The sequence below is a fragment of the Mesorhizobium sp. WSM3224 genome (genome assembly GCF_000427725.1).
In the GTDB taxonomy this organism is placed as follows: domain Bacteria; phylum Pseudomonadota; class Alphaproteobacteria; order Rhizobiales; family Rhizobiaceae; genus Mesorhizobium.
The window spans coordinates 1-56,153 of sequence record NZ_ATYO01000026.1; the positions used below are offsets into that span (position 1 = coordinate 1).

Sequence of the window (56,153 nt, forward strand, 5' to 3'; positions counted from 1 at the left end):
ATGGCAACTGTGTTCATGCGAATGCGATTTTATCCCGGATGACAGCGTTGAGGACGACGAGGAGCTTCCTTGCGACGGCGATGATAGCGAGTTTCTTGGACCCTGAGCGGGCGGCAAGTGCGCTGTAGAAGGACTTGAACCGGCCACAGGTTCTGATGGCCGTGAGGGCTGCCATGTAGAGGGCACGGCGCACGCGTGATCGCCCGCCCTGGATCTGGCTCCTGCGGTTGAGCTTGCCGCTCTTGTTGTCGAACGGGGCAAGGCCGGCGAGCGCGGCGATCGCCTTGGGCGAACGCTGGCCGAGCTCGGGCAGGAGCGCCAGCAGGCAGAGCGCGGTGGTCTTGGAGACACCGGGCACGGAGACCATCAGCGCGTGGTCGCGGGCGGTGTCCTGGTTTTGGCGAATGACTTCGGCAATCAGGCTCTCGAGCGCTTTGATGCGGCTGTCGAGGTAGGCGATCGTTTCTTCAAGGTCCGCAATGACGATCGCCTCGAAAGCCTCGGCGAGGTGCTTCTTCAGCGTTGCCCGCGTATCGACCAGGTGATCGCGGTGGCGGGCAAGCGATTGAAGCTGCTCGACTTCTTCGCTCGGCGCCGGCTCGGCTTCAGGCTGATAGCGACGGCCGTAGCCGCTCAGCATCCTGGCGTCGAGAGGATCGGTCTTGGCCCGCCGTCTCGTCGACTTCGCATAGTGGTGGGTATGGGCCGGGTTGTGGCGCGAGAACGGCACGCCGGCCTTGGCCAGCGCATGGCGCAGCAGCCGGTCATGCACCCCGGTCGCCTCCATGACGACAAAATCCCGACTGGGATCAAGGCCCGCCACATAGGCTGCTATCGCATCGGCCTGGTTGTCGATGCGCTGGCACCGACTGCTTGTCTCATCAAAAAAATCGAGCCACTGCTTGGAGATGTCGCAGCCGACATAGTTCTGTACTATCATGTCCACGCCTCTTCCTGTGGTGCGGGGTCTGCTTGGTACAGCCCCGTGCAACTGTTCAGGTTGATGGTTCACCGGTGGGAAGGGACCGGGCCATGCCACGGCCTGTCCGAAAGGACGACCAGGATCCACTCGGTCTCCTTCCCACTTCAACCATACACCGAAACCAACACACAGGATCCTCGGGTCTGCGCTCCGCTTCGCGTCGCTCCGCCCGTGGATGACGAAGTTGGGGAGGCTGCGGCTATTCGCGAACGCTGCGCTGGCCTGCGTTATCCATCACTCCGACGATCCAGTTCGACCCTAGGCAGTCTTTTCAGGTCGAATCGTTTCCTGTTTGGTAGGCCGATCCAAGGAACGGGAGGACGACGTGCCGGATACATGGATTGAGACCTTCCAAGGCGAGCGTCAGCGTCAGTTATATGATCTCTACAGCAAGGAATGGTGGACAACCGGGCGACAGCTTCAAGATGTCATCAGGATGGTTGAACATTCCGATTTAGCAATCGGCCTTTGCTCGGATAATGACCAGTTGATCGGATTCGCCCGCGTGCTGACAGATTACACATTCAAGGCGATGATTTTTGACGTGATCGTGCGTTCTGATTTTCGTGGGAAGCGACTTGGACAGGCAATGATCAATCGGATCATCGACCACGAAAAGCTGAGAGAAGTGCGCAGTTTTGAACTCTATTGCCCCGACAACCTCATCCCGTTCTACAGCAAACTGGGCTTTGCAAAAGGGACCGCAAGTCTCTTATTTCGAGAGCGGTAAGGGCTCGTTTGCTGGCCGTGCGCCGGGCGCTGATTGAGTTTTGCCCTACGCATGCATGCGGGCGCCCTTGGTGATCTTGTCGACCAGCTTCTTTTCGGCGCGCAGCGCGATGCCGACGATTTTTGCATCGTCCGGGGCGGATTCGGCGAAGACGGCGCGGTTGGCGACATCATGGCCGGTCGCGAACATCTCCTCGACATAGGCGGATGTCGTCACACCGCGCTCCAGCGCCCGACGATGGATCGCATTGAGCGTAGGGCCGTCAGCGGAAAGCACGATGGCGGGCTGGATCGAGAGCGGGTTGTAGAGATTGCCGGCGCGGTCGCGATAGGGCTCGCCGATGACCCCAGGAAACTGCGCGACGATGCCGCTGGTGACGAAGGCGGTGACGTTGAGTTTCTGCCAGACGGCGAGGTCTTCCCTCAGAACGATTGCAAATTTCGTATCGAACACCAAAATGTCTCTCCGGGATTTGGCCCATGACGGGCATGGATGAGGCGATGGCGCTGGGTCTAGGCGGCGAGACGCTCGAAGGTCTTGAACGTTCGTGCGCGGATGCGACCACCACCGGAGACAGGATCGTTTCGGCGCCGGGCGGCCTGGGCCTCGAACGCATCGAAGCGCGCTTTCACGGCAACGCCTTTGAACTGCACCGGCACGACACCTATGCCATCGGCGTGACCTTGCAGGGCGTGCAGCGCTTCCACTATCGCGGCGCGCTGCAACACAGCCTGCCCGGCCAGGCGATCGTGCTGCACCCCGACGAATTGCATGATGGCGGCGCCGGCACGGAAGATGGCTTACGCTACCGGATCCTGTACCTGGAGCCGTCCCTGCTGCTCGACTGCCTGGATGGCGAGCCGCTGCCCTTCGTCCGCGACGCCGTCGTCGACGATCCTCGCTTGCGCGAAACGCTGCTGTCGGCGCTGGCGCCGCTGGACGAAGAGCTCGGCGACCTGTTCGTGGCGGATTTCGTTGCGCAGCTGGCGCAACACCTTCAACGCCACGCCGGACAGCCGGCAAAGTCAACGGGCAAGACCGCATGGCGCGCCGCGGCACTTGCCCGCGACTATCTGGAGGAGAATGCCGAACGGCCGGTGCGCTCCGACGAGCTGGAGGCCGTTACCGGCCTCGACCGCTACGCGCTGTCGCGGCATTTTCGCGCGACCTATTCGACCAGCCCGCATCGCTTCCTTTTGATGCGCCGGCTGCAAAGGGCGCGGCGCATGATCGCCGAGGGAGAGGCGCTGGCGGAAATCGCCGCTGCCGCCGGCTTCAGCGACCAGAGCCATTTCAACCGGCATTTCAAGAAGGCGTTCGGAATGACGCCGGGGCGTTGGGCGGCTCTGGTGAGGCGCGACGCGTAAGCGCGACGCGTAGCGTCGTCGCTCAACCGCGAGGCGTTTGGTGATAGCGCATAGGCGCGACGCGCAGCGTCGTCGCCCTTTCCGCTAAGCCGCCGATGCTTGGGTGGTGCCTTACCAACGCCTCGCGTGGAGCTACGACGCTGCGCGTCGCGCTTACGTCGCTCGAGACGACGCTTCGCGTCGCTCGTTAAATGGAAACGCCTCGCGTGAAGCGATGACGCTGCGCGTCACGCTTCATCCAGCTCCGCGTCGTCGTCGATCAGCACCAGATCTTCGTTCGACAGGTTCGCCTCGATGCGGGCGAGCAGCTTGAACAGCGCCTTCTGGTCCTTCTTGTCGAGGCCCCTCAGCGCCTGCTTCTCGGTCTTCTTGACCGACTTCTCGATGGCGCGGATGGTTTCGCGGCCGGACTCGGTGAGGAAGATGTGTGCCTGGCGGGCGTCGGCGTTGGAGGCGCGTTTTTCAAGGAAGCCCTGCGCCTGCAGCCGGTTGATGGTCTTGGTGATCGTCGGCGGACGCACGCCGAGCCGGCCGGCGAGGTTGCCGGGCGTCTGGCCGTCCTCGCGATCGAGCGCCAGCATGATCTGGTCCTGGCCGGCATAGAAACCGTGCGCCAGAAGCCGCGCCGCGAGCGCCGTGCGCGCCAGCCTTGCCGCCGAATGCAGCCGGCTCATTGTCGCTGTCTTGTCCGCCTTGGCCATGGTCATCCCCTCTTCGGCCGAACCGGCGCGGGCAGCATAGAGGCTGTCCTGCGGTTGGCAAATGACGATCTCTAAGAATCCGGCTTGCGAAACGCTTTGCCGGCAAGCATTGCGGTGCCCGCGCAGGTGATGCCAGATGTTTATTTCAGTTAGATGACAAACGACTTTTGAGCCGGCGAGATTCACCGCGGAAGCTCGCAAAGGCCATTTGGCGCTCACGTGGCTCCTTCGTTTGGCCGGCCCCGACCGCCGCCGATCCGTCTTCGGCGCCACCGCGATTGGAGGGTCCGACTGGCTCATCGGTTTGGCGCGTGCAAAAGCGTGGCACCCATCCTATATGAGGCCGACAATCCAAGATTTTCGAGGCCAAGACTTTCGAGGCAAGCCATGAGCGATGCACAGACACAAATCCCCGTAACCGTTCTCACCGGCTATCTCGGCGCGGGCAAGACGACGCTGCTCAACCGCATCCTGTCGGAGAACCACGGCAAGCGTTACGCCGTCATCGTCAACGAGTTCGGCGAGATCGGCATCGACAACGACCTGATCGTGGAATCCGACGAGGAGATCTACGAGATGAACAATGGCTGCGTGTGCTGCACGGTGCGCGGCGATCTGATCCGCGTCGTCGAAGGCCTGATGCGGCGGCCCGGCCGCTTCGACGCCATCGTCGTCGAGACCACGGGCCTCGCCGATCCGGTGCCGGTGGCGCAAACCTTCTTCATGGATGACGACGTGCGCTCCAAGACCAAGCTCGACGCGGTGGTGGCGCTGGTCGACGCCAAGCACCTGCCGCTGCGCCTGAAGGATTCCAAGGAGGCCGAGGACCAGATCGCCTTCGCCGATGTGGTGGTGCTGAACAAGACCGATCTCGTCACCCCCGAAGAGCTCGAAAAGGTCGAGGCCACGATCCGGGCCATCAACCCGGCGGCCAGGATCCATCGCACCCAGCGCGCCGGCGTGGCGCTGGGCGAGGTGCTCGACCGCGGCGCCTTCGATCTTTCGCGCGCGCTGGAGAACGACCCGCACTTCCTCGAGGCGCACGACCACGATCATGACCACGATCACGACCACCATGATCGTGACGGTCACGATCATCACCATCATCACGACCATGCTTCCGACATCCATGACGTGACGGTGAAGTCGGTGTCGCTGCGCGGCGGCGAGATGGATCCGAAGAAGTTCTTCCCCTGGATCGAGAAGGTGACCCAGATGGAAGGACCGAACATCTTGCGGCTGAAAGGCATCATCGCGCTGAAGGGCGACGACGACCGCTATGTCCTGCAGGGCGTGCACATGATCCTCGAAGGCGACCACCAGCGCGCCTGGAAGGACGGCGAAAAACACGAAAGCCGGCTGGTGTTCATCGGCCGCGACCTCGATGCCGATCGGCTCAGGAAGAGCTTCGAAGCCTGCCAGGTGGCTTGATTTCCTGATCTTCTCCTTCTCCCCTTGTGGGAGAAGGTGGATCGGCGCGCAGCGCCGAGACGGTTGAGGGGTGGGTGACAGATTACCGTCTTGCCAAGCTGGAACACCCCTCATCCGACCTCGCTTCGCGAGGCCACCTTCTCCCACAAGGGGAGAAGGGAGAGCCGAGCGCCGGCACCCCTCTTCCTGTAATCCAGGGCGGGTTGAGACCCGTTGCTCAACCCCTTAAGGAAAGGGCAGGAATCTCAAATGGATTAGCTGCCATGCCGACAGTCGCCCCGCTTGATCTCGAAGGCCATTGCGTCGCCGCCGTTTTTCTCAACGACGTGCCGCATTTCGCCTTGGCCGACGGGGCGATCCACCGGCTCGATAATGGCCACAAGACCGTGCGGGCCAATGACGGGCTGCTTGCCGCCTTTCACGATGCGGCCAACGACCGGCTGATCACCGGCGGCGAGGACGGCAAGGTGTTTGCCGTAAAGGCCGGCGGCGAGGTGAGCGAACTCGCCAGCGCCGGCAGGAAATGGGTCACCAGCGTCACCGCCGGACCACAAGGCGCGATCGCCTATGCCTCGGGCAAGAACGCTTTCGTGCGTTTCGCGGACGGCAAGACCAAGGAATTCACGCATCCGCGCTCGGTGGAGGGGCTCGCCTTCTCGCCCAAGGGCATGCGCTTCGGCGTTGCCCGCTACAATGGCGCGACGCTGCATTTTCCGGCCGCCGAAGGCAAGCCGGTGGAGCTCGAATGGGCCGGAGCCCATACGGGCATCACGTTCTCGCCGGACGGCGCTTTCCTCGTGACCACCATGCAGGAGAATGCGCTGCACGGCTGGAAGCTTGCCGACGGCAAGCACATGCGCATGAGCGGCTATCCCGGCAAGGTCAAAAGCCTGTCCTGGAGCGTCAAGGGCAAATGGCTGGCGAGCTCGGGGGCGCCGGCGGCGATCGTCTGGCCCTTTTCAGCCAAGGACGGGCCGATGGGCAAGGCGCCGCTCGAGCTCGGCACACGCGGCAACACCATGGTGACCTGCGTCGCCTGTCACCCGAGCCAGGATGTCGTGGCCATCGGCTATGAGGATGGCATGGTGATCGCGGCGCGTTTCGCCGACGCCAAGGAAGTGCTGCTGCGCCGCCCGGGCAAGGGCGCCATCACCGCGATGATGTGGGACAAGGAAGAGCGCCGCATCGTGTTCGGCAGTGCCGCCGGCGATTGCGGCGTGATCGATATCACGGCGTAGGCAGTAGGGAATAGGCAGTAGGACTTAGGGACGACGACACCACTGCCTACTGCCCTACTGCCCTACTGCCCTACTGCCCTACTGCCCTACTGCCCTACTGCCTGAGCCAACGCCCGCCCCCCGGCGCGGCCAATTGCGGTTTTGCAAACCGGTTGGCAGAGTGCCGCGCCAGCAGAGGGGTTTTCATGCACGGCAGCGACACGTCAAAAACATCCATCGGCGGCATCGACATCGCTCGTATCGCCGAATTGCGCGACACGGAAGCGGCCGCCTTCCGCAAGGCGCGGCCGAAATCCGAGGCGAAGCTTGGCAACGGCATTGCCGGCTTCCTGGGCGGCGTGCCGATGCATTGGATGACCGACTGGCCGACGCCATTCCCGATCCTGGTCGACGGCGCGAAAGGCGCCACCATCACCGATATCGACGGCAACAGGCTCGACGATTTCTGCCTTGGCGACACCGGCTCGATGCTCGGCCATTCGCCGCCGGCGGTTGCCCGCGCAATCCGCCGGCAGTCCGGTCGTGGGCTGACCTACATGCTGCCCAGCGAGGATGCGCTGGCGATCGGCCCGCTCCTGCAGCAACGCTTCGGCCTGCCCTACTGGCAGATCGCCACCACCGCCACCGACGCCAACCGTTTCGCGCTGCGCGTCGCCCGCGCGGTGACCGGCCGCGAGAAGATCCTTGTCTTCAACGGCTGCTATCATGGCTCGGTCGACGAGACGATGGTGCGGCTGATCGACGGCATCGCGGTCAACCGGCCGGGCCTCGCCGGCGAATTCCGCGATCTCACGCGGGCGACCAAGATCATCGAGTTCAACGACATTGCCGCGCTCGAGGCCGCACTGGCCGACCGCGACGTCGCCTGCGTCATCACCGAACCGGTGCTGACCAATTCTTGCATGGTGCTGCCGGGACCCGGTTTCCATGACGCGCTGCGGCGCCTTACCCGCGCGGCGGGCACGCTGCTCCTGATCGACGAGACGCACACCATTTCGACCGGGCCGGGTGGCTATACAAGCAAGCACGGGCTGGAGCCGGACCTGTTCGTGCTCGGCAAACCGGTCGCGGGCGGCGTGCCGGCCAGCATCTGGGGCATGAGCGAGGAAGTCGCCACCCGCTACGGCGCCTACAACCGGACCAAGGAGCCCGGCTATTCCGGCATGGGCACGACACTGTCGGCCAATCCGCTGCAATTCGCGGCGATGCGCGCGACGCTTGAAGAGGTGATGACTGAGGCGGCCTACGCCCATATGGACCGGCTGGCGCGCCGCCTCGACGCCGGGCTCTGCGCGGTCATCGACCGTTATCACTTGCCATGGCACGTCGCACGTGTCGGGGCGCGCGTCGAGTTCATCTGCGCGCCCGGGCCATTGCAAAATGGCGGCGAGGCCGAGAAGGCGCATGCGCCGGAGCTGGAAGCCGCCATCCATGTGGCGCTGGTCAATCGCGGCGTATTGATCGCGCCGTTCCACAACATGATGCTGATTTCGCCGGCAACGACGGCAGCGCAAGTGAGCCGGCTGATCGCCGCCTTCGCCGCTGTTGCAGCCAGGCTGACGGCGTGAGAAAAGCGGCGATGGACAATCCCAACGCCGTTGCGACCTCCCCCTCAGGCTCGACACCCGCCGAGGCGAAGGCCTTTCTCGATGCTCATCCCAAGATAGAGGCGTTCGACGTCGTGCTCACCGATGCCAACGGCATCGGCCGCGGCAAGATCGTGCGCCGGCACGAGTTGATGGGCATTTTCGAGAACGGCCGGCATCTGCCTATCTCGATCCTCGGCCTCGATATCACCGGCGAGGATGTGCACGAAACCGGGCTGGTATGGGACACCGGCGACGGCGACCTGCGGGCATGGCCGATCCCCGGCACGCTGGTGCCGCTGCACGGCACCAAGCCTGCGCGCGGCCAGGTGCTGATGTCGATGCACCACCTCGACGGCCAGCCGATGACCTCCGACCCGCGGCTGGTGCTGGCAAGGCAGGTGGAACTGCTGGCGGCGCGCGGGCTGCATCCTGCCGGCGCCTTCGAGCTGGAGTTTTTCCTGCTGTCCAATGAGCGCGATGCCGATGGCAAGGTGCAGGCGGCGCGCGCGGTGCTCGACGGCCGCCGCTCGGCCAAGACAGAGGTCTATTCGGTCGACCATCTGCACGGCATGGAGCCGCTGTTTTCCGACATCTACGCCGCAGCCAAGGCGCAAGGCATTCCGGCGGAGACCGTGATCTCCGAATACGCGCCCGGCCAGTACGAGCTGACGCTGAACTACCGCAAGGACGTGATGCGGGCGGCCGACGACCTGATCATGCTGAAACGGCTGGTGCGCGCGCAGGCGCGGCGGCATGGCGTCACCGCATGCTTCATGGCCAAGCCCATCGAGGCCTATGCCGGTTCAGGCATGCATTTTCATGTCTCGCTGCAGGACGGTGCGGGCCGAAACGTCTTCACCGAGGCTGCCGGCGAAAAATGGTCATTGAGCCTGCTCAACGCGCTTGGCGGCCTGATCCACACCATGGCGGAATCGATGCTGGTGTTTGCGCCACACGCCAATTCGTGGCGGCGCTTCGTCTCGCAATCCTACGCGCCCGTGGCGCCGAGCTGGGGCGTCAACAACCGCTCGGTGGCGCTGCGCGTGCCGGCTGGCGATGCCAAGAACCGCCGCATCGAGCATCGGCCATCCGGTGTCGACGCCAATCCTTATCTGGTGGCGGCGACGGTGCTGGCCGGCATCGTCAAAGGCCTCGACGAAGGGCTGGATCCAGGGCTTGAGACAACCGGGAACGGCTACGAGCAGGCAGCAGGGGAATCGACCATGCCTGCCGACTGGCGCGCCGCGATCGAGGCGGCCAGAGCCTCGGATTTCCTGAAATCGGCGCTCGGCGCCGACCTGCACCGGACTTTCGTGGCGATCAAGCAGGCGGAATATCTGCGCGTCGCGCGCACCGTCAGCGAGCTGGATTACCACCTCTATCTGCACGAAGTGTGAGGATCGGGAACCATCGCCAGGCTCGCCCATTTCAAGTTTGAGGCGGGCGAGACGGAACGATGGCAACAACACCAGCAGCCTTGCAGCATGAAGCGAAGCGTCCAGCCGGGCAGATTCCCGCACCGGAGGTAGCTGCAGGGGGAGATGCCCTCTCCATCGATGAGGCGCGCGAGGCGGCGAAAGGCTGCCGACGCTGCCCGCTTTGGCGCGACGCGACGCAGACCGTATTCGGCGAAGGGCCTGAAAGCGCCGAGGTGGTCTTCGTCGGCGAGCAGCCCGGCGACCAGGAGGATCTGGCCGGCAAGCCTTTTGTTGGTCCGGCGGGAAGAATCCTCGACGCCACGCTGGATGATGCCGACATCGAGCGACGGAAAACCTACGTCACCAACGCCGTCAAGCATTTCAAGTTCGAGCCGCGCGGCAAGCGCCGCATCCATTCCAAGCCGAATGCCGGCGAGATCCAGGCCTGCCGCTGGTGGCTGGACAAAGAGCTCGACCTCATCAAGCCGCAGGTGGTGGTGGCGCTCGGCGCGACGGCGGCGCAGTCGCTGCTCGGCAAGGCGGTGCCGGTGCTGAAGCGACGCGGCGAGGTAATCGAGCGCGACGACGGCTTGCGCGTGTTCATCACGATCCACCCCTCGCTCATCCTGCGCATCCGCGAGCCGGCGGACAAGGACGCTGAGCGCGAGCGGTTTCTGAAGGATATGAGGAAGGTGAAGCAGCTGATGGCGGCGTGATCGATCGCGCAGCCTTGGGGGCTAGCCAAGGCGCCCGTCGCTTCGTCATCCACGGGCAAAGCAAGGAGCGAAGCGACGCGCACGGACCCGAGTATCCATTCCGATACGACTTCTGCGGGGCTCTGTGCTACCTAACCAGAATCGCCCTCAGATCGTTCACATTCGTGCCGGTCGGCCCTGGCACGAACAGATCACCGACCGCGTCGAAGGCCGTCCAGGCATTGTTGCCGGCAAGCATTGCCTTGGCGTCGACGCCCGCCGCGCGCATGCGCGACACGGTCGAGCCGTCGGCGAAGGCGCCGGCGTTGTTCTCCGAGCCGTCGATGCCGTCGGTGTCGGCGGCCAGAGCGACGATGCCGCCCACGCCGTTGATGCCGATCGCGAAAGCAAGCAGGAATTCGGAGTTGCGGCCGCCTTTGCCCTTGGTGCCACCAATTGGGGCGCGAAGCGTCACCGTCGTCTCGCCGCCTGAAAGAATGAGCACCGGCTTGGCAAAAGGCCGGTTGCGCGTCGCCACCTCGCGGGCGATCGCGGCATGGACGCCGCCGACCTCGCGCGCCTCGCCTTCGATTGAGTCCGAGAGGATGACGGCCTCGATGCCTTGCCGCCTTGCCTCAGCTGCGGCAGCTTCCAGCGACACGCCGGCCGAGGCGGTCAGGTGCACTTCGTTGCCGGCGAAGCGCGCATCTTCGGGACGTGGCGCATCGGCGGCCGGCGACTGGATATGCGCCATGACGGAGGCCGGCAGCTTCATGCCATAGGCGGCGATCGAGGCCAGCGCATCCTCGCGGCTGCCGGTGTCGGGGACGGTCGGACCCGAAGCGACCAGCGCCGGATTGTCGCCCGGGATGTCGGAAACGACCAGCGACACCACTCGCGCCGGATGGGCGGCAGCGGCAAGGCGCCCGCCCTTGATGGTCGAGACATGCTTGCGGATGGTGTTCATGGCCGCGATCGGCGCGCCGGAGGCAAGCAGCGCCTCGTTGACGGCGATCTCATCGGCCAAAGTCAGGCCGGGAGCGGGAGACGGCAGCAGCGCCGAGCCCCCGCCCGAAATCAGCGCCACGACCAGATCGTCGGCGGTTAGGTCCCGCACCTTCTCCAGCAGCCGGCGCGACGCCTCGAGGCCGGCGGCATCAGGCACCGGGTGCGCTGCCTCGATGATCTCGATGCGCTCGCATTTCGCGCCATAGCCGTAACGGGTGACGACCAGCCCGTCGATCGGACCGTCCCACACCTTCTCGAAGGCGGCGGCCATCTGCGCCGAGCCTTTTCCCGCGCCGATGACGATGGTGCGGCCTTTCGGCTTCGCCGGCAAATGATTGCGGATCGTCTTTTCCGGATCGGCGGCGGCGACGGCGGCGTTGAAGATCGACGTGAGGAGGCTTTTCGGGTCGGTCATTTTTCTTCCGGCGGCAGCGCGAGCCCGCTCGCATCGATGCCGAGATGGGCGCAGAGCGCGTCGACGACGACGCCGTGATCCTCGCGCTCCGGCAGGCCCGAGACGGCGATGACTCCGATGACCCCAGCGCCCTTCACGGTGACGGGGAAGCCGCCGCCGGCAAGCACATAGTCGGCAATGTCGAGCGCCTCGCCGACCTTGAAGGTGCGGTCGTGACGCTGCTGCTCAAGCACGAGCCGATAGGTGCTTCTCAGATAGCGCTTCACGACATTGATCTTGCGGCGCGCCCAATCAGGATTGGAGGCGTTGGAGCCCGGCATCGCGGCATAGAAGAGCGGCCGGTCGAAGGTCCTGATGTCGACGATAATCGGCAGGTTTTCCTTCAGCGCCCGGTCCCTGATGGCTGAACCGATCTTGAAGGCGACGGCCTCGTCGAAGGCCGGGAAGACCAGCGTGGCTTCCTGTTTCTTGATCAGAGCGATGTCGTCGGCGGTGGCCATGGCGTTCCCCTGTCAGCGTCGAAGCACGCTTTGGCCGATGACTGACGCCGGGTCAAGCGAAGAGCGCATCGCAGTTCACGCGACAATCGCGCTCTTCGCCTGCCGCCCCGCCACATAGACCTCGCGCACGGCGCGGTCGTCGCCCAGCGTCTGCAGCAGGAACAGCTCCTCGGCCAGCGTTTCCGCCGTCTCCATCCTCAGCCGCATGCCAGGCGTGGCGTGAGCGTCGAGCACGACGATGTCGGCATCGGTGCCTTCGTCCAGCGTGCCGACCTTGTCGGACACGGACAACGCCTCGGCATTGCCGCGCGTCAATTGCCAGAAGGACTGGAACGGATTGAGCTTCTCGCCGTTCAGCGCGATCACCTTGTAACCTTCATCCATGGTGCGCAGCATCGAATAGTTGGTGCCACCGCCGACATCGGTCGCCGCCGCGATCCGAAGCGGCTTCTCGCGCCGGCGATAACGCTGGTAGTCGAACAGGCCGGAGCCGAGGAAAAGATTGGAGGTCGGGCAGAACACCGCCACCGAGCCCGAGGCCGACAGCGCATCGGCTTCGCGTTCCGACAGGTGGATGCAGTGCCCGAACAGGCTCTTTTTACCGAGCAGGTCGTAATGCTCATAGACGTCGGTATAGTCGCGCGACCAGGGGTAGAGTTCCTGTGTGAAGGCGATCTCGGCGTGGTTCTCCGACAGATGCGTCTGCATGTGGAGATCGGGATGTTCCCGGCAAAGCGCGCCGGCCATCTCCAGTTGCTCGGGCGAGGAGGTGATGGCGAAGCGCGGCGTGATGGCATAGAGCTGGCGGCCCTTGCCGTGCCATTCGGCGATCAGCGCCTTGGAGTCGTCATAGCCGGTTTGCGGCGTGTCGAGCACGGCGTCCGGCGCGTTGCGGTCCATCATCACCTTGCCCGCGATGTTGAGCATATTGCGCTCATGCGACTCGGCGAAGAAGGCTTCCGCCGACGATTTGTGCACCGAGCAATAGGCAGCGACCGTCGTCGTGCCGTGTCGCAGCATCTCGTCGAGGAACAGCCTGGCGATGCGGCGGCCGTGCTGCGCATTCTGGAATTTCGATTCTTCCGGGAAGGTGTATTTGTTCAGCCAGTCGAGCAGTTCGGCGCCGTAAGACGCGATGATCTGCATCTGCGGGAAGTGCACATGCGCGTCGATGAAGCCGGGCAGGATGAGATGCGGGCGATGGTCGATCGTCTCGACGCCCGCGCCCGCCTTCTTCGCGACCTCGGCATAGGGTCCGGCGGCAACGATCTTGCCGTTGTCGATCAGCAGCCCGCCATCCTCCTCGTAGCGCCAGGCTGAATGGTCGTCTATCGCTTCGGGCCAACGCAGGAAGGAGAGCGTGCGGCCGCGCAATAATTTCATTGTCATGCTTATTTTCCGGCGCCTTCGAACCAGGCCACAAGCAAGGCTCGCTCCTGGTCGGTGATATGGCTGACGTTGGCTGGCGGCATGGCATGCGCCCGGCCGGCCTGGATATAAATCTCGCGGGCGTGCTCGGCGATGCGCTCATCGGTGTCGAGCAGCACGCCCTTCGGCGCATGGTAGATGCCTTCATAGACCGGCTCTTCCGTGTGGCACATCGAGCAGCGGCCGAGCACGGTGTCGCGAACGGCCGGGAAATGGGCCGAAGCGATATAGACCTGCGCAGCGGCGGAGGCAGCCGAGGTCTTCGGCTCGCCGGTCAGCACTTTCGGCACCGTCGACAGCCAGATGATGATCATGAACAGCACGGCGGCGCCGAGCCACGTCCAGGTCGGATTGCCTTGTCGTGCATGCACCGTGTTGAAATAATGCCGGATCAAGACGCCGACGATGAACACCAGCGAGGCGATGACCCAGTTGAACTCAGTCCCGAACGCCAGCGGGTAGTGGTTCGACAGCATCAGGAACAGGACCGGCAAGGTCAGGTAGTTGTTGTGCAGCGAGCGCTGCTTGGCGATCTTGCCGTATTTCGGGTCCGGCTTGCGGCCGGCGATAAGGTCGGCGACGACGATCTTCTGGTTCGGGATGATGACCAAGAAGACATTGGCCGACATGATCGTGGCGGTGATGGCGCCGAGATGTAGGAAGGCGGCGCGGCCGGTGAAGAGATGAGTGAGGCCCCAGGCGATGAAGACCAGCACGCAATAGAGCACCAGCATCAGCCCGGTGTCGCTTTTGCCGAGCGGCGAGCGGCAGAGCAGATCGTAGACGATCCAGCCGACGCCGATGGTGGCCATCGACAGCAGGATGCCGACCGGCACCGAGATGTTGAGCACGTTGGGATCGATCAGGAAGAGATCGGCGCCGGCATAATAGACCACGCAGAGCATGGCGAAGCCCGACAGCCAGGTGGCATAGGATTCCCATTTGAACCAGGTGAGATGCTCCGGCATTTCGGCCGGCGCCACCAGGTATTTCTGGATGTGGTAGAAGCCGCCGCCATGCACCTGCCATTCCTCGCCGAAGGCGCCGGCGGGCAGGCCGGGACGCTGGCGCAGGCCGAGGTCGAGGGCGACGAAATAGAAGGACGAGCCGATCCAGGCGATACCGGTGATGACATGCAGCCAGCGGACGGCGAAACTCAGCCAATCCCAGAAAATCGCGAAATCCATCATCGAGTAACCCCTGGGAAATTGCCCCCGCCGATTGAGTGACTTTACGAGGTGGAGCGCAAACGAAAAGAGGCGAGGTATGCGATGACTTTCAAAAAAAATTGGAAAATACTAGGCTTGCCCTACGCCGCCGCTTGAGAGCCACGAAAAGCCAATGGCCTATCTCGACAACATCGCCGTCTTCGTCCGCGTCGTCGAGCTCGGCAATCTGTCGGCCGCTGGGCGCGACATGCGCCTTTCGCCGGCGGTCGCCTCCAACCGCATCAAGGAGCTGGAGAAGCATCTGGGCGTGCGATTGTTCAACCGCACGACAAGGCAGTTGATGCCGACAGAGCATGGCACGGTGTTCTACACCGGCGCCAAGCAGGTGCTGGATGCGATCACCGAGGCGGAAGCCGCGGTCGCGGCGCTTTCCGGCCAGCCGCGCGGCACGATCCGCGTGACCGCGCCGCTCGGCCTCGGCCGGCGGCTGGTTGCCTCCGGCATCCCGGATTTCCACGATAAATACCCTGATATCGAGGTGCGTCTGCGGCTCTCCGACCACAATGTCGACATCATGAAGGAAGGCATCGACGTCGCCTTCCGGCTCGGCATCATCGAGGATTCGAGCCTCAGGATGCGCGGAATCATGGAATGCGAGCGCGTGCTGGTGGCGGCGCCGAAATATCTTGAGGCGCGGGGCGAACCGGCCGAGCCGCAGGAACTGATCGGCAAGAAGCACGATTGCCTGATGCTGCGCTACGCCGGCGCACGCGAATATGTCTGGACGCTGCAGACGCCGAGCGGCCCGCAGAAATTCGAGGTGCACGGCCCTTATGACACCGATGACGGCGATGTGCTGACCGGCTGGGCGCTGTCGGGGCGCGGCATAATCAACAAGCCGCGCTTCGAGGTCGAGCCGTTCATCCGCGACCAGCGGCTGAAGGTGATCCTGGCCAAGACGCCGCCGACGCCGGTGCAATTCGCCGCCGTCTATCCGCACAAGAAGCTGCAGGACCCCAAGGTGCGGCTGCTGCTGGACTTCATGGCCGAGCGCTGCCAGCGGCTGATCAAGGATCTTCTCGCGGGGAAGTGAGGGGCCGTGGCGTTGCATGCGTCGGGATTGGCCGAAGCCTCCGTGACGTGGTCATCCACGGGCCGAGCGATACGAAGCGACGCGGCGCAGACCATAGAATGACTACGTGATGGGCGTTGACTGCCGGCAAGTGACAGGCTGGTGGCCCACTCGATCCCGTTGCCTTACGCGAGGGCGGACCTAGGTTGATGGCCAGACGGCTGCCCGAGTTTCAAGGCAGCCGAAGGGCCGCATTATGCATCTCGCCGTTTCGCTTAACATTGCTTCCGCCGCCGGGCAGGCTTCCCTGACATTTGCGGAGTTCGCCGCCTTCGTGCGGCAGGCCGAGGCGGCAGGCGTGGATATGGTCATCATTTCCGACGCAACGGATGGGCCGTCGAGCAGCCCGTTCGAGGCGACGACGCTGCTTGCCGGCCTGGCGACCGTGACCGACAGGATCGGCCTCGTCGCCAGCGCTTCGACGCTCGCGCACCAGCCCTACAATCTGGCGCGTCGCTTCGCTTCACTGGACATCATCAGTCATGGTCGCATCGGCTGGAATGCAACGCTGAGGCAAAATCCGCGCGAGGCGGCAAATTTCAGCCGGCCCGAAGGCTTTTCGGACGATGATTTCCGCCGCCGTGCGGAAGAATATATCGGCATCGTCCAGGGGCTATGGCGGGGCTGGGACCCGGGCGCGCTGCTGTTCGACAGAGGGGGCGGCCGGTTCCACGATCCCGGCAAGATGCATTTCCTCGATCACAAGGGCGAGTTCTTCTCGGTACGCGGGCCGCTCAATGTCGCCCGCTCGCCGCAGGATACGCCGGTTCTGGTCATGTCCGGCCTGACGGAAGCAGATCTCGATTTTGGCGCCAAGGTCGCTGACGTCATCATGCTCGACGACGTGGCACCGGCAGACGCAATGGCCGCTTGTAACCGCCTGAAACGCCGGGCGGTCACTGCCGGACGCGAGCCGGAAGCGCTGAAGGTGCTAGTCACTTTCCCCGTTGGACCTGAATTCAGCACAGAGAGGCTGGACCGCTGGTTCGCCGGGCAAGCCTGCGATGGTCTGAACCTCACTTTGCCGGCTGATCTTTCGGCAGTCGGCGACTTCACCGATCGCGTGCTGCCGGACCTTCGTCGCCGAGGCCTCGCCCGCTCTGCTCATGCCGAGGCAACGCTGCGTGATCATTTCGGACTTGGCGCGGGGGGCGGACAATGAGCGCGCGCCAGATGAAGCTCGGCCTGTTCCTCTGGGCAACCGGCCACCACATTGCCGCCTGGCGTCATCCGGATGCTTATGTCACGGCCGGCATCGACATCGACCACTACATAGCGCTGGCGCGCACGGCGGAAGCGGCGAAGTTCGACATGGTGTTCTGCGAGGACGCGGCGGGCCTGCGCGAGGCCAATGTCCAAATCGCCAGCCAGACCTCGCGCTCGATCGGTTTCGAACCGATCAGCCTGCTTTCGGCCCTCGCCGCAAAGACGGAGCGCATCGGTCTCGTCTCGACGGCATCGACGAGTTACAACGAACCCTATGGGCTGGCGCGAACCTTCGCCTCGCTCGACAATCTGAGCGGCGGACGGGCCGGTTGGAACCTTGTCACCTCAGCAAGCCCCATCGAGGCCGCGAATTTCCGCGCGACCGGCCTCAGACCGCATGCGGATCGCTATGCCCGGGCGCGCGAGTTCGCCACCGTCATCGCCGACCTGTGGAACCGGCGCGCCGCCGGCCATGACGGCGAGAGCTTTTCGGTGCGCGATCCGCTCGACATACCGCCCTCGCCGCAAGGCGCGCCGGTCATGGTGCAGGCCGGGGCTTCGGACGACGGCAAGGATCTTGCCGCGCGAACCGCCGATGTCGTGTTCTCGGCGGCGCAGACTTTCGAGGACGCAAAAGCCTTCTATGACGACCTCAAGGGGCGGCTCGCCGCCTATGGACGGCAGCCGGAGGACGTCAAGATCATGCCCGGCGTGGCGCCGATCGTCGCGGCGACGAAAGCCGAGGCGCAGGCAAAATACGATGCGCTGCAGGAATTGATCCCCGACGATGTCGGCGTGGCGCTGCTCTCCAGCTATCTCAGCATCTCCGATCTTGGGCGCTATCCGATCGATGGGCCGCTGCCGGAGCTGCCGGAGAGCGAAGGCATGAAGAGCCGGCAGGCGCTGGTCATCGAGCAGGCGCGCCGCGACGGGCTCTCGATCCGTGAGCTCGCGCGTTACTTTGCCGGCGCGCGCGGCCATTGGCGCGTCGTCGGCACCGCCGAAGAAATCGCCGACGAATTGCAGGCCCGTTTCGAGGGCGGCGCGGCCGACGGCTTCAACGTCATGCCGTCCTGGTTCCCGGGCGAGCTCGACGCTTTCGCGACGCTGGTGGTTCCGGAACTGCAGCGGCGAGGCCTGTTCCGCAAGGACTATGAAGGCCGCACGCTGCGGGAGCATCTCGGCCTAAAGCGGGCGATCTAGATCGGCTTAGTCCATCAAACGGGCCGTGCCCGAAACCCTAATCGAGCTGCCAGCCGCAGGCGGAATGTCGGCATGCAGCCGAGAGCGCATGCCCATGTCCTCGCCCTGGACGATGTCGATCGCGCCGCCATGCGGCCAGCCGAGATCGCGCAGATAGCCGGCAAAGGCAGCGGTCGCGGCACCCGTCGCCGGGTCCTCATAGACACCGCCGGAAGCGAATGGATTGCGCGTGTGGAAGAGGCGCGGCGTTTCGGCATAGGCGAGCAGGATTGTGACCAGGCCTTCGCGCCGCATGAAGGACTGGCCTTGCTTCAGATCATAAGCCATGGCGGCCAACGCCTCGCGAGACTTCAGCGCCAGCACGAGATGATCGGCGCCACCATGGATGAGCGCCGGCGGAATGGCCGGGTCGAGGTCGCCTGGCTGATAGCCGAACAGGGAGATCGCCTCGCCGACCAGTTCCGACGAAGCCGGCCCGCTGCGCGTCGGTGGCGACTGCAGGGCGGCGGCAAAATTGGCGCCATCGCGAAAACCGTTGACCGTTATGTTGGCCTGGTTGAGGGTCAGCTTGAAAATGCCGTCACCGAACTTTCTGACCAGCGCCGCGCCCAACGCGATGGTGGCGTGGCCGCAGAACGGCACTTCCGATTCCGGCGAGAAGTAGCGGACGCGCCAGCTTTCACCTTCGGGCGCGGCAAAGGCGGTTTCCGAAAAGCCGACTTCGGCCGCGACGCGCTGCATGTCCGCGGCATCGGGCAAAACGTCGCCGATCACCACGCCGGCGGGATTGCCGCCGGTGTTCCCATCCGAAAATGCCGCTATGCGCAAAACGTCCATGTCGCTCGCCTCGTGTTGGTCAGGCGCGCAGAAAACACGGTTCGACCCGGTATGGGAAACGAAGAAAGCGACGAGCAGCTGTGAGCGGCAGTCATATCTGCGGCCGACACTGCGGCTCTTCGATCCAATGCGGAACGAAAATCGACCGATCGCCGTTTTGACGATCGGCGGTCATTCTGGCCGCCTCTTCAGCTTCACCAAGCGACGCAGCGCGACAGGAGCCGACCATGGACGCCATCGTCACCAAGAACGACCTCAAATCCGATGCCAAGAAGGAATCGATCGATCTGCTGAACGCCCGGCTTGCCGATGCCATCGACCTGGCGCTGATCACCAAGCAGGCGCATTGGAACGTCAAGGGCCCGCAGTTCATCGCCATCCACGAGATGCTGGATGAATTCCGCGAGGAGATCGACGGTCATGTCGACATCATCGCCGAGCGCGCCGTCCAACTTGGCGGCACCGCGCATGGAACTTCGCAGGAAGTGTCCAAGGCGACCAAGCTGAAGCCCTATCCGACCGACATCCACAAGACCAAGGATCATCTGGCGGCACTGATCGACCGCTATGCCGCGGCCGCCAAGCTGGCCCGCGAAGCCATCGACGAGGCGGACGACGCCGGCGACGCCGATACCGCCGACATTTTTACCGCCTATTCGCGCTCGCTGGACAAATTGCTGTGGTTCCTCGAAGCGCACACCCAGGAGAAGGAATAGCCAACCAGCCACCCGTTCCTTGGATGGCCGGCTGAATCAGCCGGCCATCGCCTTTTCGGGCGCGGCCGACGCGTGCGCTGCGTGCGACACCAGCGCGGTCATGATTTCGGCTGCGGCAAGCGCGGCGATCACCGGCGGGCGCTTGTCCTTCACCGCGCTGCCGCCGATCGGCGAGACGAGCCGAGCGAACTGCGCGTCGCTGCCTTCGGCGGACTTCAGGAACCAGTTCCTGAAGGTGGCCTTCTTGGTCCTGGAGCCGATCATGCCGATATAGGCGGTGTCGTCGCGCTTCAGCGCTTCGGCAACGATCAGGAAATCCAGCGCATGGTCATGGGTGAGGATGGCGAAGGCCGATCCGGCCGGCGCCTCGCGCACCACGGCTTCAGGCAGTGGCGTCAGCCGCGTCTCGACCGTTTCCGGCATCCCTTCGAGCGCGTCCGCGCGCGTCTCGACGACAACGACGTAGATCGGCAGTAGCGCCAGCGATGCCGCCAGCGCCTGGCCGACATGGCCGCCGCCGAAAAGATAGACATGCGGAAGATGCGCCTCTTCGGATTCAGCGGCGGCTATCAGCTTCTGCTCGATTGTCCTGTCGAGAAGGCGGATCCGCACCTCAACGCGGCCGCCGCAGCACTGGCCGATCTCGGGACCTAACGGCACATCAAGCGTGGCGCAGACTTCATCGACCTCAATGCGGGCGTCTTTACCCTCCCCCTTGTGAGGAGATAAGGGCCGCAGCATCTGCCGCGCCTTGTCGATCGCCATATATTCGAGCTGGCCGCCGCCGATGGTGCCGAAAATGGCCGATGCCGAGACAAGCATGAAAGCGCCGGCCTCGCGCGGCGTCGAGCCTTTCGTGGCCGCCACTTCGACGAGGGCGACCCGGCCAGCTTGGCCAAGGAACTGCTTCAGGCTTTGCACTTTCGAGTTCATCGTTTGCATTTCCACGCAGGAAATATAGCGTTTTGTGTCCCGAATTGCACGTTTCAGGCCGGTTTCGCGGCTTCCTGCTTCAACCGTTCGATCGCCATCAGCACCCGTTCGGGCGTGGCCGGCGCGTCGAGACGCGGGCAGATCCTGTGGCCGGCGACGCTGGCCACCGCGTCCGATAGGGCATGCAGCACCGACATGCCGTGCGGCAGCGGCGGCTCGCCCACGGCCTTGGAACGATGGATGGTCGGCTCATAGGCCGACGACCAGTCGGTCAGCTTGACGTTGAAGATTTTCGGCCGGTCGGAGGCGAGCGGGATCTTGTAGGTCGACGGCGCATGCGTGCGCAGGCGCCCGCTATCGTCCCACCAGAGCTCTTCCGTCGTCAGCCAGCCCATGCCCTGGATGAAGCCGCCCTCGATCTGGCCGAGATCGATCGCCCGGTTCAGCGAGCGGCCGGCGTCGTGCAGGATATCGGTGCGCTCGACCACATATTCGCCGGTCAACGTATCGACCGAGACCTCCGAGCAGGCCGCGCCATAGGCGTAATAGTAGAAGGCATGGCCGCGGCCCTTGCCGCGGTCCCAGTGTATCTTCGGCGTCTTGTAGAAACCGGCCGCCGAAAGCTGGACGCGGGCGATATAGGCCTGCTTGACCAGATCGTTGAAGGCCACTTCCTGGTTGCCGACACGTACCCGGTTGGGCAGGAATACCACCTGGTCGAGCGGCACCTGGTATTTTTCCGCCGCGAAATCGGTCAGCCGCTTGCGGATCTGGCGCGCGGCATCCTGCGCCGCCATGCCGTTGAGGTCGGCGCCTGAGGAGGCGGCCGTCGGCGAAGTGTTCGGCACCTTGGCGGTGGTGGTGGCGGTGATCTTGACCCGGTCGAGATCGATCTGGAACTCCTCGGCGACGACCTGCGCCACCTTGAGGTGCAGGCCCTGGCCCATCTCGGTGCCGCCGTGGTTCATGTGCACCGAGCCGTCGGCATAGACATGCACCAGCGCGCCGGCTTGGTTGGCCTCGGTCTTGGTGAAGGAGATGCCGAACTTGACCGGCGTCAGCGCCAGGCCGCGCTTTATGAAGCGGCTGTTGTTGTTGAACGCGCTGATCTCGCGGCGCCGCCGCGCGTAGTTCGCGCTTTCCTCCAGCTCCACCACGATGCGCTGGATGATGTTGTCCTCGACCCTCTGGTGATAGGGCGTGAAGCAGCGCTCGCCGATGGCCTCCATCGGGTCATAAAAGTTCAGCTTGCGGATTTCGAGCGGATCCTTGCCGACCGCGAAGGCCACCTCGTCGATGACGCGTTCGGCGCCGACCATCCCTTGTGGGCCGCCGAAGCCACGGAACGCGGTGTTGGAGACGGTGTTGGTGTAAAGCGGCACCGACCTGGCATGCACCGCCGGGTAGAAATAGGCGTTGTCGCAGTGGAACAGCGCGCGGTCGCCAACCGGACCTGAGAGGTCGGCGGAAAACCCGCAACGCAGCGCATAGGTGAAGTCGACGCCAAGGATGTTGCCCTCGTCGTCGAAGCCGACCTCGTAGTCGATGGCGAAATCATGCCGCTTGCCGGTGGCAGTCATGTCCTCGTCGCGGTCGAGCCTGATCTTGACAGCGCGCTTCAATTTCTTGGCGGCGATCGCGGCGAGCGCCGCGCACTGGTTGGCCTGCGTTTCCTTGCCGCCGAAGCCGCCGCCCATGCGGCGCACTTCGACCGTCACCGCATGGCTCGGCACGCCGAGCGTGTGCGCGACCAGATGCTGCGTTTCGCTCGGCCCCTGGGTCGAGCAATAGACGATCACCTCGTCGTCCTCGCCGGGGATGGCCAACGAAACCTGTCCTTCGAGATAGAAATGGTCCTGGCCGCCGAGCCACATGCGGTTCTTGATGCGGCGGGGAGCGGCTGCAATGGCCGCCGCCGCATCGCCGCGCTTCAAGACGAGAGGCGTGGTGACCTGCTTGTCCTTGACCGGATCGAGATCCCAGATGTCGACGACGGCCGGAAGCTCGTCATATTCGATCCTGGCAAGGCGCGCGGCGCGGCGCGCCTCCTCGCGCGTCTCGGCGACGACGGCGAAGATCGGCTGTCCGTAAAACTGCACCTCGCTTTCGGCCAGCACAGGATCGTCATGCATGCTGCTTGGCGAAACATCGTTCTCACCGGGAATGTCGGCATAGGTCAGCACGTCGACCACGCCGGGCGCTGACCGCACAGCCGACAGATCGACGCTCTTCAAGGTGCCGTGCGCGACCTTGGAAAGGCCCAACCCGACATGCAGCGTGCCGGCAGGCTCCGGCATGTCGTCGATATAGACGGCGGTGCCGCTGACATGCTTGTGAGCGGAATCGTGCCGCTGGTCGGTAGCGACGCCGCCGGTGATCTTTTCGGCCTTGAGGTTGGCGTGCTTGTTCATCAGGCCGCCTCGTCGCGTGACACTTGAAGTGGCGCTTTCGTTCCCGTCGTCTCGATATAGAAGCGCAGCAACAGGTTCCTTGCAGCCAAAGCCCGATATTCGGCGGACGCGCGCATGTCGGTCAGCGGTGTGAAGTCGCTGGCGTATTCGGCCATCGCCACCTCCACCGTCGCTTCGTTCCAGATTTTGCCGATCAGCGCCTTCTCGACCGCCGTGGCGCGCTTCGGCGTCGCGGCCATGCCGCCATAGGCGATGCGAATATCGGCCACCGCGCCGTCCTTGGCCAGCGTCAGATAGAACGCGCCGAGCGTCGCGGTAATGTCTTCGTCACGGCGCTTGGTGACCTTGTAGACCGCAAATTTCGTGCCCTTTGCCGGCGCCGGAACATGCACCGCCTCGACGAACTCGCCGGGTTGACGGTCCTGCTTGCCGTAGGCGATGAAGAAGGTTTCCAGCGGAATCGTGCGGCGCGCGCTACCCTTGCGCAAGGTGAGTTGCGCGCCGAGCGCGATCAGCGGCGGCGGCATGTCGCCGATCGGCGAGCCGTTGGCGATGTTGCCGCCGACGGTGCCCATGTTGCGCACCTGCTCGCCGCCGATGCGGTCGACCAGCGGCCCCAAGGCCGGAATGCGCTTCGACAGCTTCTCGAAAGCCTCGGTGTAGGTTACGCCAGCGCCGATCGTTATCACACCGTCGGCCTCGGACATCGTGCGCAGGCCATCGACCCCGCCGATGAAGATCGCCGGCGAGATGTCGCGCATGTGCTTGGTGACCCACAGGCCGACATCGGTCGAACCGGCGACGACGGTAGCGCCCGGCTCCTTTTCGAGCATGGCGGCGAAATCGTCGACATCGGCCGGCACGATCAGCCGCTGCTTGCCCGATCCGATCTCGACCCTGGCGCCGTCGCGCAACGCCTTCAGCCGCGCGGTGATGTCCTTGCGCTCCACGGCCAGAGGATCCTTCGCCGCCTTGCCGTAGCTCGAAATGGCGTGCGCGGCGCGCATGATCGCCTCATAGCCGGTGCAGCGGCAGAGATTGCCCTGCAGCGCCTTTTCGATCGCCGCGTTGGAAGGATCGGGCGTCCTCATCCAGAGCGCGTAGAGCGACATGATGAAGCCGGGCGTGCAGAAGCCGCATTGCGAGCCGTGGAAATCGACCATCGCCTGCTGCACCGGGTGCAACTTCTCACCATCGCCGCGCAGATGCTCCACAGTCACAACATGGGTGCCGTCGAGCGAGCCCATGAAGCGGATGCAGGCATTGACGCTTTCGTAGACGAGACCTTCAGAGGAAAGCTTGCCGACCAGCACCGTACAGGCGCCACAGTCGCCCTCGGCGCAGCCTTCCTTGGTGCCGCGCAGCGAACGGTTGAGGCGCAGCCAGTCAAGCAGCGTCGCATCGGGCGCGACGTCTTTCAAAGCCACGTCGCTGCCGTTCAGGATGAAACGTATCGCGTTGCGGGTCTCTGCCATCTCTCAGCTCCCCCGATAGGTCGAGTAGCCATAAGGCGAAATCAAGAGCGGCACATGATAGTGGCGCTCTTCCGCCATGCCGAAGCGGATCGGCACGATATCGAGGAAAGCGGGCTGCGGCAGGCTTGTCCCTTGCCCGCGCAGATAGTCGCCGGCGGCGAAGACCAGCTCATATTCGCCGGTGCGGAAGTCGGTGCCGGCCAGCAGCGGCGCGTCACAGCGGCCGTCATCGTTGGTGGTGACGGTTTTCAGATGCGTGCGGGTTTGCCGCTCGATGCGAAAAAGCTCGATCGACAGGCCCTTTGCCGGCCTGCCGGTCGCGGTGTCGAGCACATGGGTCGTCAGGCGCCCGCCATCGGCTTTCGACGTTTCTGCCACTGGCCGCCTCCCATCTCGGTACAGTCCGACGTTTTCAAGTCAATTGTGCGCCAATTAAAGGCGATGCATAAGCCCGGGTCGAGCGGAGTGCGGCAAAAAGCACTTTCAAAAATTTTCGGGGGAATGCATGCGCACTCCTTTCGATATCTTCAACGCAACAATCGGGCAGGAGCGGCGATGCGTTACGACAGGGACATGCGCGGTTACGGGGCAAATCCGCCGGATCCCAAGTGGCCCGGCGGCGCGTATGTCGCGGTGCAGTTCGTCGTCAACTATGAAGAGGGCGGCGAGAACTGCATGCTGCATGGCGACAAGGCTTCGGAGGCGTTCCTTTCGGAGATCGTCGGGGCGGCTCCCTGGGTCGGCCAGCGCCACTGGAACATGGAATCGATCTATGAATACGGCGCCCGCGCCGGCTTCTGGCGGCTCCACCGGCTGTTCACCGAAGCGCAGGTGCCGGTGACCTGCTACGGCGTCGCCACGGCGCTGGCGCGCTCGCCCGACCAGGTCGCGGCGATGCAGGAGGCGGGCTGGGAGATCGCTTCGCACGGGTTGAAATGGATCGACTACCGCGACCATGCGCCTGAGGACGAGCGACGCGACCTCGAAGCGACGATCCGGCTGCATTACGAGGTGACCGGCGCGCGGCCAACGGGTTGGTACACCGGCCGCACGTCCGTCAACACGGTGCGGCTCGTCGCCGAGGAAGGCGGCTTCGACTACGTCTCCGACACCTATGACGACGAACTGCCCTATTGGTTCGACCGCGGTGAGCTGGAGAAGCCGCAGCTCATCATCCCTTACACGCTCGACGCCAACGACATGCGCTTTGCGACACCGCAGGGCTTCAACTCCGGCGACCAGTTCTTCGCCTATTTGAAGGACAGTTTCGACACGCTCTATGCCGAGGGCAAAGCGGGGCGGCCGCGGATGATGAATATCGGCCTGCATTGCCGGCTGGTCGGCCGTCCCGGACGGGTCGCGGCATTGAAGCGTTTCATCGACTATGTGAAATCGCATGACAAGGTGTGGCTTACGCGGCGCATCGACATCGCCAGGCACTGGCGAGAAACGCACCCTTACGAGGCGCCGGCGCTGCGCCCGTCGCGGATGGAATTTGAAGAATTCGTGCATGCCTTCGGCGGCGTGTTCGAGCATTCGCCGTGGATCGCCGAGCGCGCCTACGAATTGGAACTCGGGCCTGCGCACGACAGCGCGGGCGGCCTGCACAATGCGCTCTGCCGCATCTTCCGCGCAGCAACGGAAGCTGAACGGCTTTCTGTGCTCAACGCCCATCCGGACCTCGCCGGCAAGCTGGCCAAGGCCGAGCGCCTAACGCCGGAATCGGCAAAGGAACAAACCTCCGCCGGGCTCGACGCGCTGACCGACGAGGAGCGCGAGCTGTTCTCGAAACTGAACGCCGCCTATGTCACCACCTTCGGCTTTCCTTTCATCATCGCGGTCAAGGGCAAGACCAAGGAGGAAATCCTGGCGGAGTTCGAGGCGCGGATCGGCAACAGCCGCGGCGTCGAGCTGGAAACCGCCTGCAAACAGGTCGAACGCATAGCGCTGCTTCGACTGAAAGACATGCTCCCGCAATAACGCCAGGGACCCCCATGGATATGATCAAGACTGCCGAGCGAACCTATTACGCCCCACGTGGCGGCCATCCCGGCCAGAATGAGCTTTTGACCGGCAGGGCCGTCTTCACCGAGGCCTATGCGGTCATCCCCAGGGGCGTAATGCAGGACATCGTCACCAGTCCGCTGCCGTTCTGGGACGAGACGAGGGCCTGGATCATCGCCCGCCCACTCTCGGGCTTCGCCGAGACGTTTTCGCAATACATCGTCGAGGTCCTGCCCGGCGGCGGCAGCGAACGGCCGGAACTGGATGCCGGCGCCGAGGGCGTGCTGTTCGTCGTCGAGGGCGAGATCACGGTATCGCTAGCCGGCAAAAGACATGCGCTCGCCCCCGGCGGCTTCGCCTTCCTGCCGCCGGCGAGCGGCTGGACGGTGCGCAACGAGAGCGGCACTGCTGCCCGCTTCCACTGGATTCGCAAGGCCTACGAGGCCGTCGAAGGCATCGACGTGCCGGAAGCCTTCTTCTCGAGCGACCAGCAGGTGACGCCGAGCCCGATGCCGGGCACGGAAGGGCGCTGGGCAACGACCCGTTTCGTCGACCCGGCCGACATGCGCCATGACATGCACGTCACCATCGTCACGCTCGAACCGGGCGCGGTCATCCCCTTCGCCGAAACCCATGTCATGGAGCACGGGCTCTATGTGCTGGAAGGCAAGGCCGTCTACCGCCTCAACCAGGACTGGGTCGAGGTTGAGGCGGGCGACTTCATGTGGCTGCGCGCCTTCTGCCCGCAGGCCTGCTATGCCGGCGGCCCCGGCAACTTCCGCTATCTGCTCTACAAGGACGTCAACCGGCACGCCAGGCTCGGCGGCTATCTTGGAGGCAAGGCGCGGTGAGCCGCATCGTTGCCCGACCGCTGACCCGCGAAAACTTCGCGCCTTTCGGCGACGTCATCGACATGGGCGGCGACAACCGCTACCCGATCAATGGCGGCAAGGCGATGCGCTACCACGACCTCGCCACTGCCGAGGCGACGGGGCCGAATGCGCGGGTGCTGATCTCGATGGTGCGCGCAACGCCCTACGAGATGCCGCTGAAGCTCGCCATGGTCGAGCGCCATCCGCTCGGCAGCCAGGCTTTCATTCCGCTGTCGCCACGGCCATTCCTGGTCGTCGTCTGCCATGACACCAAGGACGGCCCGGGTGAACCGCATGCCTTTCTCGCCGGGCCCGGACAAGGCATCAACTACCGCCGCAACCTCTGGCACGGCGTGCTGACGCCGATCGGCGAGGAACAGGATTTCCTCATCGTCGACCGCGTCGGCGACGGCTCCAATCTCGAAGAGTTTCATTTCTCGCATCCTTACGAGATCCACCTTCCCTGAAAGCTTGCGATTTCCATGACCGACGTTTCGCTGATCGACCGCCTGCTCGACGTCATCGAGCATGATATCGTGCCGAAAACCGCCGACGGCGTTGCCCACGGCAACAAGCTGTTCGGCGCCGCCATTCTCAGGAAGGACGACCGGTCGCTGGTGCTGGCCGAAACCAACAACGAGATGGAAAATCCGCTGTGGCATGGCGAGGTGCACTGCCTGAAGCGTTTTTACGAGATGCCCAAGGCCGAGCGCGTCGACACCAAGGATGCGCTGTTCATAGCCACGCACGAGCCCTGCTCGCTCTGCCTGTCGGCGATAACCTGGACCGGCTTCGACAATTTCTACTACCTCTTCAGCCACGAGGATTCGCGCGACAGCTTCGCCATCCCGCACGATCTGAAGATCCTGAAAGAGGTCTTTACTCTCGATCCCGGCGGCTATAACGCCGAAAACGCCTACTGGAAAAGCTTTTCCATCCGCCGGCTGGTGCGCGCTTTGCCCGAGGTCGAGCGCAAACGGCTGGAGGCTCGCATCGGCAGGATTGCGGCGCTCTATAACGAGCTGTCAAGCGCCTACCAGGCAAGCAAGGGCGAGAATGACATTCCGCTGAACTGAACTTCTCCACCTTGAATTGCCACCTTTATGGTGGCATATAGAATTATGGAGAAGCGCAGGCCCACTTACGATCTTGAAGCGATCAAGACGACATTTGGGTCTGCCGATACGCTAGCAATCACGATATCAGCGCTGCGCGATGCCATTGGTCTCGGCTTCGATCGCACGAGTGTAGTCGAGGTGATTGGCACCATGACACAAAAGATGTTCGTCAAATCAATGACCACCTTCGCGGATCATCGGGTCTGGCAAGATGTCTACCATGTCCCAGCGCGCGACATGATCCTCTATGTGAAATTTCAGGCGGATGTCGTGACTGAATTCACGGTTGTGGCATTCAAGGAAAAATAGCCATGGCAAAAAAAGAGAGCCCTGAAACGATGACCTCCCCGGAAACAGGAGAGACGCTGACGCGCGGGGTGCGTCCATTCGCGGTGACCTACAAGGGCGAGAGCATGACGGTCGACCTGCCCGGCTACTATCCGGCTTCGGATGGCGAGAGCGTGCATGTCGGGGACGACATGATTGCCGTCGATGCGGCACTCCGCCTCCTCAAGGAGAAGGTCGATGGTGTCCCGGCGCCAGAAACCATCCGGCGCATGCGCGCAAAGCTCAAGCTGTCGCAGCGCGAGGCGGGTTCCCTGTTCAAGGTCGGCGAGAACGCCTTCGACAAATATGAAAGAGGGTTGATCGAGCCGAGCGGTCCGACCATTCAGCTGATGACGTTGCTGGAAAAGCATCCCGAATTGCTGGACGAATTGCGTTAGCAGCCCAGGTCGCATTTTTTGATGCTCCAGTCGCGATTGGCGATTGAAAGTCGCCGCGCCGCGGAGCGTTATGCGCCGCCATGAAAACCGTCACCGAATTTCCCCGCAAGGTTGTCGAATTTCCTGACATGGGCATCGTCATGCCGGACGGTTGCCGGCTGTCGGCGCGCATATGGATGCCCGAGGATGCGACCGGAAATCCGGTGCCCGCGATCCTCGAGCACCTGCCCTATCGCAAGCGCGACGGCACCATCTTCCGCGACCAGCTCACCCATCCCTATTTCGCCGGGCACGGCTACGCCTCGATCCGCGTCGATATGCGCGGCAATGGCGATTCCGAAGGGCTGATGGACGACGAATATTCCGAGCAGGAATTGCAGGACGCCTGCGATGTGATTGCCTGGGCGGCGGCGCAGCCCTGGTGCAACGGCAATGTCGGCATGATCGGCATTTCCTGGGGCGGCTTCAACTGCCTGCAGGTGGCGGCCAAGCAGCCGCCGGCGCTGAAGGCGGTGATCAGCCTGTGCTCGACCGTCGACCGCTATGCCGACGACATCCACTACAAGGGCGGCTGCCTGCTGCTCGAGAATTTCGGCTGGGCCTCGACGATGCTGTCCTATTCGTCGCGGCCGCCGGATCCGGCGATTGCCGGCGGCAACCGCTGGCGCGACCTGTGGCTCAGCCGGCTGGAGAACCAGCCTTTCCTGTTGCCGCTCTGGCTCAGCCACCAGCATCGCGACGCCTATTGGAAACGCGGCTCGATCTGCGAGGATTTTTCCGCCGTCAAGGCGGCCGTGCTGTCGATCGGCGGCTGGCACGACGGCTACCGCAACACGATCTCCAACCTCGTCGCCAGCATCCGGTCGCCGGTCAAAGGCATCGTCGGCCCGTGGATCCACAAATACCCGCATTACGCCGGACCCAATCCGGCGATCGGCTTCCTGCAGGAAGCGTTGCGCTGGTGGGACCGCTGGCTGAAGGGCGCCGAGACCGGCGTCGAGGCCGATCCCGATTACCGCGCCTATGTGATGGACAGCGTGCGGCCGGCGCGCTGGCATCCGGAGCGGCCAGGCCGCTGGGTGGCGGAGCAGACGTGGCCCTCGGCCGACATCAAGCCTGAGGCGATCGAGCTCATCCCCGACGGCGCCAAGCCCTCGATCGTCGCTTCGCCGCAGACCTGCGGATTTGCCGGCGGCGAGTATTTTCCCTTCACCTTCGGGCCGGAACTCCCGGGCGACCAGCGCCCCGACGACGCGCTGTCGGTGTGTTTCGACCAGCCAGAGCTTGGCGAGGCGATCGACATTGTCGGGGCGCCGGAGCTTGATATCCGGATTGCGTCCGACCGGCCCCAGGCTAACATCGCGGTGCGGCTGTGCGACGTGCATCCCGACGGCGCCTCGGAGCTGATCTCCTACGGCGTGCTCAACCTCACCCACCGCAATTCGCATGAATTCCCGCAAGCGCTGGTGCCGGGCGAAACAGTTTCGGCGCGCGTCGTGCTCGACCAATGCGCGTACCGGGTGCCGGCCGGGCACAAACTGCGCATCGCCGTTTCGACCGCTTACTGGCCGATGATCTGGCCCTCGCCGGAGCCGGTAAGGCTTGATCTTGCAAAGGCGACGCTGAAGCTGCCGCTGCGCCCGCTGGCGAAAGGCGACGAGGTTTCGTTCCCCGAGCCGGAAGGCGCGACTCCATGGGCAACCGAGGAAATCAGGCCGGCCAACTCGGAACGCCACATCGATCGCAATGAGAAGACCGGCGTCGTCACGCTCTCCATAACCGACGATTTCGGCGAGGTGCGCGACCTGGAGCACGGGCTCGTCCACGGCAGCATTGTCAGGGAGACATGGACGATCCACCCCGACGATCCGCTGGCGGCCACGGGCAGCACCCACTGGACGCAGACCTTTTCGCGAAATGAATGGTCGGTGCGGACCGAAACCTTCGCCGATATGCGCTCAGACGCGCAAAACTTCATCCTCAGCGCCAGAATAGAGGCCTATGAGGGCGAGAAGCTGGTTTTCGAGCGTAACTTCGAACAGACGATTCCCCGCGCCCTCGTCTGAGCGCTGGCAAGATTGGTCCAACCGCGACGTACGATTTACGCCACGGCATGTCGCATTCGGTCTTGCCTGTCGCTTTCCCTTACGGTCATTATCCCTCACAAGAAAAGAAACGACCGCAAGGTCGAACCATCAGAGTGAGGAACTTACAATGTCGAACGAACTGGACTATCTCAGCCGCCGCGTTGCGTCCGGCAAGCTCAGCCGCCGTGACTTTCTCGGCCGAGCGGCGGCGCTCGGCGTCTCCGCCACTTTCGCCAATTCGCTGCTTTCGAGTGCGGCCCGCGCCGCCGGCCCGGTCAAGGGCGGCGCGCTTAAGGCCGGCCTGGTCGGCGGTGAATCCACCAACAGCCTCGACCCGGCACTGATGATGACGCAGGTGCCGTTCGCCTTCGGCAAGTGCTGGGGCGAAATGATCGTCGAGCTGTCGCCGGAGGGCAAGCTCGAAAACCGCATCGCCGAGGAGATCGGCTCGTCCGACGACGCCAAGGTGTGGACGCTGAAGATCCGCGACGGCGTCGAATTCCACAACGGCAAGACCGTGACCGCGGAGGACGTCGCCGCGACGCTCGAGCGCCATTCCGACGAGAAGTCGAAGTCCGGCGCGCTCGGCTACATGAAGGGCATCGAGACCATCAAGGCCAGCGGCAAGGAAGTGGTGCTGACGCTGAAGGAGGCCAACGCCGACCTTCCCTATCTGCTCAGCGACTATCACCTGATCGTGCAGCCGAACGGCGGCAAGGACAAGCCCGATGCCGGCATCTCGGCCGGCCCGTACAAGATCGTCACCAACGAGCCTGGCGTGCGCCATGGCGGCGAGCGCTTCGCCAATTACTGGCAGGGTGACAAGATGGGCCATGCCGACCAGGTCGAGGTCATCGTCATCAACGACGCGACGGCGCGCACGGCAGCCCTGCAGGGCGGCCAGGTCAACATGATCAATCGCGTCGAGCCGAAGATCGTCGATCTGATCAAGCGTCTGCCAGGCGTCACCATCCGCAATCATGCCGGCCCTGGTCACTATGTCTTCATCATGCATTGCAATACGGCGCCGTTCGACAACAACGACCTCAGGATGGCGTTGAAGCTGGCTATCGACCGCGAGGAGATGCTGGACAAGATCCTGCGCGGCTACGGCTCGCTCGGCAACGACTTCCCGATCAACGCGTCCTATCCGCTGTTCAGCGAAATCGAGCAGCGCAAGTACGATCCGGACAAGGCCAAGTTCCACTACAAGAAGTCGGGCCATGACGGCACCGTGCTGCTGAGGACCTCGGACGTCGCCTTCCCGGGCGCGGTCGATGCCTCGCAGCTGTTCCAGCAGAGCGCCGCCAAGGCCGGCATCAAGATCGAGCTCAAGCGTGAGCCCGGTGACGGCTACTGGAACGAAGTCTGGAACAAGCAGCCCTTCTGCGCCTCCTACTGGGGCGGCCGCTCGACGCAGGACCAGATGTACTCGACCGCCTATCTGTCGACCGCCGACTGGAACGACACGCGGTTCAAGCGTCCGGATTTCGACAAGATGGTGCTGGCGGCGCGCGCCGAGCTCGACGAGGCCAAGCGCAAGGCGATGTACCACGACATGGCCGTCATGGTGCGCGATGAGGGCGGCCTGATCCTGCCGATGTTCAACCAGTTCATCGACGCCACCGGCGCCAAGGTCGGCGGCTGGGTCGACGATCCGCATCAGGAGCTGATGAACGGCTACGCGCTCGCGAAGTGCTGGCTCGAAGCCTGAGCTTGGCCTTGCGGATATGTCCTCACCCGTCGTGAAACTGGTGGCCCAGCGCATTGCGCTGGGCATCCTCCTCCTGCTGGCCGTTTCGGTCCTGATCTTCGCCGGCACCCAGATCTTGCCCGGCGATGTCGCGCAAGCCATTCTCGGACAATCGGCGACGCCGGAGTCGCTCGCCAATCTGCGCGAGCAACTTGGTCTCAATCAGCCGGCTTACCTACGCTATTTCCATTGGCTGGGCGGCGTGCTGACCGGCGACCTCGGTACGGCGATGTCAAGCGGCCAGGATATCGCGACGTCGATCAAGGGGCGGTTGTGGAACACGCTGTTCCTCGCCTTCTGGGCGGCGATCGTGGCCGTGCCGCTGGCAATTATCCTCGGCTTGATCGCGGTGCGCTACCGCAATGGCTGGGTCGATAAGTTGATCTCGGGACTGGCGCTCGCCTCGACATCGTTCCCCGAGTTCTTCATCGGCTATGTGCTCGTCTATTTCTTCGCCGTGAAGTACCAGATCTTCCCCGGCATCTCGACGGTCTATGAGGGCATGCCGTTCGGCGAGCGCGTGCAGGCGATCGCGCTGCCGGCGACGGCGCTGACGCTGGTGGTGCTGGCCCACATGATGCGCATGACGCGCGCCGCGATCCTGAACGTCATGCAGTCAGCCTATGTCGAGACGGCGGAACTCAAGGGGCTTTCGGCCTTCTCCGTCATCCGCAAGCACGCCTTTCCCAACGCCATTGCGCCGATCATCAACGTGGTCATGCTTAACCTGGCCTACCTGATCGTCGGCGTCGTCGTGGTCGAAGTGATCTTCGTCTACCCCGGCATGGGTCAGTATCTCGTCGACCACGTCACCAAGCGCGACGTGCCGGTGGTGCAGGCGGTCGGCCTGATCTTCGCCGCCGTCTATATCAGCCTGAACATCATCGCGGACATTGCGGCGATCGTCGCCAATCCGCGTCTCAGACATCCGAAGTGAGGGGGCGGGCATGCTCGATATCAGACGCATCCCCATCCCCGCATTGATCGGTATCGTGCTGACGGCCATGTTCGTGCTGGCCGCGGTCTTCGCGCCGTGGATCGCGCCGCACGGCAATGGCGAGATCGTCGGTGACGTCTGGGAGCCGATGTCGGCAACGCATTGGCTGGGCACCGACAATCTCGGCCGCGATTTGTTGTCGCGTATGATCTATGGCGCCCGCATCACCTTGTTCATCGCGGTGCTGGCGACCGCGCTGTCCTTCTCGCTCGGCGCCATCCTCGGCTTCTCGGCGGCAGTGTTCGGCGGCTGGTTCGACACGCTGTTGTCGCGCCTCGTCGATCTCCTGATGTCGATCCCGACGCTGATCATGGGCCTTGTCGTGCTCTCGGTGCTGCCAACCAATCTGGTGACTCTGATCCTGGTCATGGGCGTTCTCGACTCGACCCGCGTCTATCGCCTGTCGCGCGCGGTTGCCGTCGACATCAACGTCATGGATTACGTCGAGGCGGCGAAGCTGCGCGGCGAAGGCGAAGGCTGGATCATCTTCCGCGAGATCCTGCCGAATGCGCTGTCGCCGCTGGTTTCCGAGCTCGGCCTGCGCTTCATCTATGCGGTGCTGTTCCTGTCGACGCTATCCTTCCTCGGTCTCGGCGTGCAACCGCCGGACGCCGACTGGGGCGGCATGGTCAAGGAGAACAAGGACGGCATCGTCTTCGGCATAGCAGCCGCACTGATCCCGGCGGCGGCGATCGCAATGCTGGCAATCTCGGTCAATCTGGTCGCCGACTGGGTGCTCAACCGCACGACCAGCCTGAAGGGAGGGCGTGGGTGATGGCTGACAGCAAAGCAAAATCCGGCCTGCTGCTCGACATCCGCAATCTGCGCATCGAGGCGACGGTGTTCCCGCCTGGCGAGGCGCCGAGGAACATTGTGCTCGTCCACGACGTCTCGCTGACGCTGGAGAAGGGCAAGGTGCTCGGCCTGATCGGCGAGTCCGGCGCCGGCAAATCGACTATCGGCCTGTCGTCGATGGGCTATGGCCGCGGTGGCGTACGCATCACCGGCGGCGAGGTGATCCTCAACGGCCGCGACATCCTCAAAGGTGGCAAGGAAGGGTTCCGCAGGCTGCGCGGCCGCGAGGTCTGCTATGTCGCGCAATCGGCGGCGGCGGCCTTCAACCCGGCGCACAGACTGATGGACCAGGTGGTGGAAGCCACGCTGCTGCACGGCACGGCGACACGCGCCGAAGCCGAGAAACGCGCCATCGCGCTGTTCAAGAAGCTCAGCCTGCCCAATCCCGAAACCATTGGCGAGCGCTTCCCGCACCAGGTGTCGGGCGGCCAGCTGCAGCGGGTGATGACGGCGATGGCGCTCTGTTCCGAGCCCGACCTTATCGTCTTCGACGAGCCGACCACGGCGCTCGACGTGACGACGCAGATCGACGTGCTTGCAGCGATCAAGGATGCTATCCGCGACACGCATGTGGCGGCTTTGTACATCACCCATGACCTCGCCGTCGTCGCCCAGGTGTCGGACGAGATCATGGTGCTGCGCCACGGCCGGCTGGTCGAATGGGGCGGCACAAGGCAGATCATCAAGGAGCCGCGCCAGGAATACACCAACGCGCTTGTGTCGGTGCACGAGATCGAGCATGCCGAACAGAAACCCGGCACGACACCATTCCTGTCGGTCAAGAACGTCACCGCCGCCTATGGCCGCAGCCACATCAAGGTGCTGAAGAACGTCTCGGTCGACATCTATCCCGGCCAGACGCTGGCTGTCGTCGGCGAGTCCGGCTCCGGCAAGTCGACGCTGGCGCGCGCCATAACCGGGCTTTTGCCGCCGGAGGAAGGGACGGTCACTTTCGATGGGCGACCGCTTGCCAACAGGCTTGCCGACCGGCCGAAGGAGGATCTGCGCCAGTTGCAGATGATCTACCAGATGGCCGACGTGGCGATGAACCCGCGCCAGACCGTCGGCACCATCATCGGCCGGCCGCTGGAATTCTATTTCGGCATACGCGGCCGCGAGCGCGACAAGCGGGTCGCCGAACTGCTCGACAAGATCGAGATGGGCAAGGGCTTTTCCGACCGCTACCCGGCCGAATTGTCCGGCGGCCAGAAGCAGCGCGTCTGCATCGCCCGCTCGCTTGCCGCCAAGCCGAAGCTGATCATCTGCGACGAGGTGACCTCGGCGCTCGACCCGCTGGTGGCGAACGGCATCCTGAAGCTTTTGCTCGAGCTGCAGAAAGAGGAGAGCGTCGCCTACCTATTCATCACTCATGACCTGGCGACGGTGAAGTCGATCGCCGATTCGATCGCGGTGATGTATCGCGGCGAAGTGGTGCGCTACGGCGCCAAGAGCAAGGTGCTGACGCCACCCTTCGACGCCTATACGGATCTGCTTTTGTCCTCCGTGCCCGAGATGGAGATCGGCTGGCTGGAGAAGGCGATCAAGGGCCGGCGCATGGCGAGCGCCGGCAACTAATGCATGTCGCCCAGAAGTGTGCAGCGGTTCTGGGACAACGACATGCATCTAAACAAAGACCTAAAGCACGTCGCCTGAATCCGTTTCAGCGTGACGCGCTTTAAGCTGGCTTCCTCTTCTCTCCGCATCGACGGGTTTGGCCGGCCAAGCCCTCGATGCTGATCTCTCCCGCAAGACCGCATGGAACCGCCGTGGCGCTCAAATCCAAACTGTTGCTCATCATCCTCGACGGCGTGCCTTACCGGAACTGGCGCCGGCTGATGGGCAATCTCGAAGGCTGGGCGCAGTCCGGCGAGGCGCAGGTTTGGAAGATGCGCTCGGTGCTGCCGTCGACCTCGGCCTGCTGCTACGCCTCGATCCACACCGGGGTCGCGCCGCAGGTGCACGGCATCCTTTCCAACGAGAACCGCTTTCGCGTCACGCAGCCGGATATCTTCTCGGAAGTGAGCAAGGCCGGCGGCAAGACGGGTGCCGTGACCCATTCCTACTGGTCGGAATTCTTCCGCAGCTTCCCGTTCGAGCTTGTCGAGGACATGGAGTTCGACGAGCCCGGCGGGCCGATCACGCATGGCCGCTTCCACACCATGACCGGCTACAATCTCAAGAACCAGATGACGCCGAGCGACGTCGACCTGTTCGCGACGCTGACCATGCTGACGAAGCGCCACGGCATCGACTACGGCATCCTGCACACCTGCACGCTGGATTCGATGGGCCATCGCTTCGGCCATGACTGCCACGAGATGGATCATGCCTGCTACGCCATGGATGCGATGCTCGCCGCCTTCCTGCCTTTGTGGCGCCAGGCGGGCTATGAGGTGATGGTGACGGCCGACCATGGCCAGACGGACCGCGGCCACCATGGCGGCCATAACGACGAGATGCAGGATTTCGCGCTGTATTATTTCGGACCTGCGAAGGGCCCCGAGGCCGACGCGCTGCTCGACCAGCTGCAGCTGGCGCCGACGGTGCTGAGCCGGCTTGGGGTGGCGATACCCGAGACGATGAAGGCGAAGGTGTTTTTGGGGTGAGTACGGCCTTGCCTTCTCCCCTTGTGGGAGAAGGTGGATCGGCGCGTTAGCGCCGAGACGGATGAGGGGTGTTCCAGCGGAGTGAGACGCTGGCATTCCCTGGAGCACCCCTCATCCGTCGCCTTCAGCGACACCTTCTCCCACAAGGGGAGAAGGGAGAGCCTACTGGCAACCTCCCCGCTCTTCGGTTAGCTTCCGAAAATTCCTTGGCGGAGGATGAACCTTTTTGGACCGATCAGCGACAGAGCTACGAGGAGCCAGGCGGCTCGACCGGCCATGAATGCGGCGACGGAAACCGATCGCGCGCTTGTAGACCGGGTCGCGAAAGGCGACAGGGCCGCCGTTCGGCTCCTGTTCATGCGTCACCACGCGCGGATCTACCGCTTCGTGGCGCGCCAGACGGGATCGGAATTGATGGCCGACGATATCGCAAACGAGGTCTTTCTGGAGCTGTGGAAGCAGGCGCCCAGCTTCGAGGGACGCTCTGAAGTTTCCACGTGGCTGCTCGGCATCGCCCGCTTCAAAGCGCTGTCCTCGCTGCGCAAGAAGAAGGAAGACTGGATCGACGACGACGACGCGGCGCAAGTTCCCGACGGCGCCGACACGCCGGAAGTCGTGACCATGAAGGAGGACAAGGCCGCTGCCTTGCGCCGCTTTATCGATGCCTTGGCGGAGGAACACCGCACGGTGATCGACCTTGCCTACTACCACGGGCAATCGGTGACCGAGATCGGCGAAGTGCTCGGCATTCCGGTCGCGACCGTCAAGACCAGGATGTTCTACGCCCGCAAGAAACTCGGTGAAGCCCTCAAGGCCGCCGGTTACGACAGGGGGTGGCCATGAGCGCCGCTGAAAAGATGTCGCGCCGCGACGAGATGGAAACGCTGCTGCCGTTCTACCTGAACGGCTCGCTGGAAGGCGCCGAGCTGGAGGCCGTCGAGGAATGGCTGGCCACCGATCCTGCGGCGCTTGCCGCGCTTAGCGAAGCGGAGGCCGAGTTCTCCGGCACCGCCGCCGCCAACGAGGCGATCCGGCCGCCTGCCGACGCGCTCTCGCGCTTTGCCAAGGCGCTCGACGCCGAAGCGGGCCCGGCGCGCGCGCCGGCCGGCCGGTCTTGGCTTGCCAGCCTGTTCGGCCGGGTGACGGCGATGCCAGCCGGCGTCGCATGGGCGGCGGCCGCGGCGCTGCTTGCGCTCGTCGTGGTGCAGTCCTTCGAACAGCCGGGCGGCAAGGGCAACGATTTCGAGGTGGCCGGCGCCCAGGACGATCTGGCGAAGCTGCCTTTCGCGCTGGTCAAGTTCAAGCCTGACGCCAAGATGGCCGACATCGCCGCCTTCCTCGGCCAGAACGGATTGAAGATCGCCGGCGGCCCGACCGCGGACGGCGTTTTCCACCTGACGATCCCGGCCAGCACAGCGGCCGACTATGACAGGCTTGTCGGCCTTATTGCCGCCCAGCCTTTCGCGGACACTGTGATGCAGGGAAGGAAACCGGTCGATGGCGGCTAAGGCGGCCATTCTTCACGCGGCAATCCTCGCGGCGGCCTTTGTCGCCGCGCCTGCGTTTGCGCAGACCAATGACCCCAACCTGACACAAAAACAGGTCGACTGCCTGGACCGCACAAAGGCGGCCGGAGCCGGCTGCGACAAGGACGGCGGCGCCAAGAATGGCGGCGGAACGCCGGGCACAGGCACGACCACGGGCGGCGCGGTGTTCCTGCCGGCGCTGATCGTCGATTTGTTCCCCAATCCGCCGGCGGGTGCCGCCCCGCAAACGCCGGCGCCCTCGAATGGAACATCGTCAGCGAACGGTTCCGCCAATACACCTGCACCCGCGCCGGCGCCGAGCGGCCCCGTGACGGCGCCTCAAGGTCTCAACCTGGCCGAACCGCCGCGCGCGATCACGGGTGAATTCGTGCCCGACGAGGTGCTGGTGACGGTGGACGGCGATGCCGGCGTTGTCCAGCAGATCGCCAATTCCTTCGGCCTGCAGGTTCGCTCGCAGCGCCAGTCGCTTCTGCTCGGCACCACTTTGGTGCGCTTCGGGATCACCGACGGGCGTCCGGTCGGCGTGGTGCTGGCGCAATTGGCAGCCGATGGCCGCACGCAGCGGCGCGAACCCAACCATATCTATTCGCTGCAGCAGGCGGCCGGCATCGTGAACTACGCGTTCGAGCGCATCGCGCTCGATTCGACGCAGGCGAGCGGCGAGAATGTGCGTGTCGCGGTCATCGACACCGGCATCGACGACACCAATCCGGCTCTCGCCGGCGTCATCGCCGGGCAATATGACGCCATGCCGAACGTGCCGATCGACAAGCGCGACCACGGCACCTCGGTCGACGGGCTGATCGCCGGCGTCGGCCCGCTGGAAGGCATGGCGCCGGGCGCCAGGATCTATCACGCACGCGCCTTCGAAGGCGGCAAGTCGACGATGGACGTCATCCTCTCGGCGCTCGACTGGGCTGCGGAGCAGAACGTTCGCATCATCAATATGAGCTTCGTCGGCCCGAAGAACGACCTGCTCGGCACCGCCTGCCGAAATGCGCGGGCGCTCGGCATCGTGCTGGTCGCGGCCGCCGGCAACAACGGCCCGAAGGCGCCCTATGGCTATCCGGCCGCCTTCGACGGCGTCATCGCCGTGACCGCCACCGACGCCAAGGACGGGCTGATGCCGCAGGCCAATCGCGGCGCCTACGTCTTCATCTCGGCGCCGGGCGTCGAGATGGTGGCGCCGAGCGGCGCCGGCTCCGACGTGGTGACCGGCACCTCGTTCGCGGCAGCGATCGTTTCTGGCGCCATCGCCAACCTCATCCATGCCGCGCCGGACCGCGCGGCCGACGACATCGAGAAGGCGCTGGCGGCCACGGCCAGGGATCTTGGCCCCAAGGGACGGGACAATGACTTTGGTTATGGGCTGCTGGATATCAAGGCAGCCGGGGCGACGAAGGAGTGAGTCCAGGCAGTCGGCTTCAAAATGCCGGGATGGGAGCAACCAGTCGCCCCTTTAAAGAGCCGGACCTAGCCGGACAGGACTTCCATCATAGAAGCGCGACAGCCGAAAGCGGCTGAGATCGTGCCCGGGTTCATGTCCCTGGATCATGTCGGAGACGACGCGGCCTATGCCAGGCCCGATGCCGAAGCCGTGGCCGCTCATTCCCGTCGCGACGAAAAGACCGCCGACCGCCGCCACGCGATCGACGACGGGGACGACGTCGGGCATCGCGTCGATCATGCCGCCCCAGCCGGCATTTAGGCGAACCGTCTCGAATTGCGGAAAAAGACGTTTGAACCTGCGTTCTATCGAACGCAGACGGGCCGGTTCAGGAGCTGGGCTGAGCACTCGCATTCTCTCAAAAGGGCTCCGCGAATCCGGCGCCCAATCGCGCGGGGTCGACCATGCATCGGGGTAGCCTGATGGCGCGAGCAGGAAATAGCGTGTTCCCAGCGGATTGTCCCTGAGGGCGGGAAGATATTTGGTGGCGTGCCGGAAGGCGTCAGGTCCCAGGTAATGCAGATGGCTACCGCCTGCGGCGAGCGTGTAGCCGCCATCCTGCCGGCGCCTGAAAGCGATGCGTTCGTCAGTCGCCGCACCTGCATAGATTTCAGGCAGGGGTTCCGTTGCGGCTACGGTTACCCTGACGCTGAGTTGGGGGATGGAGACGCCATGTCTGCGCAAGAACAGGGACGACCACGCGCCACCCGCGACCAATACGCTGGAGGTCTCGATGTATCCCGCCTCGGTCCACACGCCCTTGATTTTGCCACCTGAGATTTCGAGGGTTCTCGCTGCGCAATTCTCCACGATTTTGACGCCTTTTCGCACGGCAAGCCGGGCAAGTGCCGGCACCGCCAGCCAAGGCTCCGCGCGCATGTCGGAGGGCGTCGTCATCGCGCCCTTGAACCTGCGCGACATACCTTTGATGAGCTTCGCGGTTTCGTCTCCGTCCAGGAGGCGCGTGTCGAGCTGATGGGTCGAGGCGATCTTCATGAACGTTTCGAAGCCGGCCATGTCCTTGTCGGAGTTCGCCAGGTAGGTTACGCCCGTTTGGTTCAGCCCGATGTCTTCGCCACATTCCTCAGCCAGTTGCCGCCACAGGCGAATAGCCTCGATGACGATCGGCAGTTCATCCGCGTCTCGTCCCTGTTTTCTGATCCACCCCCAATTTCGGGAGGACTGTTCGGCCGCAACGCGGCCTTTTTCCAGCAGCGTCACCGGAATGTTTCGGGCCGCAAGAAAAAGGGCCGTCGTTACGCCGATAACACCGCCACCAACGATCACCACCTCCGAAGTCTTCGGCGGCGGCCCAGGGTACTGGATTGGATCCGCTGCGGTGAACGGGAATGTCGGCAATGGTGCACTCTGAAGAGCTGGTTGACGGTCTGGCTTACCGGTTGTCACCGTCCGACATCAGGAGCAGCCGAAGGCGGACCGTTGTCCCACGGACAGCAAGGATGCCCGGGAGGAGGTGGTGGGGGAAGCTGTTGGATCGTGACCTACCCCGGCGCCCCAGCTACTGACCCCCTGACCACCAGATCGACAGGCCAGACCTCGCCTCGCGCCCCCTCTTCCAACCCCGAAATCCGCGCCGCGAGCCGTTCTGCGACGCGGGCGCCGGCGAGGCGGATCGAGGAGCGTGTCGTCGACAGCGGCACCGGGAAATTCTCCGGCCGCAGCCAGGGGAAGACGTCGTCATGCGCGACCAGCGACAGGTCGCCCGGGATGGTCAGGCCGAGATCGCGCACGGCGCGCACGACGCCCAGCGCCATGATCAGGCTCGAGCAGACGATCGCCGTCGGCGGCTCGCTGTCCTCGAGCAGGCGACGGGCGGCGCGATAGCCGTTCTCCTCGGTCATGGTGGCCGAGCGGATATGACGCTCGCCGAGCGCCAGCCCGCTCGCGGCAAGCGCACGACGCATGCCGCGCTCGCGGTGGATGGCGAAGGTCTCGCGGTCGTTGCCGTTGATCAGCGCCAGGCGCTTGTGGCCGAGCTGGACCAGAAGCCGCGCCGCTTCGTGGAAGGCGCCCTCATTGTCGATGTCGAGATAGGGGTAGTCGAAATCGAAGCCCTCGCTGCGGCCATGGACGATGAAGGGAATGCCCAGCGTGTTGACCAGCGCCAGCCGCTTGTCGGCCGGACGCGGCGAGGAAAGGTAGACGGCGTCGACCTGCCGGTTGGCGACGATGCGCCGGTAGGTCGTCTCCTCGTCGTCGGCATCGGCGGGCGAAAGCACGAGGTCGAGCTCATGCGAACGGGCATAGTCGCCGAGGCCGGAGAGGAACTCGACGAAATGCGGATCGATGTCGACGGCCGCGCCCGTCGGCAACACATAGCCGATCATGCCCGACTTGCCGGTGGCGAGGCGGCGCGCGCTGGGGTTCGGCCGGTAGCCGTGCCGCTTGGCGGCATCCATCACCCGGCGCCGGGTTTCCTCGCTGACCTCGGGATAGCCGTTCAGCGCCCGGCTCACGGTGGTCTGCGAGAGCGACAGCATATGCGAGAGTTGCTTGAGGTTCATCGGAGGCCTCCAGCCTCAAAGCGCTTTCAATTCGAATCGATCCGATGATTGTTGACGAAATCGCCAAGTCTGATGAGCTTAGAGGTCGACCGGCGCGGTTTGAAGCAAAATTGCTGCTGCAGCGCCAAAAAACCATGCTGCAGCGCACTTTCCTTGTCTAATCCTTCAGGATTTAAATCGATTGATGAACTCACCCCTTGACTTCCAGATGATTCAATGGCGAGATCAGAATAGCCAAAGCGCTTTGGAAGTCTCTTCGAAAGGTTGCGGTTATCCTTTCGCTGAGTCACAGTTCCGCGGGCGTCGGCGGACGAAATGGAGGTTTCGTCCTGTTTGTGACCATTGGGAGGACTTGCGATGAAGAAAATGCTTCTCTTGGGCGCGGCGTTCGCGGCGCTCACCCTCAGCCTGCCGGCGCAAGCCGATTTGAAGTTCAAGCCGGGCGAGGACCCGAAGTTTCACTGGGCGAACTACGACGACCTCAAGAAGGTCGACCTCAAGGGCGAGACGCTGACGATCTTCGGACCGTGGCGCGGCGAGGACGAGACGCTTGTTCGTTCCGTTCTCGACTATTTCCAGGAAGCGACTGGCGCGGAGGTGAAATATTCCTCGTCCGAAAACTATGAGCAGCAGATCGTCATCGACACCCAGGCCGGCAGCCCGCCTAACATCGCCGTCCTGCCGCAGCCCGGCCTCATCCAGGATCTTGCTTCCAAGGGCGTGCTGACCCCGCTCGGCGACGACGTCGCCGCCTGGATCAAGGAAAACTACGCCGCCGGCGATTCCTGGGCCAAGCTCGGCACCTATAATGGCAAGGACGGCAAGCCCGGCTTCTACGCCTTCCCCTACAAGATCGACGTGAAGGGGCTGGTCTGGTACTCGCCCGACAATTTCGACGAGGCCGGCTACAAGGTGCCGAAGACCCAGGAAGAGCTCGCCGATCTTGAAAAGAAGATCGTCGCCGACGGCGGCAAGCCCTGGTGTATCGGGCTCGGCTCGGGCGGCGCAACCGGCTGGCCTGCGACCGACTGGGTCGAGGACATCATGCTGCGCACGCAGCCGCCGGAAGTCTACGACAAGTGGGTGAAGAACGAGATCCCGTTCACCGACCCGGCGGTGGTCAACGCCATCGACATCTTCGGCAAGATCGCCACTGACGACAAGATGGTGGACGGCGGCGCCAAAGCGGTCGCGGCGACCGACTTCCGCGACAGCCCGAAGGGCCTCTTCACCGTGCCGCCCAAGTGCTACATGCACCATCAGGCCTCGTTCATCCCCTCCTTCTTCCCCGAGAACGTGAAGCTCGGCCAGGATGCGGACTTCTTCCCCTACCCGGCTTACGCCTCCAAGCCGGAACTGGGCACGCCGCTGGAAGTGGCCGGGACGCTGGTGATGATCACCAAGGACTCCAAGGCCTCGCGTGAGTTCATCAAGTTCCTGGAAATGCCGCTCGCGCATGAATTGTGGATGGCGCAGAAGAGCTTCGTCACCCCGTTCAAGGGGGCCAACAAGGACGCCTATGGCAGCGACGCGCTGAAGAAGCAGGGCGAGATCCTCGTCGGGGCCACGACCGTCCGGTTCGACGGCTCCGACCTGATGCCGGGCAAGGTTGGCGCGGGCTCGTTCTGGACCGGCATGATCGATCTGGTCGGTGGCAAGTCCGCGCAGGACGTCGCCGACGGCATCCAGAAAAGCTGGGATGCAATCAAGTAAGCATCCGGCAAACGGGCCGCGCGCGGCCCGCGTTTGGACGCAATTCCGGGCGGAGGCTATAGCGAAGTCGCCGAGCCTTTTCTTGGAATTGCCCTGATATCCTCCTCATCCTCCTACTGGATCCGGGCTACGGCCCGGGTCCGACCGGCGGTCCACGCCGGAAGCCTCCGCGTTTCGAATAACCGAAAGTCGGTGCATCCGGTCGTCAGCCTTGCCTGACCGGTCATGCGCAGGGAGAGGGACCCATGGCGACTCAGATTTTCTCGGCCATATTCGTCATCATCATCGGCGTCGGCGGCTGTGTCGCCTATTTCTGGGGCGCCAACAAACTGCTCGATCTTGTCTTTCCGTCGCGCGGCGTCTCCGGCGCGGCCGCCGTCGACAACCTCCGCCGACAGGGACTGGTGCGGCCGTGGCTGTTCGTCGGCCCGGCGATGATTATCCTCACCATCTATCTGATCTATCCCGTGATCGAGACGCTGAGGCTCTCCTTCCTCGATCGCGGCGGCGCGAATTTCGTCGGACTGGCCAACTACGAATGGGCGTTCGGCGATCACGATTTCCGCAACTCGATCCTGAACAATGTTCTTTGGCTGGCGGTGGTGCCGGCGGCCTGCACCTTCCTCGGGCTGATCATTGCCGTGCTCACCGACAAGATCTGGTGGGGCACGATCGCCAAGAGCCTGATCTTCCTGCCCCTGGCCATCTCCTTCGTCGGCGCCAGCGTGATCTGGAAGTTCATCTACGAGTATCGCGGCGAGGGCCAGGTACAGATCGGCCTGCTCAACGCCATCATCCAGTATTTCGGCGGCCAGCCGCAGGTGTGGATATCGCTGCCGTTCTGGAACAATTTCTTCCTGATGATCATCCTGATCTGGATCCAGACCGGCTTTGCCATGGTGATCCTGTCGTCGGCGCTGCGCGGTATTCCGGAAGAGACGCTGGAAGCGGCGGTCATCGACGGCGCCAACCCGTTCCAGATCTTCTGGAAGATCATGGTGCCGCAAATCTGGGGCACGATCGCCGTTGTCTGGACCACCATCACCATCCTGGTGCTGAAGGTGTTCGACATCGTGCTGACCATGACCAACGGCCAATGGAACAGCCAGGTGCTCGCCAACCTGATGTTCGACTGGATGTTCCGCGGCGGCGGCGATTTCGGCCGCGGGGCGACAATCGCAATCATCATCATGATCGCGGTCATCCCGATCATGATCTGGAACATCCGCCAGGCCAACAAAGAGACGGGAGGGCATTGAGATGGCTGCGACCCGCGGAAAGTCCTTCGCCGGCCGGTTCGGCGTCCATATCGCCGTGCTCGTCTTTGTGGTGATCTGGACCATCCCGACGCTCGGCATTCTCGTCTCATCGCTGCGCGACAAGGACCAGATCGTCGCGTCGGGCTGGTGGAATTCCTTCGCCAGTTCCAGCCAAACCGAGGCTGGGCGGCTGCCGGCCGCCTCGGCGCAGGTGCAGAAGGACGGCAAGTATGTCATCGAAGGCAACATCTTCGGCGATGGCGCCAAGCGCGACATAAGCGCCTTCGGCTTCAAGGCGGCGACACCGACACAATACAAGGCCGGCACAGCGGCCGATCTTGGCGACGGCGTCACCTTGCAGGTGAATGCGGATGGCGGCTTCGTGCTCGCCTCGCCGAAGGCCTTCGAGGGCGATCGCGGCCAACGCGTCTATTTCGCCTCCTCCGCGCCGCCGAAATTCACCTCGGAGAACTACAACGCCGTGCTGTTTTCCGAAGGCATCGGCCGCTCGTTCATGAACTCGCTGACGGTGACCATCCCGGCAACGATCATCCCCATACTGATCGCGGCCTTCGCGGCCTATGCATTGGCCTGGATGCGCTTTCCGGGTCGGGCGCTGTTGATTGCCGTCATCATCGGCCTGCTGGTCGTGCCGCTGCAGATGTCGCTGATCCCGCTGCTCAAGCTCTACAATGGCGTCGGCACCTTCTTCGGCGTGCCGTCCAAGACCTATCTCGGCATCTGGCTGGCGCATACCGGCTTCGGCCTGCCTTTCGCCATCTACCTGCTCAGGAGCTACATTGCCGGCCTGCCGCGCGAGATCATGGAATCGGCGCGCATCGACGGCGCCAGCGACTTCGAGATCTTCGTCAAGATCGTGCTGCCGCTGTCCTTCCCGGTGCTTGCCTCCTTCGCCATCTTCCAGTTCCTGTGGGTATGGAACGATCTCCTGGTGGCGATGGTTTTCCTCGGTACGGCACCCGATCAGATCGTGCTGACGGCCAAGCTCAACGCGCTGCTCGGCTCGCGCGGCGGCAACTGGGAGATCCTGACGACATCGGCATTCATCACCATCATCGTGCCGCTGGCCGTGTTCTTCTCGCTGCAGCGCTATTTCGTCCGCGGGCTGCTTGCCGGCTCGGTGAAAGGAGGTTGAAGACATGCAAACGGCTTTGAAGGCGACTTCGAGACCAGACCCCGCCGTCGACCGCGACTGGTGGCGGGGCGCGGTGATCTACCAGATCTATCCGCGCTCCTACCAGGACTCGAACGACGACGGCATCGGCGACCTGAAAGGCATCGTGCGGCGCCTGCCCTACATCGCCTCGCTCGGCGTCGACGCCATCTGGATCTCGCCCTTCTTCAAGTCGCCGATGAAGGATTTCGGCTACGACGTGTCTGATTATTGCGACGTCGACCCGATGTTCGGCACGCTGGCCGATTTCGACGCGCTGGTGGCGGAAGCCCATCGGCTGGGCCTCAAGGTGATGATCGACGAGGTGCTGTCGCACACCGCCGACATCCACCCCTGGTTCAAGGAAAGCCGCTCGAGCCGCGGCAATCCGAAAGCCGACTGGTATGTGTGGGCCGACGCCAAGCCCGACGGCACGCCGCCCAACAACTGGCTGTCGATCTTCGGCGGCTCGGCCTGGCAGTGGGACACCAGCCGCCAGCAATACTACATGCACAATTTCCTGGCCGAGCAGCCCGACCTCAACTTCCACAACGCAGAAGTCCAGGACGCGCTGCTCGACATCACCCGCTTCTGGCTTGAGCGCGGCGTCGACGGCTTCCGCCTCGACACGATCAATTTCTACTTCCACAGCCGGGGGCTGGAGGACAATCCGCCACTGCCGCCGGAACAGCGCAACGACCAGACCGCGCCCGCGGTCAATCCCTACAACTACCAGGACCATATCTACGACAAGAGCCGGCCGGAGAACCTCGGCTTCCTTGAGCGTTTTCGCGCGCTGCTCGACGAATATCCGGCGCAGGCTGCCGTCGGCGAGGTCGGCGATTCACAACGCGGCCTTGAAGTGGTCGCCGCCTACACCGCCGACGGCAAGCGCGTGCATATGTGCTATTCCTTCGACTTCCTGGCGCCGGAGAAGATCAGCGCCGCGAAAGCGCGCGCGGTGCTGGAGGCTTTCGGCACGGTCGCCAGCGACGGCTGGTCGTGCTGGGCGTTCTCCAACCATGACGTGATGCGCGTGGCCTCGCGCTGGGCCGCCAACGAGGCCGATCCGACCGCCTATCTCAAGGTGATCTCGGCGCTGTTGATGTCGCTGCGCGGCTCGGTCTGCATCTATCAAGGCGAAGAGCTCGGCCTTGGCGAGGCGGAGCTGAAATTCGAAGACCTGCAAGACCCCTACGGCATCCGCTTCTGGCCGGAATTCAAGGGCCGCGACGGCTGCCGCACGCCGATGGTGTGGGAAGCCGCGGCCAAGAATGGAGGCTTCTCGACCGCCAAACCCTGGCTGCCGGTGCCAGGCAAGCACCTTTCGCAAGCCGTCAATGTGCAACAGGGCGATGCAAGCTCGCTGCTCGAGCATTACCGTCGCTTCCTCGCCTTCCGGCGCCAGCATCCGGCGCTGGCCAAGGGCGACATCGACTTTATCGAAAGCGATGGCGACACCGTCGCCTTCACTCGCCGCGAGGGCAACGAGCGGATCGTCTGCGCTTTCAATCTCGGCAGCAAGCCCGCCGTGGTCAATCTTGGCCAAGGCGCGCTGCAACCCTTGCCCGGACATGGCTTTTCGGGACAGACTGGCAGCGGGCCGGTCCGCCTCGGCGGATACGGCGCCTGGTTCGGGCGCATCGACTGAACTTGCAGACAGATTTTAACGGGAGGAGAAAATCATGGCCGATGTCACGCTCAACCAGGTGAAGAAATCATACGGCAACCTCAACATTCTCCATGGCATCGACCTCGACATCAAATCGGGCGAATTCATCGTCTTCGTCGGGCCGTCGGGTTGCGGCAAGTCGACCTTGCTACGGTCGATCGCCGGTCTTGAGGAGATCACCTCGGGCGAGCTGAAGATCGACGGCGAGGTGGTGAACGACGTGCCGCCGTCGAAGCGGGGCATCGCCATGGTGTTCCAGTCCTATGCGCTCTATCCGCATATGACGGTCTACGACAACATGGCCTTCTCGATGAAGATCGGCAAGGAAAGCAAGGCGGAGATCGACAAGCGGGTGCGGCAGGCGGCCGAAATCCTGCAGCTGACCAAATATCTCGACCGCCTGCCCAAGGCGATGTCGGGCGGCCAGCGCCAGCGCGTCGCCATCGGCCGCGCCATCGTGCGCAACCCGAAAGTGTTCCTGTTCGACGAGCCGCTGTCGAACCTCGACGCAGCACTTCGCGTCGCCACCCGCATCGAGATCGCCAAGCTCAAGGAATCGATGCCGAACACGACGATGATCTACGTCACGCACGACCAGGTCGAGGCGATGACGCTGGCGGACCGCATCGTAGTGCTGAAGGAAGGCGTCGTCGAACAGGTCGGCACGCCGATGGAGCTGTACAAACGGCCCGGGAACCTGTTTGTGGCCCAGTTCATCGGCTCGCCGGCCATGAACATATTGCCGGCCAAGATCGAGAAGGCCGGCAACCCAACCGTGGTCTCCCATGTCGGCGGCCGCAAGGCGACGGTGCCGATCGCGACGCCGGCTTCGGCAAACGGTGCCGCGGTCAGCTTTGGCGTGCGGCCGGAGGATCTCGCGATAGCGACCGGCGCGGACTATCTGTTCGAAGGCAAGGTGGACTATATCGAGCAGCTCGGCGAGGTTCAGCTCGTCTATGTCGATATCGGCCGCACCGACCTGCCGCTGGTGACCAAGCTGCCAGGCAATGTCGAGGTCAAGCGCGGCGAAACGCTGCGGCTCAACGCCGGCGCCGGCGATCTGCACATCTTCGACACGGACGGCCACTCCTTCACGCTGCATCGCGAGGAAGCGAAGGCGGCCTGAGCGCGCAAAGCCCCTGCCGCAGCGGAAGAAGCGGCGGCCATGGCCGCCGCTTCTATTTTAATCGCAGTCGGCTGTTAACGGTTGCCGAAGTGGTCGCGGTCGGCACCCTGCGGAGCCGACTTCTGCACGTCACGCGACGAGTTCAGCAGCTTGTAAACCGTCGAGTCGTCGCGGATCGACGAGGTGCGCGTGGTGTCGACGGCCGGAGCCGGCTGGTTGACGCCGCTGTTGTTGTAATTGTCGCTGCCCGCAAAAGCAGCCGTAGAAACGGCCATCAGGGCCGCGGTGGCAAGAAGGATCTTCTTCATTTTCAGTACTCCTGAATTTCCTGTCGGGCCAAGACGGCGGGCGCACCCGCCGCCGGTCCGGAATCGGCTGTTAGTTGTTGCCGAAGAGGTTGTGGTCGGCGCCCGTCTTAACGGGGTTCTGCGCGGCCGGCTCCGCCTTGCGGACCGAGGCAGTATAGGACGAGTCGACCGAAGCGGCCGCCTGGTTGCCTTCATTCCGGTTGTAATGGTCGCTACCAGCAAAGGCGTTGCCGGAAATTGCCAGAAGGGCCGCGGCAGCGAGAACAATCTTTTTCATTTTTGCTACTCCAGTATTTTTATTCAGTCCGTCTAGCGGCGTGTCTTGGGAATGAAATCGCGTCGTTCGGACAGCGCTGATTTGGGTGAGCCGACCGCTGGATTCCAATCACGAAGTTTTTCCGGCTGGACCATGAATCCACACCTTGAAATTGTCATAAGCATGCCTATCATTATATTTTTCTCTTTTTGATTCAATAAGTTATGTGAATTGGCCGCTTGGCTCACCGAGTGTGTCATAGCGACAGCGTTCACCCCGTCTTGCACGCACCGTCAACGAAAACGAACCGTTCGGTTCGATTTTAGAGTCCGCTAATAGTCACTTTTTGATACTGTTAACCATTTTGCCCCCATTGCGACGATCGATTCGACTGGCTCTGGGGCCAGGATCCAGACCGGGGCGAGCGGATGTCGCCTCACAAGCCGCCCGTGTCGCGCCGCATGGATGCGATGTCGCTTTCATGCCGACGGCGCTGCTTGCTCCGTGATTAGATCAGGCCATCTCAGGTGCCGCCGCGTCGTGACGGGGTGGAGAATTGGGAAGCCGGTCGAAATCCGGCGCTGCCCCCGCAACGGTGGTGGAGTGAAGTCGCAACGGGAGACCACTGGGCCTTGGCCTGGGAAGGTGTCGCGACCGCCCGCAAGGGCAACTCCAGAGCCCGGAAACCAGCCAGGGACATTTTTGAACTCGACTGATCGCGGTGGGCGATCAAGGGGCGGATAGCGCATGCCGGTCAGCCGGCGGCAGCCGTTCTTCTCCATCTCCACCAGTTCAGTCCTTGACATGAGGACAGGACATGGATGCGCGCAACGACATGCTGAGGCTCTTGCAGAGCCGCAAGCCGGGCTACTCGCTGGAGCAGCCCTTCTACACGGACCCCGGCTTCTTCAGGCTCGACATGGAGCTCATCTGGTACCGCGACTGGCTTTTCATCGGCCATGACTGCGAGCTGCCTAAGCCGGGCAGCTTCGTCACCGTGCAGATCGGCGATTATCCGGTGGTTCTGGTGCGCGACCAGCAGGGCAAGATCAACGCCTTCCACAATTCCTGCCGGCATCGCGGCAGCCGGGTGTGCAACACCGACAAGGGCATGGCCGCCAAGCTGGTCTGCCCCTACCATCAGTGGACTTACGAGCTCGACGGCCGGCTGCTCTTTGCCCGCCAGATGGCCGAAGGGTTCGACAAGAGCCGGTTCGGACTGAAGCCGGTCGCCTGCGAAAGCGTCGGCGGCTACATTTTCATTTGCCTCGCCAGCGAGCCGGCCGACTTCGCGCCGATGCGCGCCATGATCGAGCCGTATCTTCTGCCGCACCGCCTCAGCGAGGCGAAGATCGCTTTCGAGTCGACCATCATCGAGAAGGGCAACTGGAAGCTGGTCTGGGAGAACAACCGCGAGTGCTATCACTGCGCCGGCAACCATCCCGAACTCTGCAAGACTTTCCCGGAAGCACCCACGGTGACCGGCGTGCACGGTGCCGAAAGCGATCCGGAAATGCAGGCGCATTGGGCGAAATGCGAGGCGGAGGGCCTGCCCAGCCGCTTCCGCATCGATCCGGCCGGCCAGTATCGCGCCACCCGCGCGCCGCTGCTGCGCGATGCGGTCAGCTATACGATGAACGGCAAGCGCGCGGTCCGTAAGGATCTCTCGGCCAATGTCAGCGCCGACCGTATCGGCACGTTGATGCATTACCATTACCCGGCGACGTGGAACCACATCCTCATCGACCACGCGGTCACCTTCCGCGTGCTGCCGATCAGCGCCACCGAAACCGCCGTGACGACCAAATGGCTGGTGCACAAGGATGCGGTCGAGGGCGTCGACTATGACCTCGCCGAGCTCATCCATGTCTGGACCGAGACCAACGACCAGGACCGGCGCATCGTCGAGGAAAACGCCTTCGGCATCCTGTCGCCGGCCTACGAACCCGGCCCCTATTCGGAGCTGCACGAGGGCGGCGTCATCCAGTTCGTCGACTGGTACGCGTCCTTCATCGGACCGCGCCTTGGCGAGCGGGACCGGCCGACGCTGCGCAGCGTCGCCTGAGGGCTGGGAGATGAACGCCATGACCGAACTCGGCCTCTACCGCCATCTCGACGAGATGACGCCCTGGAACGACCGGCTGCAGGTGCTGGAGGTGATCGGCGTCAGCGACGAGGCGCCCGACGTGAAGACCTTTGCCTTCCGCTCCGACAACCAGACCTGGTTCCGCTACAGACCGGGCCAGTTCATCACGCTGGAATTGCCGACCGCCAACGGGCCGCTGATGCGCACCTATACGCTGTCGTCGTCGCCGTCGCGGCCATTCTCGCTCGCGGTGACGGTGAAGGCCCAGGGCGGCAGCATCGGCACGCGCTGGATGTTCGACAACCTGAAGCCGGGGGCGCTCGTCAAAGCCTACGGGCCCGCGGGCGATTTCTCGCTGCACAGCCACCCGGCGGCAAAGTATCTGTTCGTTTCGGCCGGTTCGGGTGTCACGCCGATGATGTCGATGCTGCGTTGGCTGAACGACTGCGCGCCGTGGACCGATGTCGGCTTCGTCAATTGCGCGCGGCGGCCCGAGGAGATCATCTTCCGCAGGGAACTCGAATTGCTCGGCACCCGCATGCCCGGCCTCTCGCTCGGCTTCATGATCGAGGAGCGATCGAGCCGCGAAGGCTGGTTCGGCCATATGGGCCGCATCGACGCCATCCGGCTGCCGCTGCTGGCGCCCGATTTCCGCGAACGCGAGATTTTCTGCTGCGGTCCCGATCCTTTCATGCGCGCCGTGCGCCAGATGCTGGACGCTTCAGGCTTCGACATGAGCCGCTACCATCAGGAGAGCTTCGCCGCGCCCCTTGTCGAGGAAATTGTGGCACCCTTCGCACCGGCGGATGGCGCACATGTATCCGTCGACGCGGCGACACCCGTCCGCTTCTCGCTTTCTGGCGTCGACGCCGAATGCGTTGGCGGACAGACCGTGCTGCAGACGGCACGCGCCGCCGGTGTCAGGATCCCGGCAGCTTGCGAATTCGGCCTTTGCGGAACCTGCAAGGTCAGGAAGGCTGCGGGCGAGGTCGCGATGGACCACAATGGCGGCATCCTCGACCACGAGATCGAGGATGGCTTCATCCTGGCCTGCTGCTCGAAACCATTGTCGGCGCTGGAAATTGAGGCCTGAACCGCGAATCAATCCCAAAAGGTCGAAATTGGCGCCGACTTGCCTTAAATCGGCGTTCAAACGCCATAACGCTCGGTGCGGATAATCCTTGCCGGAACGCCGGCACCGATCAGCGCCTCGGCAGCGGCCGAGACGAACGCGTTCGAGCCGCAGACATAGGCGAGCCTCGGCGCCTTCGGCAGCCGCTCGATGGCCTGCACCATCATCCGGGGGTCGACGCGCCGGGAATAGTCGGAGGGCCGCCTGGCCGGTTCGCGGGTCAGCGTCAGCACCAGATCGAACCCATCGCGGCGATCGTCGAGGTCGATCAGCTCATCGCGGAAGATCACCTCGTCCCAGACCCGCGCCGAGAACACCAGCGCAACGGGCACCGCCTTGTTGCGCAGCGTGCGATGACGCACCATCGCCATCAGCGGCACGACACCCGATCCGCCGCCGACCAGAAGGATCGGCCCGCCGTCGCTCTCCTCCCAGATGAAATGGCCGCCCAGCGGTCCGCGCAGCTCGATCTCGTCGCCGACCGCCGCCACGTCGTGGAAGAACGGCGAAACCTCGCCGTCGTCGAGGCGCTCGATCGCGACCTCGATGCCCGCACCGGCCTCCGGCGCAGAAGCAATGGAATAGGAGCGGCGCGCCTGATAGCCGTCCGGCGCCGTCAGCCTGATGTCGACATGCTGCCCCGCCAGATGGGTGAACGGCCGCGACGGCTGGAACCAGAAGCTGGTGACGCGCGGGGTGCGCTTTTCGATGCGGGTGATCTTGGCTGCCTGCCAGGGCGATTGCGGCGACGGCCCAGCGCTCATGGTTCGCCACTCACAGGGCCGCTCCTCACGGATCGCTCGAATAGCGCTGCTCGCGCCACGGGTCGCCATACATGTGATAGCCGCGCAGCTCCCAGAAGCCCGGCTCGTCACGCTCGGTGAACTGCAGCCCGTTCACCCATTTGGCCGATTTCCAGAAATAGAGATGCGGCACCAGAAGCCGCGCCGGCCCGCCATGGTCGGGCGCTATCGGCTTGCCCTCATAGAGCAGCGCCACCATCGCCTTGCCGGAAACAAGGTCCCTGGTCGGCACATTGGTGGAATAGCCGTCGAAGGACAGCGCCAGCGTGTAGGCGGTCGGCGGTTCGATGCCGGCGTCGGCAAGGATGTCGTCGATCATCACGCCTTGCCAAGGCGTGTTGAACTTGGTCCAGGCCGTGACGCAATGGATGTCGCGCGTCATCTTGCTTTGCGGCAAGGCGTTGAATTCGGCCCAGTTCCATTTCTTGAGCGGCTTTGGCCCCTGCTTGAGCGTGAAGGACCAATCCTCGGGGCGCAGGCGCGGCGTCGGCCCCGCCGAGAGAACCGGGAAACCCTGTTCCAGATATTGGCCCGGCGGGATGCGCGTGTCGGTGTCGGAAGGAGGACGCCGTCCGGAAAAGAAGCCGCGGGTGACCATCGAGACATCCCTTACGCCAGATTTGGCCTTGCGTTGGATTTAGCCTTACGCCGGGTTGGCCGACCGCGGGGAGTGTTCTCGAATACGCCTCGGGGGGCAACAGGAATCTTGCAGGCAAAGCCCACCGGAGACGCCGGCGGGCTCTGCCCGAAGCGTTGCTCAGCCTGCGGCGAAGGGCACGGCGACGAAGATCTGCGCGTCGCCGCGATCGATCAGCAAGAGCACCGACTTCTTGCCGGACTTGCCGGCCTGGGCGATCGCCTGGTTGGCCTGCCTGGCTGTCTTTACCGGCGTCTGGTCGACACCGACGATGACATCGCCGGGCTGGATGCCGGCGGCCGAGGCCGCCTTGTCCGGATTGACCTGCTCGACCACCGCGCCGCGCTGATTGTCAGCGAGGTTAAGCTGCTGGCGGATGTCGGGCGTAAGGTCGGTCAGGCCAAGGCCGAGCGACGGCACGCCCTGTCCGACAGACGGCTTGCCCTGCTCGCCAGTGGAAGCGGTCTGCGCATCCTCAGTGTTGCGCCCGACATCAGCCGCGATCTGGAGCGCCTTGCCCTTGCGCCAGACATTGACTGTCTCCTTGGCGCCAGGCGCGACATCGGCCACGGCGCGCGACAGGTCCTTCGGATCCTTGATCTCGTGGCCACCGAAGCCGGTGATCACGTCGCCGATCTCGATGCCGGCCTTGGCCGCGGGCGAGCCATCGGTGACCGCGGCGACCAGCGCGCCGCCCGGGTGATCGAGGCCCATGGCGCTGGCGACATCCGGTGTGACGGGCTGGATCTGCACACCGAGATAGCCGTATTCGATGTTGCCGCCCTTCATCAGCTTGGCGACCACCTTCTGGGCCTGATCGGACGGAATCGCGAAGCCGACGCCGACACTGCCGCCATTCGGTGAAAA

General features: G+C 63.9%; 53 protein-coding genes and 1 riboswitch (1 of these 54 running past the window's edge). Of the genes, 33 read left to right on the top strand and 20 right to left on the bottom strand.

Annotated elements, in window-relative coordinates; genetic code table 11:
* Positions 1 to 13: 13 nt before the first annotated feature.
* Positions 14 to 940: an IS110 family transposase gene (locus YU3_RS0127205; RefSeq protein ID WP_027167584.1), complete on the bottom strand. Its 927-nt coding sequence runs from the start codon at positions 938 to 940 to the stop codon at positions 14 to 16.
* A 367-nt stretch (positions 941 to 1,307) separates the two neighbouring features.
* Here YU3_RS0127205 and YU3_RS0127210 point away from each other — a divergent pair, with 367 nt between their 5' ends.
* Positions 1,308 to 1,712, top strand: coding sequence for a GNAT family N-acetyltransferase (locus YU3_RS0127210; RefSeq protein ID WP_027169174.1), 405 nt, complete (start codon positions 1,308 to 1,310; stop codon positions 1,710 to 1,712).
* Between the two features lie 45 nt (positions 1,713 to 1,757).
* On the opposite strand, the gene YU3_RS0127215 is transcribed toward YU3_RS0127210, so the two are convergent.
* Entirely contained in the window at positions 1,758 to 2,165 is a 408-nt protein-coding gene (locus tag YU3_RS0127215) for a DUF2000 family protein (RefSeq protein WP_027169175.1), read from the bottom strand.
* Positions 2,166 to 2,212: 47 nt separating this feature from the next.
* Here YU3_RS0127215 and YU3_RS0127220 point away from each other — a divergent pair, with 47 nt between their 5' ends.
* Positions 2,213 to 3,079, top strand: a complete 867-nt coding sequence (locus YU3_RS0127220; RefSeq protein WP_027169176.1) for an AraC family transcriptional regulator — start codon at positions 2,213 to 2,215, stop codon at positions 3,077 to 3,079.
* A gap of 227 nt (positions 3,080 to 3,306) precedes the next feature.
* Here YU3_RS0127220 and YU3_RS0127225 read toward each other — a convergent pair whose 3' ends face one another.
* Positions 3,307 to 3,780, bottom strand: coding sequence for a MarR family transcriptional regulator (locus YU3_RS0127225; RefSeq protein WP_027169177.1), 474 nt, complete (start codon positions 3,778 to 3,780; stop codon positions 3,307 to 3,309).
* Between the two features lie 387 nt (positions 3,781 to 4,167).
* Between YU3_RS0127225 and YU3_RS0127230 the strand changes: the two genes are divergently transcribed.
* The 5 genes from YU3_RS0127230 to YU3_RS0127250 all read left to right on the top strand — a co-directional run bounded on the left by YU3_RS0127230 (position 4,168) and on the right by YU3_RS0127250 (position 10,172).
* Entirely contained in the window at positions 4,168 to 5,211 is a 1,044-nt protein-coding gene (locus tag YU3_RS0127230) for a GTP-binding protein (protein WP_027169178.1), read from the top strand.
* 263 nt (positions 5,212 to 5,474) lie between these two features.
* Positions 5,475 to 6,449: a WD40 repeat domain-containing protein gene (locus tag YU3_RS0127235; RefSeq protein WP_027169179.1), complete on the top strand. Its 975-nt coding sequence runs from the start codon at positions 5,475 to 5,477 to the stop codon at positions 6,447 to 6,449.
* A gap of 185 nt (positions 6,450 to 6,634) precedes the next feature.
* A complete protein-coding gene (locus YU3_RS0127240; protein ID WP_027169180.1) occupies positions 6,635 to 8,017 on the top strand; it encodes an aspartate aminotransferase family protein in 1,383 nt (460 codons plus the stop codon).
* An 11-nt stretch (positions 8,018 to 8,028) separates the two neighbouring features.
* Positions 8,029 to 9,435 carry a glutamine synthetase family protein gene (locus YU3_RS0127245; RefSeq protein ID WP_027169181.1) on the top strand — a complete coding sequence of 469 codons (1,407 nt, stop codon included), beginning with the start codon at positions 8,029 to 8,031 and terminating at the stop codon, positions 9,433 to 9,435.
* 59 nt (positions 9,436 to 9,494) lie between these two features.
* Complete coding sequence (locus YU3_RS0127250) at positions 9,495 to 10,172, top strand: UdgX family uracil-DNA binding protein (protein WP_027169182.1); 678 nt, start codon at positions 9,495 to 9,497, stop codon at positions 10,170 to 10,172.
* Between the two features lie 127 nt (positions 10,173 to 10,299).
* On the opposite strand, the gene YU3_RS0127255 is transcribed toward YU3_RS0127250, so the two are convergent.
* The 4 genes from YU3_RS0127255 to YU3_RS0127270 all read right to left on the bottom strand — a co-directional run bounded on the left by YU3_RS0127255 (position 10,300) and on the right by YU3_RS0127270 (position 14,692).
* Entirely contained in the window at positions 10,300 to 11,574 is a 1,275-nt protein-coding gene (locus YU3_RS0127255; protein ID WP_027169183.1) for a glycerate kinase, read from the bottom strand.
* Positions 11,571 to 12,074, bottom strand: coding sequence for a heme-degrading domain-containing protein (locus YU3_RS0127260; protein ID WP_027169184.1), 504 nt, complete (start codon positions 12,072 to 12,074; stop codon positions 11,571 to 11,573). The genes YU3_RS0127255 and YU3_RS0127260 overlap by 4 nt, the downstream gene beginning before the upstream one ends.
* A 75-nt stretch (positions 12,075 to 12,149) precedes the next feature.
* A complete protein-coding gene (gene guaD / locus YU3_RS0127265) occupies positions 12,150 to 13,463 on the bottom strand; it encodes a guanine deaminase (protein ID WP_027169185.1) in 1,314 nt (437 codons plus the stop codon).
* A 2-nt stretch (positions 13,464 to 13,465) separates the two neighbouring features.
* Entirely contained in the window at positions 13,466 to 14,692 is a 1,227-nt protein-coding gene (locus YU3_RS0127270; RefSeq protein WP_027169186.1) for a urate hydroxylase PuuD, read from the bottom strand.
* A 151-nt stretch (positions 14,693 to 14,843) separates the two neighbouring features.
* Between YU3_RS0127270 and YU3_RS0127275 the strand changes: the two genes are divergently transcribed.
* The 3 genes from YU3_RS0127275 to YU3_RS0127285 all read left to right on the top strand — a co-directional run bounded on the left by YU3_RS0127275 (position 14,844) and on the right by YU3_RS0127285 (position 18,212).
* Positions 14,844 to 15,764: a LysR family transcriptional regulator gene (locus YU3_RS0127275; RefSeq protein WP_027169187.1), complete on the top strand. Its 921-nt coding sequence runs from the start codon at positions 14,844 to 14,846 to the stop codon at positions 15,762 to 15,764.
* Between the two features lie 235 nt (positions 15,765 to 15,999).
* The gene (locus YU3_RS0127280) at positions 16,000 to 16,965 is read left to right on the top strand and encodes an LLM class flavin-dependent oxidoreductase (protein ID WP_027169188.1); all 966 of its coding nucleotides are present in this window, start codon (positions 16,000 to 16,002) and stop codon (positions 16,963 to 16,965) included.
* A complete protein-coding gene (locus YU3_RS0127285; RefSeq protein ID WP_027169189.1) occupies positions 16,962 to 18,212 on the top strand; it encodes an LLM class flavin-dependent oxidoreductase in 1,251 nt (416 codons plus the stop codon). The genes YU3_RS0127280 and YU3_RS0127285 overlap by 4 nt, the downstream gene beginning before the upstream one ends.
* Positions 18,213 to 18,218: 6 nt before the next feature.
* Here YU3_RS0127285 and YU3_RS0127290 read toward each other — a convergent pair whose 3' ends face one another.
* Positions 18,219 to 19,049, bottom strand: a complete 831-nt coding sequence (locus tag YU3_RS0127290) for a PhzF family phenazine biosynthesis protein (RefSeq protein ID WP_027169190.1) — start codon at positions 19,047 to 19,049, stop codon at positions 18,219 to 18,221.
* A gap of 227 nt (positions 19,050 to 19,276) precedes the next feature.
* On the opposite strand from YU3_RS0127290, the gene dps reads away from it, so the two are divergent.
* Complete coding sequence (gene dps, locus YU3_RS0127295) at positions 19,277 to 19,765, top strand: DNA starvation/stationary phase protection protein Dps (protein ID WP_027169191.1); 489 nt, start codon at positions 19,277 to 19,279, stop codon at positions 19,763 to 19,765.
* A 36-nt stretch (positions 19,766 to 19,801) separates the two neighbouring features.
* Here the strand turns inward: dps and xdhC are convergent, their stop codons facing one another.
* The 4 genes from xdhC to uraH are packed head-to-tail and all read right to left on the bottom strand — an operon-like array spanning position 19,802 to position 24,962.
* Complete coding sequence (gene xdhC / locus YU3_RS0127300) at positions 19,802 to 20,698, bottom strand: xanthine dehydrogenase accessory protein XdhC (RefSeq protein ID WP_027169192.1); 897 nt, start codon at positions 20,696 to 20,698, stop codon at positions 19,802 to 19,804.
* 53 nt (positions 20,699 to 20,751) lie between these two features.
* The gene (gene xdhB, locus YU3_RS0127305) at positions 20,752 to 23,109 is read right to left on the bottom strand and encodes a xanthine dehydrogenase molybdopterin binding subunit (protein ID WP_027169193.1); all 2,358 of its coding nucleotides are present in this window, start codon (positions 23,107 to 23,109) and stop codon (positions 20,752 to 20,754) included.
* Positions 23,109 to 24,584 carry a xanthine dehydrogenase small subunit gene (gene xdhA / locus YU3_RS0127310; RefSeq protein WP_027169194.1) on the bottom strand — a complete coding sequence of 492 codons (1,476 nt, stop codon included), beginning with the start codon at positions 24,582 to 24,584 and terminating at the stop codon, positions 23,109 to 23,111. The genes xdhB and xdhA overlap by 1 nt, the downstream gene beginning before the upstream one ends.
* A gap of 3 nt (positions 24,585 to 24,587) precedes the next feature.
* Complete coding sequence (gene uraH / locus YU3_RS0127315) at positions 24,588 to 24,962, bottom strand: hydroxyisourate hydrolase (protein WP_027169195.1); 375 nt, start codon at positions 24,960 to 24,962, stop codon at positions 24,588 to 24,590.
* Positions 24,963 to 25,139: 177 nt separating this feature from the next.
* On the opposite strand from uraH, the gene puuE reads away from it, so the two are divergent.
* The 15 genes from puuE (at position 25,140) to YU3_RS0127390 (ending at position 40,556) form a co-directional block, all read left to right on the top strand.
* The gene (puuE, locus tag YU3_RS0127320) at positions 25,140 to 26,564 is read left to right on the top strand and encodes an allantoinase PuuE (RefSeq protein ID WP_027169196.1); all 1,425 of its coding nucleotides are present in this window, start codon (positions 25,140 to 25,142) and stop codon (positions 26,562 to 26,564) included.
* A 14-nt stretch (positions 26,565 to 26,578) separates the two neighbouring features.
* On the top strand, positions 26,579 to 27,439 hold the full coding sequence (locus tag YU3_RS0127325) for a bifunctional allantoicase/(S)-ureidoglycine aminohydrolase (protein ID WP_027169197.1): 861 nt from the start codon (positions 26,579 to 26,581) through the stop codon (positions 27,437 to 27,439).
* Positions 27,436 to 27,927 carry an ureidoglycolate lyase gene (locus tag YU3_RS0127330; RefSeq protein WP_027169198.1) on the top strand — a complete coding sequence of 164 codons (492 nt, stop codon included), beginning with the start codon at positions 27,436 to 27,438 and terminating at the stop codon, positions 27,925 to 27,927. The genes YU3_RS0127325 and YU3_RS0127330 overlap by 4 nt, the downstream gene beginning before the upstream one ends.
* Positions 27,928 to 27,942: 15 nt before the next feature.
* Positions 27,943 to 28,536, top strand: a complete 594-nt coding sequence (locus YU3_RS0127335; protein ID WP_027169199.1) for a nucleoside deaminase — start codon at positions 27,943 to 27,945, stop codon at positions 28,534 to 28,536.
* Between the two features lie 45 nt (positions 28,537 to 28,581).
* On the top strand, positions 28,582 to 28,887 hold the full coding sequence (locus YU3_RS0127340) for a type II toxin-antitoxin system MqsR family toxin (protein ID WP_027169200.1): 306 nt from the start codon (positions 28,582 to 28,584) through the stop codon (positions 28,885 to 28,887).
* A 2-nt stretch (positions 28,888 to 28,889) separates the two neighbouring features.
* On the top strand, positions 28,890 to 29,303 hold the full coding sequence (locus YU3_RS0127345) for a type II toxin-antitoxin system MqsA family antitoxin (RefSeq protein WP_027169201.1): 414 nt from the start codon (positions 28,890 to 28,892) through the stop codon (positions 29,301 to 29,303).
* An 80-nt stretch (positions 29,304 to 29,383) separates the two neighbouring features.
* A complete protein-coding gene (locus YU3_RS0127350; RefSeq protein ID WP_027169202.1) occupies positions 29,384 to 31,369 on the top strand; it encodes a CocE/NonD family hydrolase in 1,986 nt (661 codons plus the stop codon).
* A gap of 148 nt (positions 31,370 to 31,517) precedes the next feature.
* Positions 31,518 to 33,104: an ABC transporter substrate-binding protein gene (locus YU3_RS0127355; protein ID WP_027169203.1), complete on the top strand. Its 1,587-nt coding sequence runs from the start codon at positions 31,518 to 31,520 to the stop codon at positions 33,102 to 33,104.
* A 16-nt stretch (positions 33,105 to 33,120) separates the two neighbouring features.
* On the top strand, positions 33,121 to 34,080 hold the full coding sequence (locus YU3_RS0127360; protein ID WP_027169204.1) for an ABC transporter permease: 960 nt from the start codon (positions 33,121 to 33,123) through the stop codon (positions 34,078 to 34,080).
* A 10-nt stretch (positions 34,081 to 34,090) separates the two neighbouring features.
* Positions 34,091 to 34,915 (top strand): ABC transporter permease, encoded by an 825-nt coding sequence (locus tag YU3_RS0127365; RefSeq protein ID WP_027169205.1) that lies wholly within the window; start codon positions 34,091 to 34,093, stop codon positions 34,913 to 34,915.
* Positions 34,915 to 36,570: an ABC transporter ATP-binding protein gene (locus tag YU3_RS0127370; RefSeq protein ID WP_027169206.1), complete on the top strand. Its 1,656-nt coding sequence runs from the start codon at positions 34,915 to 34,917 to the stop codon at positions 36,568 to 36,570. Before YU3_RS0127365 ends, YU3_RS0127370 begins: the two co-directional genes overlap by 1 nt.
* A 191-nt stretch (positions 36,571 to 36,761) precedes the next feature.
* The gene (locus tag YU3_RS0127375; RefSeq protein ID WP_027169207.1) at positions 36,762 to 37,601 is read left to right on the top strand and encodes an alkaline phosphatase family protein; all 840 of its coding nucleotides are present in this window, start codon (positions 36,762 to 36,764) and stop codon (positions 37,599 to 37,601) included.
* A 276-nt stretch (positions 37,602 to 37,877) separates the two neighbouring features.
* The gene (locus tag YU3_RS0127380) at positions 37,878 to 38,444 is read left to right on the top strand and encodes a sigma-70 family RNA polymerase sigma factor (RefSeq protein WP_027169208.1); all 567 of its coding nucleotides are present in this window, start codon (positions 37,878 to 37,880) and stop codon (positions 38,442 to 38,444) included.
* Positions 38,441 to 39,109, top strand: coding sequence for a hypothetical protein (locus YU3_RS0127385; protein ID WP_027169209.1), 669 nt, complete (start codon positions 38,441 to 38,443; stop codon positions 39,107 to 39,109). Before YU3_RS0127380 ends, YU3_RS0127385 begins: the two co-directional genes overlap by 4 nt.
* Complete coding sequence (locus tag YU3_RS0127390; RefSeq protein ID WP_027169210.1) at positions 39,099 to 40,556, top strand: S8 family serine peptidase; 1,458 nt, start codon at positions 39,099 to 39,101, stop codon at positions 40,554 to 40,556. Before YU3_RS0127385 ends, YU3_RS0127390 begins: the two co-directional genes overlap by 11 nt.
* 51 nt (positions 40,557 to 40,607) lie before the next feature.
* Here YU3_RS0127390 and YU3_RS0127395 read toward each other — a convergent pair whose 3' ends face one another.
* From YU3_RS0127395 to YU3_RS40835, 3 genes are all read right to left on the bottom strand, one after another.
* Positions 40,608 to 41,954, bottom strand: coding sequence for an FAD-binding oxidoreductase (locus YU3_RS0127395; RefSeq protein ID WP_027169211.1), 1,347 nt, complete (start codon positions 41,952 to 41,954; stop codon positions 40,608 to 40,610).
* Positions 41,955 to 42,097: 143 nt separating this feature from the next.
* Positions 42,098 to 43,120, bottom strand: coding sequence for a substrate-binding domain-containing protein (locus tag YU3_RS0127400; RefSeq protein ID WP_027169212.1), 1,023 nt, complete (start codon positions 43,118 to 43,120; stop codon positions 42,098 to 42,100).
* A gap of 26 nt (positions 43,121 to 43,146) precedes the next feature.
* Entirely contained in the window at positions 43,147 to 43,521 is a 375-nt protein-coding gene (locus YU3_RS40835; protein ID WP_156913614.1) for a hypothetical protein, read from the bottom strand.
* Between YU3_RS40835 and YU3_RS0127410 the strand changes: the two genes are divergently transcribed.
* The 5 genes from YU3_RS0127410 to ugpC all read left to right on the top strand — a co-directional run bounded on the left by YU3_RS0127410 (position 43,478) and on the right by ugpC (position 50,064).
* Positions 43,478 to 44,833: an ABC transporter substrate-binding protein gene (locus tag YU3_RS0127410; RefSeq protein ID WP_027169213.1), complete on the top strand. Its 1,356-nt coding sequence runs from the start codon at positions 43,478 to 43,480 to the stop codon at positions 44,831 to 44,833. The genes YU3_RS40835 and YU3_RS0127410 overlap by 44 nt on opposite strands.
* A gap of 245 nt (positions 44,834 to 45,078) precedes the next feature.
* Positions 45,079 to 46,092 (top strand): sugar ABC transporter permease, encoded by a 1,014-nt coding sequence (locus YU3_RS0127415; protein ID WP_027169214.1) that lies wholly within the window; start codon positions 45,079 to 45,081, stop codon positions 46,090 to 46,092.
* Position 46,093: 1 nt separating this feature from the next.
* Positions 46,094 to 47,248 (top strand): carbohydrate ABC transporter permease, encoded by a 1,155-nt coding sequence (locus tag YU3_RS0127420; protein WP_027169215.1) that lies wholly within the window; start codon positions 46,094 to 46,096, stop codon positions 47,246 to 47,248.
* A gap of 4 nt (positions 47,249 to 47,252) precedes the next feature.
* Positions 47,253 to 48,917: an alpha-glucosidase gene (locus YU3_RS0127425; RefSeq protein ID WP_027169216.1), complete on the top strand. Its 1,665-nt coding sequence runs from the start codon at positions 47,253 to 47,255 to the stop codon at positions 48,915 to 48,917.
* 34 nt (positions 48,918 to 48,951) lie between these two features.
* Positions 48,952 to 50,064 (top strand): sn-glycerol-3-phosphate ABC transporter ATP-binding protein UgpC, encoded by a 1,113-nt coding sequence (ugpC, locus tag YU3_RS0127430; RefSeq protein WP_027169217.1) that lies wholly within the window; start codon positions 48,952 to 48,954, stop codon positions 50,062 to 50,064.
* Positions 50,065 to 50,138: 74 nt separating this feature from the next.
* On the opposite strand, the gene YU3_RS0127435 is transcribed toward ugpC, so the two are convergent.
* Both YU3_RS0127435 and YU3_RS0127440 read right to left on the bottom strand, forming a co-directional pair.
* Positions 50,139 to 50,372, bottom strand: a complete 234-nt coding sequence (locus tag YU3_RS0127435; RefSeq protein ID WP_027169218.1) for a DUF680 domain-containing protein — start codon at positions 50,370 to 50,372, stop codon at positions 50,139 to 50,141.
* Between the two features lie 70 nt (positions 50,373 to 50,442).
* Positions 50,443 to 50,649 carry a DUF680 domain-containing protein gene (locus YU3_RS0127440; RefSeq protein WP_027169219.1) on the bottom strand — a complete coding sequence of 69 codons (207 nt, stop codon included), beginning with the start codon at positions 50,647 to 50,649 and terminating at the stop codon, positions 50,443 to 50,445.
* Between the two features lie 487 nt (positions 50,650 to 51,136).
* A riboswitch (cobalamin riboswitch) is annotated at positions 51,137 to 51,338 on the top strand.
* 107 nt (positions 51,339 to 51,445) lie between these two features.
* Between YU3_RS0127440 and YU3_RS0127445 the strand changes: the two genes are divergently transcribed.
* Entirely contained in the window at positions 51,446 to 52,693 is a 1,248-nt protein-coding gene (locus tag YU3_RS0127445; protein WP_027169220.1) for an aromatic ring-hydroxylating dioxygenase subunit alpha, read from the top strand.
* A gap of 19 nt (positions 52,694 to 52,712) precedes the next feature.
* Positions 52,713 to 53,807, top strand: a complete 1,095-nt coding sequence (locus tag YU3_RS0127450) for a hybrid-cluster NAD(P)-dependent oxidoreductase (RefSeq protein WP_027169221.1) — start codon at positions 52,713 to 52,715, stop codon at positions 53,805 to 53,807.
* Between the two features lie 56 nt (positions 53,808 to 53,863).
* Here YU3_RS0127450 and YU3_RS0127455 read toward each other — a convergent pair whose 3' ends face one another.
* The 3 genes from YU3_RS0127455 to YU3_RS0127465 all read right to left on the bottom strand — a co-directional run.
* Positions 53,864 to 54,610 carry a ferredoxin reductase gene (locus YU3_RS0127455; RefSeq protein ID WP_027169222.1) on the bottom strand — a complete coding sequence of 249 codons (747 nt, stop codon included), beginning with the start codon at positions 54,608 to 54,610 and terminating at the stop codon, positions 53,864 to 53,866.
* Between the two features lie 25 nt (positions 54,611 to 54,635).
* On the bottom strand, positions 54,636 to 55,247 hold the full coding sequence (locus YU3_RS0127460) for a molybdopterin-dependent oxidoreductase (RefSeq protein WP_027169223.1): 612 nt from the start codon (positions 55,245 to 55,247) through the stop codon (positions 54,636 to 54,638).
* Positions 55,248 to 55,406: 159 nt separating this feature from the next.
* A protein-coding gene (locus YU3_RS0127465) for a DegQ family serine endoprotease (protein ID WP_027169224.1) crosses the window boundary here: on the bottom strand, positions 55,407 to 56,153 show its final stretch. Its footprint extends 789 nt past the window's final position; 747 of the gene's 1,536 nt are visible here — the last part of the coding sequence; the start codon falls outside the window, past its right edge — the gene reads right to left on this strand; it ends in the stop codon at positions 55,407 to 55,409.

Excerpts from the sequence above, each read along its gene's own strand:
- YU3_RS0127205 (WP_027167584.1), bottom strand. The coding sequence starts at position 940 with ATGATAGTACAGAACTATGTCGGCTGCGACATCTCCAAGCAGTGGCTC.
- YU3_RS0127220 (WP_027169176.1), top strand. The coding sequence starts at position 2,213 with ATGGCGCTGGGTCTAGGCGGCGAGACGCTCGAAGGTCTTGAACGTTCG.
- YU3_RS0127225 (WP_027169177.1), bottom strand. The coding sequence starts at position 3,780 with ATGGCCAAGGCGGACAAGACAGCGACAATGAGCCGGCTGCATTCGGCG.
- YU3_RS0127230 (WP_027169178.1), top strand. The coding sequence starts at position 4,168 with ATGAGCGATGCACAGACACAAATCCCCGTAACCGTTCTCACCGGCTAT.
- YU3_RS0127235 (WP_027169179.1), top strand. The coding sequence starts at position 5,475 with ATGCCGACAGTCGCCCCGCTTGATCTCGAAGGCCATTGCGTCGCCGCC.
- YU3_RS0127240 (WP_027169180.1), top strand. The coding sequence starts at position 6,635 with ATGCACGGCAGCGACACGTCAAAAACATCCATCGGCGGCATCGACATC.
- YU3_RS0127245 (WP_027169181.1), top strand. The coding sequence starts at position 8,029 with ATGGACAATCCCAACGCCGTTGCGACCTCCCCCTCAGGCTCGACACCC.
- YU3_RS0127250 (WP_027169182.1), top strand. The coding sequence starts at position 9,495 with ATGGCAACAACACCAGCAGCCTTGCAGCATGAAGCGAAGCGTCCAGCC.
- YU3_RS0127255 (WP_027169183.1), bottom strand. The coding sequence starts at position 11,574 with ATGACCGACCCGAAAAGCCTCCTCACGTCGATCTTCAACGCCGCCGTC.
- YU3_RS0127260 (WP_027169184.1), bottom strand. The coding sequence starts at position 12,074 with ATGGCCACCGCCGACGACATCGCTCTGATCAAGAAACAGGAAGCCACG.
- guaD (WP_027169185.1), bottom strand. The coding sequence starts at position 13,463 with ATGACAATGAAATTATTGCGCGGCCGCACGCTCTCCTTCCTGCGTTGG.
- YU3_RS0127270 (WP_027169186.1), bottom strand. The coding sequence starts at position 14,692 with ATGATGGATTTCGCGATTTTCTGGGATTGGCTGAGTTTCGCCGTCCGC.
- YU3_RS0127275 (WP_027169187.1), top strand. The coding sequence starts at position 14,844 with ATGGCCTATCTCGACAACATCGCCGTCTTCGTCCGCGTCGTCGAGCTC.
- YU3_RS0127280 (WP_027169188.1), top strand. The coding sequence starts at position 16,000 with ATGCATCTCGCCGTTTCGCTTAACATTGCTTCCGCCGCCGGGCAGGCT.
- YU3_RS0127285 (WP_027169189.1), top strand. The coding sequence starts at position 16,962 with ATGAGCGCGCGCCAGATGAAGCTCGGCCTGTTCCTCTGGGCAACCGGC.
- YU3_RS0127290 (WP_027169190.1), bottom strand. The coding sequence starts at position 19,049 with ATGGACGTTTTGCGCATAGCGGCATTTTCGGATGGGAACACCGGCGGC.
- dps (WP_027169191.1), top strand. The coding sequence starts at position 19,277 with ATGGACGCCATCGTCACCAAGAACGACCTCAAATCCGATGCCAAGAAG.
- xdhC (WP_027169192.1), bottom strand. The coding sequence starts at position 20,698 with ATGAACTCGAAAGTGCAAAGCCTGAAGCAGTTCCTTGGCCAAGCTGGC.
- xdhB (WP_027169193.1), bottom strand. The coding sequence starts at position 23,109 with ATGAACAAGCACGCCAACCTCAAGGCCGAAAAGATCACCGGCGGCGTC.
- xdhA (WP_027169194.1), bottom strand. The coding sequence starts at position 24,584 with ATGGCAGAGACCCGCAACGCGATACGTTTCATCCTGAACGGCAGCGAC.
- puuE (WP_027169196.1), top strand. The coding sequence starts at position 25,140 with ATGCGTTACGACAGGGACATGCGCGGTTACGGGGCAAATCCGCCGGAT.
- YU3_RS0127325 (WP_027169197.1), top strand. The coding sequence starts at position 26,579 with ATGGATATGATCAAGACTGCCGAGCGAACCTATTACGCCCCACGTGGC.
- YU3_RS0127335 (WP_027169199.1), top strand. The coding sequence starts at position 27,943 with ATGACCGACGTTTCGCTGATCGACCGCCTGCTCGACGTCATCGAGCAT.
- YU3_RS0127340 (WP_027169200.1), top strand. The coding sequence starts at position 28,582 with ATGGAGAAGCGCAGGCCCACTTACGATCTTGAAGCGATCAAGACGACA.
- YU3_RS0127345 (WP_027169201.1), top strand. The coding sequence starts at position 28,890 with ATGGCAAAAAAAGAGAGCCCTGAAACGATGACCTCCCCGGAAACAGGA.
- YU3_RS0127350 (WP_027169202.1), top strand. The coding sequence starts at position 29,384 with ATGAAAACCGTCACCGAATTTCCCCGCAAGGTTGTCGAATTTCCTGAC.
- YU3_RS0127355 (WP_027169203.1), top strand. The coding sequence starts at position 31,518 with ATGTCGAACGAACTGGACTATCTCAGCCGCCGCGTTGCGTCCGGCAAG.
- YU3_RS0127360 (WP_027169204.1), top strand. The coding sequence starts at position 33,121 with ATGTCCTCACCCGTCGTGAAACTGGTGGCCCAGCGCATTGCGCTGGGC.
- YU3_RS0127365 (WP_027169205.1), top strand. The coding sequence starts at position 34,091 with ATGCTCGATATCAGACGCATCCCCATCCCCGCATTGATCGGTATCGTG.
- YU3_RS0127370 (WP_027169206.1), top strand. The coding sequence starts at position 34,915 with ATGGCTGACAGCAAAGCAAAATCCGGCCTGCTGCTCGACATCCGCAAT.
- YU3_RS0127380 (WP_027169208.1), top strand. The coding sequence starts at position 37,878 with ATGAATGCGGCGACGGAAACCGATCGCGCGCTTGTAGACCGGGTCGCG.
- YU3_RS0127385 (WP_027169209.1), top strand. The coding sequence starts at position 38,441 with ATGAGCGCCGCTGAAAAGATGTCGCGCCGCGACGAGATGGAAACGCTG.
- YU3_RS0127390 (WP_027169210.1), top strand. The coding sequence starts at position 39,099 with ATGGCGGCTAAGGCGGCCATTCTTCACGCGGCAATCCTCGCGGCGGCC.
- YU3_RS0127400 (WP_027169212.1), bottom strand. The coding sequence starts at position 43,120 with ATGAACCTCAAGCAACTCTCGCATATGCTGTCGCTCTCGCAGACCACC.
- YU3_RS0127410 (WP_027169213.1), top strand. The coding sequence starts at position 43,478 with ATGAAGAAAATGCTTCTCTTGGGCGCGGCGTTCGCGGCGCTCACCCTC.
- YU3_RS0127415 (WP_027169214.1), top strand. The coding sequence starts at position 45,079 with ATGGCGACTCAGATTTTCTCGGCCATATTCGTCATCATCATCGGCGTC.
- YU3_RS0127420 (WP_027169215.1), top strand. The coding sequence starts at position 46,094 with ATGGCTGCGACCCGCGGAAAGTCCTTCGCCGGCCGGTTCGGCGTCCAT.
- YU3_RS0127425 (WP_027169216.1), top strand. The coding sequence starts at position 47,253 with ATGCAAACGGCTTTGAAGGCGACTTCGAGACCAGACCCCGCCGTCGAC.
- ugpC (WP_027169217.1), top strand. The coding sequence starts at position 48,952 with ATGGCCGATGTCACGCTCAACCAGGTGAAGAAATCATACGGCAACCTC.
- YU3_RS0127435 (WP_027169218.1), bottom strand. The coding sequence starts at position 50,372 with ATGAAGAAGATCCTTCTTGCCACCGCGGCCCTGATGGCCGTTTCTACG.
- YU3_RS0127440 (WP_027169219.1), bottom strand. The coding sequence starts at position 50,649 with ATGAAAAAGATTGTTCTCGCTGCCGCGGCCCTTCTGGCAATTTCCGGC.
- YU3_RS0127445 (WP_027169220.1), top strand. The coding sequence starts at position 51,446 with ATGGATGCGCGCAACGACATGCTGAGGCTCTTGCAGAGCCGCAAGCCG.
- YU3_RS0127450 (WP_027169221.1), top strand. The coding sequence starts at position 52,713 with ATGACCGAACTCGGCCTCTACCGCCATCTCGACGAGATGACGCCCTGG.
- YU3_RS0127455 (WP_027169222.1), bottom strand. The coding sequence starts at position 54,610 with ATGAGCGCTGGGCCGTCGCCGCAATCGCCCTGGCAGGCAGCCAAGATC.
- YU3_RS0127460 (WP_027169223.1), bottom strand. The coding sequence starts at position 55,247 with ATGGTCACCCGCGGCTTCTTTTCCGGACGGCGTCCTCCTTCCGACACC.